Here is a 51,094-nt window from a genome sequence, read left to right as displayed (position 1 = left end):
ACCAGTTCGGCGCCCGCGCCCGCCGAACTCACGTACGAACCCGCCGCGGGCGCGCAGGACGTCGCGCCGGGTCAGCCCATCAAGGTCAGCGTCGCCGACGGCACCCTCGACCAGGTCGTCCTGACCAATCCCGAGGGCAAGCAGGTCGCGGGTCAGCCGTCCGAGGACAAGAAGAGCTGGTCCACCACCGAACAGCTCGGCTACGGCAAGGCGTACACGTGGTCCGGCAAGGCCACCGGCACCGACGGCAAGCCCGTCGAGATCGGCGGAGCGTTCACCACGGTCAAGCCGCGCAAGCAGGTGGGCGCGAACATCAACGTCTTCGACGGCCAGACCTACGGCGTCGCCATGCCGATCACGCTGACGTTCCCGAGCAAGGTCACCGACAAGGCCTCGGTCGAGAAGGCGCTCTCGGTCGAGACCACGCCGAAGACCGAGGGGTCCTGGGCGTGGGTCCACGACGACACCTCGGTGCACTGGCGGCCGAAGGCCTACTGGCAGCCCGGCACCACGGTGAAGTTCAATGCCAAGATCTACGGCGTCAAAATCGGCGAAGGCGTGTACGGCAAGGAAGACCGCTCGGCGAGCTTCACGATCGGCCGCTCGCAGATCGTCAAGGGCAACACCCAGACCCACCGGCTCGTGGTGATCCGTGACGGCCAGCAGATCGCGGACTACGCGGCCAGCTACGGCCTCGACGCCGACCCGGGCCGCGTCACGCCGAGCGGCACGCACGTGGTGATGTCCAAGCACGACACGTACTCGATGACCAACGAGCGCTACAACTACGAGAACATCGTCGTGCCGTCCGCGGTGCGCTTTTCGACCAACGGCGAATTCATCCACGGCTACGCGCCGTCGATCTGGGCGCAGGGCAAGAAGAACATCTCGCACGGCTGCGTGAACCTGGCGCCGGCGAACGCCAAGGCGTACATGGACGGCGCGCTGGTCGGGGACCCCGTCGAGATCGAGGGCAGCACGGTGAAGATCAACCGGGCGCGCGACTACAGCGACTGGACCTACGACTGGGCCGAATGGTCCAAGCTGTCCGCTCTCGCGAGCTGAAGTACTTCCTTGGAACCGGGCGGCCGGAGACCTCCACGGTCTCCGGCCGTTCGTGTTGGTTGCCGTGCGCTGACTGGAAACTTCCGAAAACTCGATGCAACCGGTGCGGAGGCGGGACGCATGTCTAACGACGTGAGGCGCCGCGGCCAATGAGCGGCGCCCGGATCGAGGAGACTCTCTTGCGTACTCGTATCGCTCTTTCCCTCGGCGCGCTGCTGCTGGCGGGCGGCGCCGCCTTCGCGACCACGTCGCTCGCGTCGGCCGATCAGAGCGCCCCGTCGCCGACGGCCACCCAGGCGCCCCAGCCGACCAACGCGCCCACCGCGGCACCGGGCGAGCCGACCCGGGCCACCACCGCCCCGGCGCGTCCGGAGGCGGCCCCGCCGAAGACCAGCGCCGCCGTCGTGAAGCCGGGCGAGCACCGCGTGCCCAAGGCCGTTCCCGCCGGGCCGACCGGCGACCTGAACCTCCCCGCCGTCACCGAAGGAGCCGGTAACTAGGTGTCGCCGAGCCGCTCGTCGAAGACCGGGACGGGCTCGCCGTGGGACGGCGAGTTCGCCCGGTACTTCGACGAGCGCGCGCACAGCCTGCGTGCCACGGCGTACCTCCTGTGCGGGGACTGGCACCAGGCCGAGGACATCACCCAGGCCGCGCTGCTGAAGCTGTACCTGGCTTGGCCGAGGCTCTCCCGGCACGACGCGCTCGACGGCTACGCGCGCAAGATCGTGCTGCGGACGTTCCTCTCCGAGCATCGGCGGGTCTGGCGCAAACGAGAGAAGCTCACCGGCGACCTCCCCGACGTCGCGGGCGAGGCGGGCGGCACGGAGCAGGAGCTGCTGGTCAGGCATGCCCTGTCCGGCATCGCCCCGAAGCAGCGGGCCGTACTCGTACTGCGGTATTTCGAAGATCTCAGCGTCGAAGAGACGGCCGCGACGCTGGGCTGCAGCACCGGGAACGTGAAGAGTCAGAGCGCGCGGGGTCTGGCGACCCTGCGCAAGCGGCTCGGGCCGCATTTCAGTGAACTGGCCTTGAGCGGAGCGCACGACGATGGGAGGTGAGGAGATGGACGAGGACATCAAGGGCGTGCTTACGCACGGGGCGAGCGGTCCCCCGCTGGGTATCCGGGCGGCGGACATCATCGAGAAGGGTGGCCGGATCCGGCGACGACGCAAACGGCTGGCCGTGGCGGGCAGTTCGCTGGCGACGGTCGCGGTGATCGTGTTCGGCGCGATCGCCGTCGGTGGCCGCGGCGGTGAGGGGTCCGCGCCGGTCCAGCCCGCGGGCCCCGGCCTGTCGACCATCGCCCCGGCGCCCGTCTCACCGGCGCCTTCCGAAGCGACTCCTCGGCCGGCGGTCACTCCCGGGGAGCCGTCGTCCGCTCCGGTGACGCCCCCGAAGCAGGATCAGACGCGCACGACCCCCAAGTCCTCGCAGCCCGGTCGCACGACGACGGCCGTCCCTCCTCGTGGGCCGACACCGACGAAGGAACCGAGCGAGCCACCGACCGCGGTCACGACCCGCTGATCTCCTGCCCGGAACGTCCGATTTCCGAGTTGTGACCCAAAGTAATCGGAAATTCTCCGACCCCGGCTTCACCTGGTGGTTCATCACCGTTTCGGGGGAACGACCCTCGCACGACCGATCCAAAGCGCTGAATCAGCACGTTTGAACACCTACGGTCGAGGGAACAAACCCTCGACGATGGGTAAGTAAACGGGTGGGTCGGGAGGTCAAACCCATGGCCGAAGAGGCGCTGAGCGCGTCACATCAGGAAAAAGGGGAACCGGCGGAGGCCCCACCTGAACAGATCAGAAAGGCCGTCGCCGGAGCGGCGATGGGTAACTGCATCGAGTGGTACGACTTCGGTGTATTCGGCTTCATGCCCGCCATCCTGGGGCAAGTCTTCTTCAATGCTTCGAGCACTTCCGAAGGCGCGCTGGCGACCTTCGCGGTCCTCGCGATCACCTTCGTCGTGCGACCGTTCGGCAGCTTCGTGTTCGGTCCGCTGGGGGACAAGATCGGGCGCCAGAAGGTCCTCGCGCTGACGATCATCCTGATGTCCGGGTCGACGTTCATCATCGGCCTGTTGCCGTCCTACGCGACGATCGGCCCGGCCGCGGCGGTCCTGCTGATCCTGTTGCGCACCATCCAAGGCTTCTCGGCGGGCGGTGAGTACGGTGGCGCGGCGACGTTCATCGCGGAGTACGCGCCCGCCCGGCGCCGGGGTTTCTGGGGCAGCTGGCTCGAGTTCGGCACGCTCGTCGGCTTCGCGATGGGCGCCGGGTTCGTCACGATCTTCACCGTCGTCCTCGGCGACGAAGCCATGCGCGAATGGGGCTGGCGCCTGCCGTTCCTGATCGCCGGCCCGCTCGGCATCGTCGGTCTCTACCTGCGGAACAAGCTGGAGGACACCCCGCTGTTCCAGGAGATCGAGAAGAAGAACCAGGTCGAGAAGTCGCCGCTGAGGGCGCTGCTCAAGAAGCACTGGACGTCGATCCTGCACCTGATCGGCATCGTGGTGATGCTGAACGTCGCCGACTACATCGTGATCACGTATCTGGAGACCTACCTCAAGGACGTGGTCGGGTTCAGCGGGCACACGCCGTTGCTGATCATCCTGGCGACCATCGGGTTGATGCTGATCCTGATCGTGCCGGTCGGCATGTTGTCCGACCGCATCGGGCGAAAACCCATCCTGATCACGTGTTGCGCGAGCTTCCTGGTGTTGCCGATCCCGGCGTTCTCCTTGATGGGCGCGGCCGCGGACGACCAGAACGCCTGGCAGCTCATGCTCGGCCTGGTGATGATCGCGGTGCCGCTGGTGCTGATCCTCGCCGTGCTCGCGGCGACGCTGCCGGCGATGTTCCCGACGCAGGAGCGCTACAGCGGTTTCTCCATCGGCTACAGCGTTTCCACCGCGGCGTTCGGTGGCACGGCGTCGTACATCATCGGCAGCCTGGTGACCAATACGGGCGACAACCTGTGGCCGGCGTACTACTTGATGGGCGCGGCGGCGATCGCGGCCATCCCGATCCTGCTGCTGCCGGAAACCGCAGGGGTCTCGCTGCGCGGCATCGTGAACTCGCGGATCGCGCGGCGCCGGAAGCCGGAAACGGTCACTCCCGGCGATCCCTCCCAGCTACCCGCGAGTTAACGTCTGTCCATGAGCCGTATCTCGCAGCCGTGGCCGCCGGTCGAAGTCGAACCGGCGACCGTCCACCCGGAAGCCCCGAAGCAGGGCAGCCACCTCGGCATTCACTACGGTGAATGCTTCGGGTGCGGCGACGAGATCGAGGCCGGGCTCCACCTGCATTCGACGGTGGGCGAAGGGACGACGGTGTACTCGAAGTTCACCGTCACCTCCGCCCACCAGGGTGCGCCCGGCCTCGCCCATGGCGGCCTGCTGGCCTGCGCCTTCGACGAGGCGCTCGGCGCGACCGTCGGCAACCTGCTGCGCCGCCCCGCCGTCACCGGGAAACTGGAGACGGACTTCCTCCGTCCGGTCCCGGTCGGTTCGACCCTGTACATCGCCACGAAACTGGACGGCGTCGCCGGCCGGAAGATCTACGTCAGCGCCGACGGACGGCTCGACGCCGAAGACGGCCCTGTCGCGGTGCGCGCGCGGGCGTTGTTCGTCCGGGTCGAGTTCGAGCACTTCAGCACCCACGGGGATCCCGAGGCGCTGCAAAAGCTCGCCGCCGCGCACGAGAAGGCCCAGCGCGCCCGCGAGTGGGACATCAACCCGTGATATCTGTCGAGCGCTGACGAAAACTCGCTGCAGGGGCGTCGTGTCGTATCCACCTCAAGTTGTGGATGAAGGCGCCCCTCCATCGAGTTTTCGTGGCCTTCGGCCAAAAGAGCGCGCTCGACGGTGAAGTCTCCGTCGGGCGCGGGGCGCGCCCTTTGGGAGACCGTTCGGTTGCGAGCCTTGGGTTGCGAAGGTTCGGTTGTGAGCCTTGGTTGCGTTTCGTCTGCGTGCTAGGTGAGGGTGCGGGGGCGGATGGCGTTGGCCTTGTCGACGAGTTCGACACGCTGGTCGACCGTTCCGGCCAGCCGCGCCAACGTCCGGTAGCAACGCTCGAGCCCGAACCGCAGGTCTCGTTCGTCCAGCGCGCAGCCCAGCACCTTCGCGCCCGGCGTCGGCTGGTTCTGCGAGTTGAGCCAGCCGTGCGCCGCTTCGAGGACCTCCGCCGACAAACGCGTGCGGCGTTCGGCGTCGAGCTGCAAACGCTCCAGTCGCGTCGAGGCGTCGACGAGATCCCGCTCGGACACCATCACCGGGTCCTTGCCGCCGCCGTTGATCCTGGTCTTGATCTTGATCGCGGCCACCTGCGCGGCGACGTAGTGCGACGAGGACGCGGGGACGGCCTCGAGCACCTCGATCGCGCTGGCCCTGGCGCCCTGCGCGAGGTACACGCGAGCGAGCCCGAAGGCGGCGCTGACGTACGACCGGTCCGTTCGCCACACCAGCTCGTAGTAGCGCGCGGCGCCGAAGTAGTCACCGACCCCTTCCGCGCTGACGGCCAAGGCCAGCTTCGGCGCGATCTCGCCCGGAAGGTCGTCGTACACCGCTTCGAACGCGACGTGCGCGACGCGGGACCGTCCGCCGGCGAGCTCGATCAGGCCGCGGTACCAGTCGATCCGCCAGTCGTGCGGGAAACCCGCCTTGATCGCGAGGTACTGCGCGGCCTGCAACTGCCGCTGCGCCTCGACCAGCTCACCGAGCTCGATGCGGGCCCGGACGATGCGCAACCGGACCTCGATCGACTCACGCGGTGCCCCGGCCAGCGATTCGATCGCGCCCTTGGGATCGAGGGCGACGGTCGACGCGAGCACGCCCGCCGCCGGGTCGTCCGTGTCGACCTGCGGGATCGGCAGACCCGAGACCACCTCGCCCGGATCCGGCAGCGGCACGCTCCCGCCGTGCTCCGGAACGACCATGTCGACGCCGAACGTGCGGGTCTCCGGGCCGAATACGGTCGAAGCACCGGGGCGCGGTTTCCCCGTGCCCAGCGCCATGATCTCGCGGAGCACACCGGTCAGCTGGTCGGCCATCTCCTCGGCCGCGATGAACCGGCGGTCCGGGTCGGAATGCGTGGCGCGCTTCAGGAAGCGGTAGTACGAACCGAAGAGCGCGAACAACGGGACGACGTCCGGACCGGGCAAGGTCGTCTTGTACTTGCTGGTGTAGCCCGAGAATTCGAAGCTGAGGACGGCGAGCGTGCGGCCGACCGTGTACAGGTCCGATGCCACCGAAGCGCCATGGGTCGCCAGTTCGGGCGCGCTGTAGCCGGTGGTGAAGAACAGCGGGCTCTCGTAGTCGTCGACGCGGCGGACCGCGCCGAGGTCGATCAGCTTGAGCTGCTCGTGCGTCTGGATGACGTTGTCGGGCTTGAGGTCGCAGTACAGGAGGTTCTGGCTGTGCAGGTAGCCCATGGCGGGCAGGATCTCCAGCCCGTAGGCGATCACCTGGCCGATCGGCAACGGCTCCGGGCGCTTCGTCTCGCGGTGGTGCGCGAGCGCGAGCTGCCTCAGCGACTGGCCGCCGACGTACTCCATGACGATGTAACCGACCGAGTTGCCGGTGTCGCCGTCCGGATGCTGCACGAAGTTGTGGATCTTGACGATGTTGGGGTGCTCGACCTCGGCGAGGAACCGCTGCTCGTTCGCGGCGGCCGCCATCGCGGTGGCGTCACCGGTGTCGATGAGGCCCTTGAGCACCACCCAGCGGTCGCTGACGTTGTGGTCCTGCGCGAGGTAGATCCAGCCGAGCCCGCCGTACGCGAGCGCGCCGAGCACCTCGTACTGGCCGCCGACGATCTCGTTCGGCCGCAGCTTCGGGACGAAGGAGAACGGATTGCCGCACTTCTCGCAGTTGCCCTCTGGTGAACCGGGTTCACCGTCCTTGCCGCGGCCGACCTTGGCACTGCAGTTGCCGCAGAAGCGTTTCTCCTCCGACACCATCGGGTTCTCGAGGACCGCGGACGCCGGGTCGCGATACGGCACCTGCGGGACGTCGACGAGCCCGGCGCCGAGACGGCCGCGACGCGAGGTGCGGGACGACGTCCGGCGCGCGGTGCCGGGGAACGAACCCGTGCCCGTTCCCGTGCCGGTTCCGGTGCCCCGGCTGCCCGATCCGGTGCCGGTGCCGGTTCCCCTGCTTTCGCTGGACCGTTCGGGGAGGACGCTTTCCGTACCCGGGTCCGGCAGCGGTCCCGGACCGTTGTCGACGCGCGGCGTCGGCGGCATGATGCTCTGCGTCTCCGGCGTCGGCGAGGAGAGCACGCTGGTCGGCTGCGGCGCGTCGGCGGGCGCCTGCCACGCCGGGCGGACGACCTGGGTCTGCGGGCTCACCGGGGCCATGTCACCCGGCGGACGCGTCGGATCCTCGGCGCCGGGGATCGGCCGCTGCTGGCCGCGCGGCGGGGTCTGCGGACGCTGGACCGGCGCGTGATAGATCGTGCGCTCGGCGTCCTTCTCCGGCTCGGGCTGCTGCTTCGGCCGCGGAGGCTCGTTGAGATCGAGCCTGCCGGAAATGGACGGTTCGGGCGTTTCCCAGCGGACCGGCGCCGGCGGCGTCCAGGAGGCGGACTCCGCCTCACGATCCGGCGTGGCGTCGTCCGGCGCTGCGTGCCGAGGACGGCGCGGCTCTTCCGACACTGGTACCTCCCGAAATCCCCGCGACAGCGTCGTCTCTGATCCTAGACGTGAGCAGGCAGGTCGTGCCCGCGCCGGGTCGAACCCGCTACGGTGCGAGAGAGAACCGATTCAGCAGGTGATGAGGGGGAGGGACCGGTGCCTGCGTCATTTTCGATGTCGATGGCCCAGCTCGACGTCGTACTCGAAGAACTCGGGCTCGGCAGATTCGTGCTGCCCTACGAAATCCCGACCGTCGGAACCACCATCACGGAACGCGAGCGGCACTGCGAAGAAATCTGGGCCGAGCTGGCCGATCGAGGCTTCGCCCGCGACCGCGCACTGCTACGCGACTACGAACAGACGCTCCGGCTCTGGGCCACCGCGGATTTCGTCGTCACCATGGAGGCACACGAAGTCGAGCAGGACGCCGAATACCTCTACCGGGGCGCTTGGAACAGCAGTCTCGGCGTCGTGAGCCAGCAACGCGGATTCGACATCCTCTTCGAGCCGGTCTACCCCGAACAGGTCGTCGCGACCCTGCTCGGTTATCTGCCGTCACTCCAGCCGCTCCCCGGACGGGTGACGACGTCCAGCACTCTCCCGCCGTCCAAACGACCGGACGACCCGTTCGACGAGGACCCGGACAACCTCCGCCTCGGCGCCGCCGGCCGCTTCTTCGAACACCCGCTCGCGCGACTGGGCACGATCAGCCTCACCCTGCGCGACGACCGGGGCAAACCGCAGCAGAAGAGCGTCCAGTGGTTCGACAGCGTCCAGGGCCGCTTCATGCTCACCACCGACCGCTTCCCCGACGGCGAAGTCCGCCGCACGTTCACCCCGACGAGCGGCTCTCACCTGGCACGATGGGTCCACGACCTGGTCGAAGCCGCCCGCGTCGGCAGCGCGTGATCCTCGCCGGAAGGGCCGACACGATCACGAAGTCACGGCTCACGAGTTTCGTCGCGTTGCCGATCGCACTGACCCTCGTACTTTCAGGCTGTTCCTCAGAGAGACCCGGCAACGCCACACCGGTTCCTTCGCAGGGGGAACCCACGTCTGCTTCGCCGACTCCCACGGACGTATTCGAAGGGCTGAAGGCCTGCGACTTCTTGGAGCCAACGACCACTCCGAAGGGTTTCGACACACCGGTTGTGGAGACCTACGAAAAGTGACAACGGCTGCGCCTCACAGAAGCATGGGTTCGGCTCCGTGAGCATCTATCTTGTCCCGGAGGCAGGCATCGACCAGCTGTCACCGGGGCAGGGGAGCAAGATTCCCACGAGGGTCGGCAGCCGAGAAGCGGTCGAAATTCCCGGCGATGCGGGGAAGCAAGCGTGCACCGTGGCGATCGCCGTGACAAAGGGATCCCGGATGACGGCCTCGACCTCCCTGAACAAGGGAACCAACGAGGAAGCCTGCGCACTCTCAAGGGAAATCGCAACAGCCGCCGAGCCGGAACTACCTCGAGGGAACTGACTCCCGAGGAGGGACGACTCGACATCTTCAACAGCCGTGTCCAGGTCACAGCGAAGGAAACGAGCATCACAAGTCTGTCTGACGACGCGTTGCCACCTGGCACGATGGATCCACGACCGCCTCGACACTCGTGATTCCGCTGATATCGTGATCTGGCGAGCGCAACGAGTAACCAGGACTGGTGCAGGGGAGAGACCATGACTGACGGAGCGGGCGGACCGCCGGGCAACTTCTCGGACATCCTGGGCGACTTCTCGGCGCAGGCCGACGCGATGGTGACGGCGGCGAAGGAAGGGCGCTTCAAGGTCAGCGAAGAGGCCGGGGAGGCGTTGAAGACCGCCATCGACGACTACCTCGACGACTGGACTTTCAACCAACCGGAATTTCAGCGGCTCGCCGAAAAACCGAAGTTGGGGAACAGCCCCTACGCACAGCAAGTCGGCGACCATGCCGTCCTCGTCGCAGACGGCGACGAGCTGTCCGCCAAGACACAGCTGGACGCCTTGCGCGACGTTCTGAACCGTGCCAAACAAGCCATCGAGACCGCGAAGAAGAAATACCGCGAGCAAGACACGGTGGGCGCCGACCAGTTCAAGCAACTTCACGAGGACTGACGAGACATTTGATGGTCATCAAGAAACGTTTCATCGCCTTGGCTGCGACGCTGATTCTCGCGACAGTCGGTTGTTCACCGGAGCGCTCGGGTGTGGCGACACCGGCGCCGAGTCCGTCCACGAATCCGAGCTCGTCACCCTCCGGTTCCACCTCAGGGAACGTTTTCGGTGACCTCAAAGCCTGCGACCTCTTGGAACCGACGACCACCGCAAAGGGCTTTGACCCTCCGACAGTCGAGCAAGCCGAGAGTGACAACGGCTGCGCGACGCGCAAGAGGCGTTACGGATCGGCACGGCTCTATCTCGTAGCGGAGGCGGGAATCGAACAGCTGTCCGCTGGCCAAGGGACCAAGAACCCGACGAAGATCGGTGGCCGAGATGCCGTCGAAATCCCAGGTGACGCTGGCACTCAGTCCTGCACTGTGGCGATCGCGGTTACCCAAGGCTCCCGCCTGACGGCTTCTACCGGCCTGAACGAGGGTACGAACGAAGAAGCCTGCGCGCTCTCGCGGGAGATCGCAGAAGCCGCTGAACCGAAACTGCCTAGAGGCAACTGACTACGGAACGAGAGAGACCATGGTCAACGTCGGGCAAGACGACTTCGACAGCAAGTTCTCGGCAATGGGTAGCCCCGGCCGGACGTACGAGGCCAAGCGTTATTCGGACGCCTACAACGAGGTCAATGCCGGTCCCGGTGGCAACTCCCTCACTGCGAGACTGACTGCCGAACAGCAAGCGGGCCAGTACTCCGCAGAGCAAGCCGCATCGCTGACTCAGGGGCAACAGTTCCGTACCGGCCTCTCGCCGTCAGAACAGCGTTACGAAGCCATCCCACATGGCAACCTCAAACAGATGGTGACGGAAAATCTCGAAGCCGACGACATCGACCGGAAGGGGCAGCTCTGGAACAACCAGGGCAACTCCCTGAACACCTTCAGCAACGCCGTCCGTGACGCGATCGGCAAAGAGGGCGAGCACTGGCAGGGGGACGGTGCCAAGTCGGTCACCGACTTCTTCACCAACGTCAGCAAGTGGGCCGACACCGCGGGTGACGGCGCGTATCTCGCGTCCAACCGGTTCTCCCAGTCTGCGGCCGCGGCCACCACCGCGAAGAACTCCATGCCCGAAGAGGTCCCTTTCGACCGCAACACCGAGTACAAGAACGCCCTCGGCCAGCTCGCGTCGGGGAATTACGCGGGTGCGGTGGACACGGTCGGCAACATCTCGGCCAAGCAGGAGCAGTCGTTCCAGGCGCATCAGCAGGCCGCGCAGGTAATGCACACCTACGACCAGTCGCTCTTCGACGTCAATTCCAAGCAGCCCACGTTCGCTCCGCCGCCGGAGATGGGTGATTCGACGGCTGCGTCCGGGTTTTCCGGGGGTACCGAGGCCAAGGGCTTCAGTGGTGGGCCGGGGCCCAACAGTGGTCCTGGGCCTGGGACGCCGGGGCCGGGTGGTGGGCCGAGCGGGCCGACGCCGGGGCCGGGGATCACCACGGGCGGCGGGCACACCGGGGTGTCCGGGCCGAATCAGCCGTTCGGTGGGTCGCAGGGGTCGCTCCGGCCGGGGCCGACGCCGGGGCTGGCCGCGATGAACGGGCCTGGCCCCACCGGTCTCGGGCGGCTGGGCAGCGAGCAGTATCGCGGGAAGCCCGGCCGGACGCCGAGTGGGCCCGGTGGCAGTGCGGCGAACCGATTGACCAGTGGCGGGTTCGGGCGCAACGGCGGGTCGGGCAATGTCGCCGAGCGGCTCGCGGGCGGCAAGGTTTCCGCCGGTGACGCCGAAAAGCTCGCGGGCAAGGGCGGCGGGTCCGGGGCGGGCAAGCTGCCGGAGGAGCGCGTCACGCGCGGAGGTGCGGCCGCCGCGGGTAAGAGCGGCGGGCCGGGCGCCATGGGCGCGGGCGCTCCCGGTGGCAAGGGGCAGAAGGAAGAGGACAAGGAAAAGAAGGCCCCGAACTACCTGCAGGAGGAAGACGCCGACGTCTTGTTCGGCGGTTACGAAGGCGAGATGAAGCCGGTGCCGCCGGTGATCGGCGACAAGTCCCCGTAAGAAGAAGCGGGCCGTTCGGGAGCGGATCCCGAACGGCCCGTTCTCACTTGTACACCGCCGAAGGCGGCGTCCCGCCTTCGAGTTTGTTCCCGATCCATTTCGCGTAGATCGACTGCCACGCGCCACCGCGCACGTTCTCCAGCACGGCGTTCACGTACCGCACCATGTCCTCGTTCTCCTTCGGGACACCGATGCCGTAGTTCTCCTCGGTGAACCGGTCCCCCACGATCTTCAGCGTCGGGTCCTGCGCGAGCATCCCGGCGAGGATGACGTCGTCCGTGGACACGGCCTCGACCTGCTTCTGCTGCAGCATCACCAGGCAGTCGGACCAGTTGTCCACCGAGACCGGCACCGGCTTCGAGGGATCCGACGCGATCTTCGTCAGCGAGGTCGACGTCTTGGTCGCGCACACCCGCCGTCCGCCGAGGTCCGAAAGCTGGGTGACCTTCGACCCGGATTCGACCAGGATCCGTTGCCCCGCCTGGTAATACGCGGTCGAGAAGTTGACCCTCTTCAGCCGGCTGCAGGTGATGCTGTAGGTCCGCACCACGATGTCGACCTGCTTCTTCTCGAGCACTTCTTCGCGCAGTTTCGACGGGATCGCCCGGAACTGCACGCGGCCTTCCGCGCTGCCGAAGATGGCCTTCGCGATCTCGTTGACCATGTCGATGTCGAAGCCTTCGAGCTGGCCCGACGTCGGATTTCGGAAACCGAACAGGAACGTCGTCTGGTCGACGCCCGCGACGAGTTTGCCGTTCTCCTTGATCTTCGCCATCGTCGAGCCGCTGGTGATCGACGTGCCGTTGGTCGGCCGCAGGCTGGCCAACGGGTTGCAGCTCGTGTCGGTCGTCCCGCCACCGCCGGCGTTGTCGGCGCCGCCGACGTTCGCGGGCAACGGCGGCGCGACGTCGCCGACGGGCGCCGGGTCGACCGGTGCCCCCGCGCTGCCGCAAGCCGTCGCCAGCACGAGGACCGCGCCGAGCACGGCCCCTCGCAGACCGTTCCGTATCACCGGTACTCCCTCAGCCGTTCACGGATTCCCAACGCGGACCCCGCCGCCGCGAGCAACGCCAGCACCGCGATCCCCGGCGGGAGCAGGGTCAGCGCGCGTTCGGCGCCGCGGGTGTCGTCGAGGAATTCCTGTCGTCCCACGTTGATCGCGGCCACCAGGTTCTCGTCGAGCCGCAGGAACGCCCCGGCCGCGCCGTCCTTCTTGTCGTCGCGGGTGGCCGTGCCGACGGCGTCCTGGTAAAAGCCGTCGTCGTCCTGGCGCCGCACCTCGGCATGCGCCTTGAACCACGCCGACGCCGCTTGGATCGCCGCGTCGACCTTCTCCGCGGCCGCGCCGCCCGCCGCGAGACCGCGTGCCTCGCCCAGCAGACCGCCTTGCCCGTCGGTGCCGCCGAGTTGCGCGGCGAGGTCACCGAAGTCCTTTTCGTACGCCGCGCCGTCGCCGCGGGCGACGAGGGTCAGCGTTTCGTCGGCTCGCGCCTGCAGCGCCGCGATGCGGGCACGGACGAGGACGTCCACCTGGTGCGAGCCGTCTTCCTCGCCGCTGCCGACGAGGCTGCTCTGCACGATCAGCGCCACCGCGCCCCACAGCAGGGCGACGACCACCGACGCCGTCGCGACGACGAGGCCGACGTTCAGCAGCCGGTTGGTCTTCCGCGTCAGATGCACTTGCGTGACGATCAGCGCGGCGAGCAGTGCGAGCACCAAAGCCGTTGCCAGCCAACGGAATCCGGTCGCGTCGTCTTGTTCGGCGGCGAGCCGGTCGGTGTCGATGCGGTACAGATCCTGTGCGGCGGGAAGGATTTTCGCCCGCATCAGCTCGGATGCCTCCCGCAGATACGAGGCACCGACGGGATAACCCTGCCGGTTGTAGACACGCGCGGTCTCGATCAGTCCTGTGTAGACGGGGATCTCGCGGCCGAGGATGTTGATCTGCTCGGCCGCTTCGTCGACGCCCGAGGAGTCCGATGCCGCCTTCGCCAGCGCCGCCCCGGCTTCCGCGATGTCGCGTTCGTACCGCTGGCGCATCGGGAGCGGCTCGGTGCCGATCGAGAGGAACGAACTGGCCGCGGTCGCGTCGGCGTCCGAAAGCGCGCGGTAGACCTGCTGCGCGGCGGCGGCCAGCGGTTCGCGGTGGTCGATCAGGCCGTTGATCGTGTCCTTCTTGTCCTGCGCGGCCAGCGTGCCGAACAGTCCCGCGACCAGCGACAGCAGCACGAGACCGATCGCGATCACCGACAGCCTGCCCGGCGTGGTCGCCGCGGACCGGATGATCGCGCGGATCCCGTTCCCCGGCAGTTCGAGCAGCCCGGCGATCCCGCTGCGGCCCTCCGGCGCAGGGGGCGGCGCGGGGCTCCCCGGCGGCCCCGGCCGGGTCACAGTGCTCGTCATCGCCGATCCTCCCCATTGGTTCTACCCGCAAAGAAGGTATCCGAGTCGGGATCAGCGCAGCCAGTGACACCGGCGTGTGTCATCTGCACGTGATCTCAGAGGCCCTTTTCCAGTCCGTAGCGCACGGCCTGCGCACGATTGCGCACACCGATCTTGGCGAACGCGTGGTTGATGTGGCTTTTCACGGTGGCCTCGCCGATGTACAGCTGGGTGGCGATTTCCGGATTGGACAACCCGCGCGCGATGAGGCCGAGCACTTCGGCTTCGCGGGCGGTGAGCCCGTCCGGGAGGTCGACCTTGGCGCGCGTGACCGTTCTGGCTTCGAGCGCGGCGACGAGTCTGTCGGAGACTTCGGCGGCGAAGATCGCCTGTCCGTTGGCGGCGGAGCGGATGGCCGCTCCGATCTCGGCGCGTCCGGCGTCCTTGGTCAGGTAGCCGCGGGCTCCGGCGCGCAACGCGTCCGCGATCGAGGCGTCGTCCGCGTACGTCGTGAGGACGACGACAGCGACGTCCGGGTGATCGCGTTTGAGCAGCCTGGTGGCGGCCACCCCATCCAGGACGGGCATGCGCAGGTCCATCAGCACGACGTCGGCCGCGGTGTGGCCGAGCAGGTCGAGCGCTTGCCTTCCGTCACCTGCCGAGCCTGCGACTTCGACCCCGTCGATCAGCCCGAGCAGGGCGACGAGCCCTTCGCGCATGACCTGCTGGTCATCGACCACGACCACTCGGATCACGCCCGCACCACCGCCTCCACCGTCCAGCGCCCGTCGGCAGGGCCCGCGGTCAGCGTGCCACCGGCGAGCGCGAGCCGCTCCCTCATCCCGGTGAGACCGAATCCGCCGGCGTCCGCCGATCGGCTGGTTTCGCCGAGTTCGTTCCACACCCGCAAGCGGACCTCCGCCGGAGTGAAGCGCAGCCGGAGCGACACCGGCTGCCCGGCGGCGTGCTTGGCCGCGTTGGTCAACGCTTCCCGCGCGACGCCCACCAACGAGACCACCTCGGCGGACGGCAGTGGGCGTTGCTCCCCCTCGACCTCGAACGACACGCCGTCGTGGTGTGCGTCCGCCAGCCGCCGCAAGGCTTCGGCCAGCGACGGGATGTCGCTGCGCAAGGCGGCGACCGCGTCCCGCGCCTCGGCGAGCCCGTCCGCGGCCAGCCGCCGCGACAACCGGACCCTGCCGAGCGCACCGTCCACATCGGACTTCTCGGCCAGCAGTGCCTCGGCGACCTCCAGGTGGATTCCCAGCGCTCCCAGCGAATGCGCGAGGACGTCGTGGATCTCCCTGGCGATCCGCGTGCGCTCGTCGAGCGCGGCCGCCCGCGCGTGTTCGGTCTGCGCCAGCTTGGTCTGCTCCAGCAGCGCGGCCGCCTGCGCCGCCTGCACCTCGTACTGCCGCCGGTTCAACCCCAGCAGCATCAGCACGAGCAGCACGCCGACGTTGCCCAGCACCAGCGGCCCGGACGCGCCCGCGACCAGGCCGGTGACCGCCGCGAGGCCCGCGTCGAGCCCCACCACCCCCATGATGGCGGCCACCGACGGCTCGGTCAGGGTGGCGAACCGGCTGACCGTGACCACCGCCAGCACGATGGCGGAGGAGTCCTCCGCCCAGCCGAGCGCGATCGACGGCGCGACGCTCGCCACCGCGAGCAGGACGGTCGCCACCCGGGGGAACCGCGGGGAGGCCACGACGAAACCCAGCCAGCAGGCCCCGCAAACGCCGTAAGCCGTCCAGATCCACGCGCTGGACTCGCTCGCGGTCAGCAGCACCACCACGACCGCGGCCGTGCCGAGTAGCTGGACGACCAGCCAGCTGGGCGCGATCGTGTCCGGCAGCAGCGGCCGCTCCCGCTTCCCCATCTCCCCCCTCAGTGCTCGCCCAGCCGCGTGATCATCTCGACCAGGATCAGCCGGTAGGCCAGGAAGCCCAGCAGGACGACGACCCCCGCGACGACCAGCGCCAACAGACCTTTCGCGTTCATCTTTCCCATGACACGGACGTTAGGCACGCCGAGGGGTGGACCGGGACCATCGCCGGGTTGAACCTGGGGTGGAGGTTCAGGCGCGGACGGCGGGCGCGACGGAATACGGGAGGACGTCGCCGTCGGCGGGCCGTTCGACGAGCACCTCGACCTCGTCCGCGAAACGGTACGGCCTCCCCAGGAGGATCCCGCCGAAGTGCCGCCGCATCCGGGACATCTCGGCGCGGACGGTGACGGTGCGGCCCGCGTCGCCGAACAGGTCGTTCGACAGTTCCGACGCCGACCTCCCCTCGCGATGACGCGCGAGGAGGTACAGCATCTCCGCGTGCCGTGGGCTCAGCCGATGCGACCACGTGCCGGCCTCGCCCGAGACGCGCAGCGTGCTCTCGCGCGCCGACCTCAGATCGAGCACGACCCGCGTCGGTGGCACGTCCTCCTCCTCGGTGAGCCGGACGAGCCATCCCCCCGGCAGCGGCTCCAGCAGGCAGTTCCCGTAGGTGGGCAGCCAGGTCCGGCCCGCGGTCGCGTCGTTCGGCAACGCGATCCGGCCGACCGGGACGAGGCCCGCCGAAGCCGCGATCCAGCCGTGCGGGTCGGCGATCACCGCCCGGCCCTTCACCTTGGTGAGCAGGGGTGACGCCAGCCCGCGCAGCCGTTCGAGCTCCGAGAGATGGGTGGTGCGCAGCTGCGCTTCGGCGAGCTTCGCGACGGTGTCGACCAGTGCGAGGGTGGTCGGATGCACGGTGGAGGCCGGGCCGGAGAGGTCGACGACGCCGAGCAGCCTGCCGTCCCTCGGATCGTGCAGCGGCGCGGCGGCACAGGTCCAGTCGTGCTGGCTACGGACGTAGTGCTCGGCCGAGTAGACCTGCACCGGATGCCGAACTACCAGCGCGGTTCCCATGGCGTTGGTACCGACGGCGTTCTCACGCCAGTCGACGCCGTCGACGAGGCCGAGCCCGTCGGCACGACGGCGGACCGCGGTGCTGCCGTCACGCCACAGGACGCGGCCGTCCGCGTCGACGACGACCATGATGTGCGCGGCCTGTTCGGCGAGGCTGATCAGGCCGCCACGCAGGGCGGGCAGGACGGCGGCGAGACCGCTCTCGCGACGGCGCGCTTCCAGCTGTTCCAGGTCGAGCGCGGGAACCGGCGCGCCGCGGTCCGGGTCCAGGCCGAGCCGGCGCATCCGCTGCCAGGACGCGCCGATGACCGCACGCGGATGGCTCGGGAGCGCGCGACCGGAGAGGGCGGCCTCGTGCACTTCGGCGAGGGCGCGCGCGTGACGGCGCGGATCCGCGCCGACCGGCAAAGCCGCCTCCAGCCGCACCTGGCCCACTCCTTTGGTCGGTTTCGACCAGTGTGCCCGGCGGCCCCGGCGTGCGGAAGGCTTCTGTGATCTGGGCGGGCTTACCCGCTGAAGGGCGCGTCCACCAGGTGGGTCGCGGGAAAGGACCCGGTCGGCTTGCGGCCGAGGAGCAGGCCGGTCCTGGTGGCCTCGGCCATCACGGCGCGGACGTCGACGCACCACGGGCCGTCGGGCTTCAGCTCGACGAAAGCGCTCTCTCCCGGCTTCAGGACGAAATGCGGTTGCCCGTCGAGCGCGATGGAGCCACCGCCGGCGGCGAGGTCGACGCGGACCCCGGCGTACAGCACGCTCCAGCCCCGTACGCCCACCGCGCGGACCTCGCCGGGCGCGATCGGCGCCTGCACGACGTACGGCGTCTCGTCGACCGGCCCGAGCGAGACCGCGACACCGTCCACAGTGGACTTGGGACTGGGGCAGAGCCGTCCGGGGATACTCGACAACCCGACCCCGTCCGGGACGGCGAACGTGCAGTACAGCTCGGTCAGCGACGCGGGATCCCAGCGGCTTTCCGAGCACACGCTGACGTCGGTCAGCGCGATCTCGCGGCGTGCCTTCGTCACCACCTCGAGCACGGTCGCGCGGTTCGTGACCAGGTCCGCGTCCACCTGATGGGTGGCCAGCAGCCCGGCGGCGAGCCCGGCGACGGTGGACTCGTCGGTGCTCCCGGCGGGCAGCATGAGCAGCGGGACGTCGCCGCAGGCGGCCGCGGCGGCCCGCATCATGCTGTCGTTGCCAAGGCAGATGACCACGCTCGCACCCGCGTCCACCATCCGGCGGACGGTGCCGATGATCTTCCCCGCCTCGGTCCACACCATCACGCGGCCGACCCCGGCCACTCTCAGTGCCGAACGCAGGCTCTGGATATCACGCTCCGAAGCGGGGTTCGCCACGATCCCCGCAACCGCTTCGCCCACATGTCCTCCGCTGCCGCGCCAAGTCCCTACAAGGAAACGACGTCGAGGCCGTGAAAGAAAGAGTTGCACGAGGTTGCATCACAAAGCCACCTCCGCGGAGGAAGGCGACCAGCAGCGCGAGTTCGAGGATCAGCAGGACGCGTTCGGCCACTCCGGTCACCGCACGGGCGTCGACCAGGAACGTCGCCACGAAGACCATCAGGGCGGCCAACGTGGCGTAGGACAGCCGCCGGGCCGCGCCGAGGACCAGCCCTGCCAGCGGCAACGCGGCGAAAGCGGCGAGCGCGACATACCGGTGGATCGCGCCGTGCCAGGTCAGCGGCTGGTCCATCGGTTCCTGCGGGAACACCGCGAGCACGCACAGCCCGACGCCGAACAAGGCGACGAGCCTGGCCGCCCACACCGCCCCGGACAGCCGGACGCCGCCCGCGACGGTCAGCGCGCCGAAGCCGGTGGCCAGCATGGCGACCCCGACGAGCCGCGCGCCCTGTCCGACGTGGACGTACTCGCTGAAGGTGGTGGCGAGAGGATCGACCGCGCCGGCGTTGACGATCTCCACGTAGACCGCGATGACCAGGCCCGCGGCCAGCCACGCGAACGCGGACAGCCGGATCAGCCCTCTGATGTCGTTCATGACCCGAGCCTGACCGCGCGCCACCGTCCGGCACATCCCGCCCGGGCGAGCAGTCCGCGTCACCCCGCAGGGGCCTACCGGTGTCCCCCACGAGGGGATGTGCCCGGTCCGCGGCGTCGTTAGCGTTCGAGCCATGGACACGTACGGCGGCTCCCTGGGCTGGGCGCTCCTCACCGGACGCGACGCCGATCTGGAACCACCGTCGGCCTGGTGGCGCGTCCCGGTCTGGATCAAGGCCGTCCTCGCCGGATCCGCGCTCGCGGTGCTGATGGGCCTGACCTACGGCACTTGGGCGCGTTACCTCGGGGGCGGCAGTGTGCCGCTGATCTTCTTCCTGCTGATCCTGCAGATCGTGCCGCCGTTGCTGGTCGTCAAACTCCCGCTGACCGCCGTCCGGGTGGCGGCGGCGGGAATGGTCAGCGCGATCATCGCGGTCCTCTTCCCCGCCGACTACGCGCTGTTCGGCCGGACGGCGTCGGACTGGCCGTTGCAGATCCACGTCCTGCCGTATCTCCCGGTGCTCGCGCTGACGCTCGCCCGCACGAAACCCGGGCAGGGCAGGGGGATCTCGATCATCGCCGTGACGCTGGCCGTCGGGGTCGGCATCGCCCAGCTACCGCGGACGGGCACGAAGACCCTGGTGTGGTCGTTGATCGTGGTGACCGCGACCATCGTGGCCGGATACGGGATGCAGCAACGCCGCCGGGCCCTGGAGCAGGCCGACGCGGCCGAGCGCACGACGGTCGAGGAGCGGGCGAAACGGGCCACGTTGCAGGAACGCGCGTTGATCGCCAGGGAACTGCACGACATCATCGGCCATCACCTTTCGCTGATCGCGCTGCGGACCGACAGCGCGCGCTACCGCGTCCCGGACGTGTCCGAGGCCGCGGAGGAGGAGTTCCGCGCCATCGGGGTCGCGGCCAGGGAAGCGCTCGACGAGGCCCGGCGGCTGGTCGGCGTGCTGCGTGACACGGAGGCCGAACCGGAGCACGAACCGCAGCCGGGGCTCGCGGAGGTGCCGTCGCTGATCGACGGCTGCCGGGCGTCCGGGATCGAGATCCGCGCGGAGATCTCCGCCCGCGACGACGTTCCCGCCCTGGTCGAGCTGGCCGCGTACCGGATCCTGCAGGAGGCGCTGAGCAACGCGGCCCGGCACAGCCCGGGGGCGAAAGTGGACGTCGAGCTGCGGCGAGAACCCGACGGGCTCAAGATCCTCGTCGAAAACGGGCCGCCTGCACGGCCTGCTGGGCCTGCCTTGAACGACGGCACCGGCCTCGCCGGGATCGCCGAACGCGTTACCCTGATCGGCGGTTCCCACGAGGCCGGGCCGCGGGCCGACGGCGGTTTCCGCGTGGCCGTCAAGCTGGATCTCCCGGGGGTGGGCGAAGCGTGACGACCGTTTTCATCGTCGACGACCAGGCATTGGTGCGGGAGAGCTTCGCCGGCCTGCTGAACGCGCAACCGGGCCTGGACGTGGTGGGCCAAGCAGGCGACGGGATCGCGGCACTCGCGGGCCTTTCCGCCTTGGCCACGCCACCGGACGTCGTCCTGATGGACATCCGGATGCCGGTGATGGACGGTCTCGAAGCGACCAGGCGGCTGCTCGAAGGTGACGGCGAGAAGCCGAAGGTGCTCGTCCTGACGACTTTCCACCTGGACGAGTACGTCTACGAGGCGCTGCGAGCGGGCGCGAGCGGGTTCCTGTTGAAGGACGCGCCGTCGGCTGAGCTGATCAACGCCATCGAAGTGGTCGCCGCCGGTGACGCGCTGCTCTCCCCCGCCGTCACGAAGCGGCTCATCGCGAACTTCGTGGCGAGCGCGCCGGTTCCGCGGCCGTCGCCGGCGAGGTTCGACGTGCTCACCGAACGCGAGCGGGAAGTGCTGCGGTTGATCGCGAAAGGACGGTCCAATCCGGAGATCGCCGCGGATCTGGTGCTCTCGGCGCAGACCATCAAGACGTATGTGGGCCGGATACTCGCGAAGCTCGGGTTACGGGACCGGGCGCAGGCGATCGTGCTCGCCTACGAGGCGGGACTCGTCTCCCCCACCTGAGAGTCGCCTTACCAGGAAAGCGTGGACGATGGGTGCCCGCCGGTCGTGAGTGGCGATCCGGGTTCTGGCGAGCCTCCTCCTAGGTACCCACTGCGTGACCTGTGGCGCTTCGTGCGTGATGCCTGGTTTTGAAGTACGTGTCGCTGTAGCGCCGAGGCTCAAGATGGCGTTCCTGCCCGCCCGCGGCAGCAGGTCTGCCTCACGCAGGACTGAGCTCAGCCCGACATGTCGTGAAGGGCCCCTTTGAGACCTTCACCGTCTCAAAGGGGCCCTTCACGACATCCCCACGAACCGGCGACCACTCACGTGAACGCCCGACTGGAGTCCTTCACGTACTTGGGCAAGGTGCGAAGGTCGAGTTTCCTCGGCTGAGCCGAGGGAAGGGGTCCTTCACGGACCGGGGCCTGCCATCAACCGCAGCCTGAACCCACGTAGGTACCTGAGACTCCCTTGGTTCCAACCCGAATCGCCACTCACGACCGGGCCACCCCGGAAAAGCAGCAGGGCCGCCTCCCCGAGGGAAGACGGCCCTGCTTGGAAAACCTGGATCAGATCACGGTGACCGAGGTGGCCTGCGGACCCTTCGCGCCCTGCCCGATCTCGAACTCCACGCGGGCGTTCTCCTCGAGGGTACGGAAGCCGTTGCCCTTGATCTCGCTGTAGTGCACGAAGACGTCGCCGCCGCCGTTGTCGGGAGTGATGAAGCCGAACCCCTTCTCGGAGTTGAACCACTTCACAGTGCCCTGAGTCATAAAATCTCCATATGCAACACAAACAAACAGGAAGCCACGTCGGCAGCCCGGGTCATGACCAGACGGTTTGCTTCCCCGGAAACACGAGGAGACACTACGCCCGCTGAGTTCTGCGAGCGTGAACCAACACGAACACAAAAAACGAGACCTGAATCAGTAAAGCACACCCTATGCAGGCGGACAAGGCTCATCACCTGGGTGTGCCGGGCCGCACTGTGGCCTCGGACAACTGTGTTCTTCAGGCAACTCGGCCCTAGGACGACACTACCCTCGCGGCCCCGCTCCTCACCGCCCGGCCCTCGCGGCTATTCGCCACTCGCCGCGCGCAGCGGTGCCTCCGCGCCGAACGGTGAACGGCGCAACGCCTCCCGGTTCGTGGCCACGACAGCGATGTCGTGGGTCTCCGCGTCCGCGCTGAACTGCACCGGCACCACGCCGGAAACGGACTTGTCCTGTGGCTTCGTCTCGTCAGCCATGTTTTCTCCCAGTGTCAACACAACGCTCGTAGTACGACGTTAAGTACTGCGTGCCAACAACCCCACCGGTGATCGCTACGGTCCATATCGGACTCTCGGTGTTGCGGCGATTGTGCCACGGCCGACCGACAAAATCCGGTCTCCGCGACCGAAAGTCGGCCGAGTCGTCACCGCTTTCCCACCTTTTGGAGCAGGTGAAGGCTGTCCGACAAGGGATTCTGTGTATCCCCTGAGAAAGTACCGCCCGGCCGCTACTGGCCGCCCTGCTGTGGCCTCGCGGCGCCCAGCAGGCTCGTCAACCGGATGTCCGGGGCCACCACGTCCGGATCCGTCCTGATGTCGATGACGCACGGCCGTTGCCGGACCAGCGCGCTCGCGATGATCGGCTCCAGTTCCTCTGGGTCGTCCACGGTGTATCCGGCGGCGCCGAGGCCTCGCGCCCAGGACGCGAAGTCGGTGACGGGGACGGTGACCCCGGTGAGCCGTCCGTGTTTGCGCGCCTGATGCACCGCGAGCGGGCCGTGCAGTCCGTTCTGGAACACCAGGACGGTCACCGGCACCCGGTAGCGAACGGCGGTCTCGATCTCCTGCCCGGTCATCAACGCGCCGCCGTCGCCGACCATCGCGATCACCGTCCGGCGCGGCTCGGCGAGTTTCGCCGCGACCGCCGCGGGAACGGCGTAGCCCATGGCCGCGTTGCTCGGCCCGAGCTGGCTGCGCGGGGCGGTGAAACACCAGTATCGGTGCATGAACTGGGCGAAGTTGCCCGCGTCGCTGGTCACGATCGCGTCTTCGGGCGCGAGTTTGCGCACCGCGCGGATGACGTCGGCGGGATGGATGCGGGTGGCACCGCTGGTGTCGGGCGGGGTCATGAAGGTGTGCACGGCGGCGTTCGCGGCCGACGCGCGCCGCTGCCGTGGCGAGGCGACGTTGCGCAGTTCGCGCAGGAACGGCTCGACCTCGGAGTCGACGCGGAAGGTCAGTCCGCCGCGGCGGGCGGGCTCGATCCCGGTGCCGACCAGCACCAACGTCTGCGACGGCGTCGGATAGCGGAAGGACTGCGTGGTGACCTCGTCGAGCTGTGTGCCCAGCGCGAGCACGAGGTCGGCGCGCTCCAGCGCGTCGAGCTGCCGTGCGGGGATGCCGATGCCGAGGTGGCCCGCGTAGCGCGCGTGGTTCTCGGGAAAGGCGTCCTGACGGCGGAACGCGTTGTACACCGGGAGCGCGAGTTCGTCGGCGACGGCGATCAGCTCGTCGCGTGCCGCACGGGCCCGGCCGCCGACGATCACCACCGGGTAGCGGGCCTCGTCGACCAGCTGCGCGACCGCCTCCGCGGTCCGGCCGAGGGCGCCGGTGGCGGGCGGGCGCACGGAGGCGACCGGTTTGGCCGAATCGAACGGGACACCCCAGAAGTCGGCGGGGACGGCGACGATGGTGGGCCCCGGCCGCCCTTCGCGACAGCGGTTCAGCGCCTCGACCAGCAGGCCGGGCACCTCGGCCGGGGATTCCGCGCGGCCGGTCCACTTGGCGAGGGGTTCGAGCATGTCGGTCAGGTCGGCGGTGGGCAGCTCGCTCGTCGGCCCGGGTTCCGACGGCGGGTTCTCCAGGAGGACGACCATCGGGCTCTCGTCCTGGTACGCCGTGGACACGCCGATCGCGAGGTTCGCCGCGCTCGGGCCGCGGCCGGCGAGCAGCACCGCCGGGTGCTCGGTGAGCTTGCCTTCGGCCTCGGCCATGAACGCCGCGCCGGAGTCGTGCCTCGCCGAAACGAAGGTGATCGACCGCTCGCGTTGCAGCGCGTCGAGCAGATCCAGGAAGGACTCACCCACCACCGCGTACACGCGATGGATCTGCGCCTCGGTCAGGATCCTCACGGCCGTCTGGGCGACGGACGCTCCCGGTTGGTATCTAATGAGAAGAGCTTAGGCGGGCGGTGATCGGTGCCGTCAAGCGATCTTCCGATTCCGGCGACCCCGGAGCGGTGGAATGTCCGAAATTCGGAACGTGTTCGAGCAAGGGAGCACGAAAACGTGACCTCAGCCACCGCCGGACGTGAAACTGTTTTCACTTACGGTGCACCGGCCTTGAAATACGGCGCCGGGTCGAGCGATGAGATCGGCTACGACCTCACCCAGTACGGCGCCCGGCGGGTGCTCGTCCTGACCGACGCGGGCGTCGCCGCGACGGGCTGGCCACAACGGATCGCCGAAGGCATCGAGAGCTATGGCATCGAAGCGGTCGTCTTCGACGGCGTGCACGTCGAGCCGACCGACGTCAGCATGCGCAAGGCCGTCGACTTCGCCCGCGGACAGGGCGAGTGGGACGCCTTCGTCGCCGTCGGCGGCGGTTCGGCCATCGACACCGCGAAGGCGGTGAACCTGTTGACCAGCAACGACGGCGACCTGATGGACTACGTCAACGCCCCGGTCGGCGGCGGCCGCGCGCCCGCTTCGCCGCTGAAACCGCTGGTCGCGGTGCCGACCACCACCGGGACCGGCTCGGAGAGCACCACCGTCTGCGTACTGGACGTGTTGTCACTGCGGGTGAAGAGCGGCATCAGCCATCTCCGGATGCGGCCGAGCCTCGCCGTGGTCGACCCGCGGCTGACGGTCTCGCAGCCGCCCGAGGTCACCGCCGCGAGCGGGATGGACATCCTCTGCCACGCCGCGGAAAGTTACACGGCCAAGCCGTACACCGAGTTCGACCGGAAGCGCCCGGAGGACCGGGTTCCTTACTGTGGCTCGAATCCGCTGGCCGACATGTTCGCCGAGCAGTCGCTGCGGCTGCTGTCGTGGGCACTGCCCGCGGCCGTGCGGGACGGCTCCGACATGAAGGCACGCGAAGCGATGGCGCTCGCGGCGACGTTCGCCGGCCTCGGCTTCGGCAACGCCGGGGTGCACATCCCGCACGCCAACGCGTATCCGATCGCCGGGCAGGTCCGCGAGTTCCATCCGTCCGGGTATCCGGGTGACGAAGCGATGGTGCCGCACGGGATGGCCGTCTCGCTGACGGCGCCGGCGGCGTTCCGGTTCACCTTCGACGCCGCCCCGGACCGGCACCTGCGGGTGGCGCGGCTGCTCGCGCCGGACTACGAATGGCCGGGCGATCTGGCCGACCACCTGCCCGCGGTGCTGCGGCAGATCATGCGGGAGATCGGGATCCCCAACGGGATCGGCGCCGTCGGCTACACCGAGTCCGATGTGGACTCGCTGGTTTCCGGCACGGTGAAACAACAACGCCTGCTGGCGACGGCGCCGCGTGAGGCGTCCGAAGCGGATCTCGCCGTCATCCTGCGTGAGTCGGTGACGCTGTGGTGAACGACGAGTACCCGCACTGGCAGACGGTTCCGCTGCGGTGGAAGGACAACGACGTCTACGGGCACGTCAACAACGTCGTCCACTATTCGGTGATGGACACCGTGATCAATACCTGGCTGATCGAACGCGGCGGTCTCGACATCGACACCGGCGGGGTCATCGGGTTGTGCGTGGAATCGCAGTGCAAGTACCACGCTTCGGTGTCGTTCCCCGGAGAGCTCGAAGTCGGCCTGCGGGTCGGGCATCTCGGCCGATCCAGTGTCCGCTACGAGGTCGGGATGTACTCGAAGGAGACAATGATCGCGGAGGGGCACTTCGTGCACGTCTTCGTCGATCGCGAGTCCCGGCGCCCGGTGCCCGTCGAAGGTCTACTCAGGAGCGCGCTGGAAGAACTGGGCACTGGGCTGGGGTAGCCGCGGCGCCCACGCGTGCATGAGCTGGGCGTAGCGCGTGGACCGGTCCATGAGTTCGAGATGGGTGCCCAGCGCGGTTTCCTTCCCGTCCATCACCAGGACCCGGTCCGCGCGCAACGCCGACGACAGCCGGTGCGCGATCACCACCAGCACCCCGCCCCGCTCGGCGAACGCCCGCTCCGCGCGGGCTTCGGCGGGCGGGTCGAGGTGCGAGGTCGCCTCGTCGAGGACGACGACGCCCGCGTCGCTCGCGTACACCCGCGCGAGCGCGATCAGCTGCGCCTCCCCGGCGGACAGCATTCCGTGCCCGATCTCGCCGTCGAGTCCGCCCAGCCGCGTCACCAGCGGTTCCGCACCGACGGCGGCCACCGCCGCGGCCAGTTCGCCGTCCGTCGCGGTCTGCGCGAACAGGCCGACGTTGTCCCGCACGGTCCCGGCGAAGACGTAGGCCTCCTGCGGGATCAACGCGACCATCCGGTGCCGCAGCGCCGCCGGGATCTCCCGGACCGGCGCCCCGCCGAGCAGCACGCGGCCCGCCTGCGGTTCGAGCATCCCGGTCAGGAGCCCGGCCAAGGTCGACTTGCCGATCCCGCTCGGCCCCACCACCGCGAGCCGCTCGCCGGGCCGCAGGTGCAGGTCGAGGCCGCGCACCACAGGTTGCGCCGCCGCTCCCCAGCTGAAGGTCAGGTCGCGCACGTAGATCGCGGTCCCGTCGGGTTCGGCCGTGCCGTCGGGTTCCGGTTCGGCCTGCGCGGTCTCCGCCAGCCGCCGCAACGCGACGATCAGCCGAAGCACCACGGTGCTCGCGGTCGCGGCCAGCCCGCGCAGCGCCGGCTGCATCGTCGTCGCCAGGTAGACGAGCGCGCCGAGCGCGGCACCGGCGGTGAGCGTGCCGTCCTTGACCATGCCCGGCGCCACCAGCAACGCCAGGAGCAGCGGCACGAAACCGCCGGTCGCGATCACCACCGTCCTGGCCGCTCCGGACCGCGCCACCCGCACGGCGGCAGCGGCCTGCGTGTCGACGGCGTCGTAGAGTTCGAGCGCTGCCAGGGGTTCCGCGCCGCACGCGACGACGTCGCGCATACCGGACAGCGACGCGCCCGCGACCTCGGCGGTCCGCTCGTCGGCCAGCGCGAGCGCACGCTGACGGCGGGCCAGTGACGGGAGCAGGCAGGCGAACACTCCGACCGCGACCACCACCGGGATCGAGACGATCAACGCGAGCGAACCGGCGACGGTGAACAGCCCCGCCAGCGCCGCCACCGTCGTCACGATCATCCCGCGTGCCTGCACCAGTAGCCCTGCCGTGGCGTCGCGGACCACTTCGACGTGCTGGGTGATGCGGGCGACACCGCTGGCGTCCGGCTGGTTCCGCGGTGGCGAGGGGTCGTGCAGGACCCCGCGGACGACAGCGGTCACCAGCGCGTCGCGCAACGGCTCGACGACCTTGCCGAGCTGATGCCACACCAGCCGTGAACCCAGCGCGCCGATCACGGCGACCAGCCCGAAGACCGCGAGCCAACGCAGTCCGGTGCCCGGCCGATCCGCGGCAAACCCCTCGTCAACCGCGAGTTCGACCAGGCGACCGGACAAGAACGCGGGCGCGCTTTCCAGTACGGAGCACGCCAGCAGGACCAAGCCGCCCTTCCACTGCCCGGCCAGCGCCGAGCGGTAGAGCCCCAAGACGCTCATTGCGCAGCCTCGGTGAAAACAGCTTGATAGGCCGGATTCCGCCACAGCTCGTCATGCGTGCCGACCGCGCGGACCCGGCCGTCTTCCAGCCACACCACCGCGTCCGCCCGCGACGCGGTGGCCGCGCGATGAGTCACCACCACCCGGGTCCTGCCGGGCAGGGTGCGTTCGATCGCTCCTTCCACGGCGGCTTCGGTGACCGTGTCGAGGCTGGCCGTGGCGTCGTCGAGGATGAGCACCTTCGGCGCGTGCGCGATCGCGCGCGCCAGCCCGATCCGCTGTGCCTCCCCGCCGGAAAGCGGGGTCTTCGAAAGCGGCGTCCGGTATCCGTCCGGCAGCCGGACGATCAGGTCGTCGACCTGGGCGGACCGGCAGGCGGCGCGCACGGCGGCCCCCCCCGCCCACGAGCCGTAGCCGACGGCGTCGCCGATGGTCGCGCCGAGCAGTGCCGGCCGTTCGAAGGCGAACCCGACGACCGCGCGGAGTTCGTGCGGCCGCAGCCGTTCCAGGGGACGGCCGTCGAGCGTCGCCGTCCCCTCGTCCGGGGCCAGCAGTCCGCCGAGGACGTTGACCAGCACGGACTTCCCCGAACCGGACCGGCCGACGACCGCGGTGAACCGGCCACCCGCTACGACCAGGTCGACGTCCCGCAACGCCCCTTCGACCGTGACACCGCGCAGTTCGAGCGTGCCCTGCCCGACGACGACACCGAGGTCACCCGGTTCGGGGACCGGCGAATCGAGCACCTCGTTGATCCGCCGCGCACACGAACGCGCGCGGGAAAGTGTGGTGAGCAAAGGAATCTGGGTGATCAGGCCCATGCCGAGCGCGACGTAGCCGAGCGCCGCGAGGACCTGTCCGACGGACAGTCTGCCTTCCATCACGCCGAAACCGGCGGCGGCGAGCACCGCGAGTTCCGCCGCGGGCAGCAGCAGACCGGAACGCCACACCATCTTGGCCTGGGTACGCCACATCCCGCGGCCGGCGAGGCTCAGTTTCGGCAGCGGCCGCAGCACCCGTTCGGCCTCACGGTCGGCGGTGCCCGACGCGGCGATCGTGCGGAGCCCGGCGACCGCGTCGACCATTCTCGCCGCCAGCTCGCCGGAAACCTCTTGATAGGTGAGGACATCGTCGGCGGTGTTCCTCAGATGGGTGCGCGCGAGCATCAGGCCGAACGGGATGCTGCCGAGGAAGACGAGCGCGAGCCGCCAGTCCATCAGCGCGAGCAGGACGACGGCCCCGCCGGAGATCAGGGTGGTCGATCCGAGCTGGACGACGACCGAGGCGATCATTCCCGCGCCGGTGCAGTCACCGGTGAGCCTGCTGATCGCGTCGCCGTCGGCGAAGGTCGATCTGGTGCCGAGCGCGAGGTGGCCGTCGGTGAGCTTGCGGCGCAGCCAGGCCGTCGCGGACGAGGTCATCCGCGCGGTGAGGATCCCGCCGATCAGGCCGACGGCGATCTCGGTGACACCGAGGACGATGAGCCAGGAGACTTCGGGCAGGCTGGGGCGGCCCGCCACGACGGCGTCGACCGCCGCCGCCAGCGCGCCGGGCAGGAGCAGTCCCGCCGCCGTCCCGGCGAGCGCGCTGAGGATCAGCGCGATCAGGCGGGGGCGATCGAGCAGGGTCACGGTGACCAGCAGGCGATCGGCTGAACCCGCCATCCCACTCCTTACAACGTGATCCCAACGAGACGAACCAGACGGCAAAATGAAGGCGCGGGAGCGGCGCACTTGGCCTGTGCCGCTCCCGCGCCCTCAGTGCTCAGCCGTGACTCAGTGGCAGGTCAGCAGGCTGATCGTGCTGTTGGCGCAGGAGGCCAGCAGGCTGAGGTTGCTCGCGCCGCCGTGGCTGCCACCGCCGCCGCCTTCGAGGACCTCGGGGGTTTCCAGAGCCTGCAGGTCGAGAACCAGTTCCATGGTGTTCCCTTTCACTAGTTATCTCTTGGTCCGCCGTCCTCACTGGACAGCAGTTCGGGAGGACAGGAAGGGCAGCGCGGCCTTCCCGTCCAGGGTGGCGGCGAGGGCGAGCAGAACGCCCGCGCCACCGGTGACGACGTCCATCGACAGCCGCAGCAGCTGGTTGCCGGGGAACGCCAGGCCGCCCTTGTACGGCACCGCGTACCAGGCCAGCCGGGAAAGATGCAGGTCGATGGCGTCGCGGACGCGCCGGTCCGGTTCGGCGCCCATGGCCAGCGCGGTCATCAGCCCGCCCCGTCCGAACAGCAGACCGGGGTGGATGACGAACTCGCCGCGGCACGCTTCACGCAGGCCGGGAAGGCTCTTCAACGCCTCCGCGCCGGGACGGTGCTTCGCGAGTTCCTCGGCGACCATGAGGATCCCGGCGCTGCCGACACCCGCGTAGGGCAGCGTCCGGGTCTCGCCGTCGCGGACCTGCAGCGAGCCGTCGTCGGACTCGGCGCACTCCTCGATGTCCCGCTCCAGCGCCTGGTCGGCGAAGGACAGCCAGCCCTGTTCGCGAGTGCGCTCGAACAGCCGGATGAACAGCAGCGCCGGACCGGACCAGCCGTTGAGCAGCCCGGCCCTGGCGAAGCCGCCCGGCGGGTCGGCGGTTTCGAGTGCTTCGGCGAGCCGGACGGCGGTGGCGAGTGCCTGCCTGCCGAACTCGTTGTCCTTGCGGGCCACCGCGAAGTGCAGCTGGGTGAGCCCGATCCCGCACAGGCCGCCTTCCAGGCCGTGGTCGGTGGTCTGCTCGACCAGCGTCGCCGACGCCGACAGCAGTTTGGTGGCCTCGTCCCGGTATCCGAGCTCGTCGAGGACGTAAGCGATGCCGTAGGAGCCGTCGTAGAACCCCGGGCGTCCCGGCGGTTCGCGGCGGATCGAGTCCAGCAGCCAGCGTTCGTGCTCCAGGTGGCGCTCGCCGCCGACCGTTTTCAGGGCGTGGAGGACGCCGGCCGCGCCGTAGCCGAAGCACGCTCCGCCGACGCGGAACTGTTCGATGTCGCCGGGGAAGAGCCGGTCGGTGCGTTCGGGGGTCGCGCTGGCGAGGATCGCCTCGATGATCTGCTTGCGGACCAGTGCCCAGTCCGGCTTGTCCTGGTCGAGCTCGGTCGCGCTCGAGGGCGAAGGGCCGTTCCGGGGCGCGAGTTCGGCGACGATCGAGTCGGCGTAGCCCTCCGGGACGTCGAAGCGCTGCTGAACGAAGTCCGCGAGCCCGCGCAGCTTCGCCGGGGCGAGTTCGAGGAGCGTCGTGAGCGGCAAGAAGATCCACAGCTTCAGGACGGCGAGCGCGTACTCGTCGACCTCGAACCCGTTCCGGTCCCGCGGGGCGCGGAAACCGGGGGCACCGAGGGCGGGCCGCGTGCCGGCTTCGACGTCGGACGCCATCTCGAAGTCGATCAGCGAGACGGAGTCGTCCTTCCCATCCTCGCCGTCGCCGCCGTCGACCAGGATGTTCTGGGAGTGCAGGTCGCCGAAGACGATGCCTCGGCCGTGCACCTCGCCGACCATCGCCTCCACCCGCCGGACCAGCGCCAACGCGCGTTCGGTGTACGCGGCGATGTCGGCCTCGGTGGTGTCGCGCCGGGTGAGCGGGTAGTTGCGGGCGAGCCAGTTGCCGAGCGAGACGCCCGGCATGTACTCCATCGCCAGGAAGTGGTGCTCCCAGACGGTGAAGCGGTCGAAGGCGGTGGGGATGCCGTCGATGCCCTTCAGCCGGTCCAGCACCTCGTGCTCGCGGCGGAGGCGTTCGACGGCGTCGACCTCGTCGCGGTCCAGGCCGGCGAACGGCCTGGCCTCCTTGAGGACCACCCGCTCGTCGTCGGCCTTCCGGTCGGCGAGGTACACGCCGCCGCCGTTGGAGAAGTGCAGCGAGCTTTTCACCTGATAGGGGAATCGATCCGCGCCGCCACCCTTGCGAGCTGCGAGATGAGGGGCGAGGAACTCCGGAATCGTCACCCAGTCGGGTACGGAGAAGGTCGGTTCGCGCTTATCCGGCACCAGCGTGCCGTCCGGTTTACGGACCGCGAGGACCCGCTTGCCGTCGAGTTCGACCCATTGCTCGGCGAATCCGCCGTAGCGGACGTAGAGCGGCCCGGCACCATACCGGAGATCACTGAGAATGTACGCCCCGGGTTCCCCGTCGAGCTTCGCGGACAACTCGACGAGAACGCGCTCGAGCTCGTTGTTGTCAGCTGGATAAAGAGTGAGCAACTTTCCGCTTCCGTCACGCGGAGCGTATTTCGAATTCCTTGCCAGCAGGGTGCCCCGCGAACGCAGATGCTTGTAGGCCACCTCGTGCTCGACACAATGCTCGTGCACCTTCACGAGCACGCGCTCGGCGTTGCCCAAACCTGCGGATACGTGGATTTTCCAGCCCTGCAAAGGAAGGTTTCGAGCATCAGGGTGCAGCAGCCGCCATACTCCGCGCACTCCGGTGCGCCAACCCGACTCGGGAGCGGGCAACAGGGAGGCGAAATCGTCGGCGGCGTCCCCGTTTTCCCGCTGCTCATCGAAGAACAGAGGATCGGCGAAGCAATACGCTTCGTACCGGACGTCCATCGAGCGCCCCCTCCTTGGCACCAATCGGATGGGCCATGTGCACCATCGCGATGGAGAATATTCCACCCGCCGGATAGCGAACGGCCAATCCGCCATACCGGGGGTTCGGATGGGCTGTTCAGGGTCGTGAATTCGAAGCCTACCGAATGGTAGGGGTACCCAGCGTGAGATCAACTCGAATTTCAACCACCCGGTCGGTGTGTAACAGGAACGGACCGACGTCGTAATCCCTGGTCGAAGCGGCGAAAACAATAACCGCCGCCGAATTGGCCGACCGCCAACCGAACGCGCTTCGTGATCTATTCACCCGAGGTCTGGACCACTGTCGCGCCCCGTGGCGCCCGCCACGCGGGCCACCGGTCGCCCGACGGCGGAGATCAGCCCGGAGGTACGTTGTCGCCGGTGGAGCAGTCAAGGAGGCGGACGTGATCACAGGCTTCGCGGTGACCGTCGCGATCTGCGCGACGCTGGTCGCGATATGGAGTTTCGTGCAGTCCGCACGCAAGAAGCTGCCGGACAACGCACTGCTCGGCGGCCTCGCCGTGGTCGAGCTCCTCCTGGTGGCGCAGCTCGTGATCGGCGTCGTACAGCTGATCGGCGGCGGCCGCCCCGGCAGCATGGCCACCTACCTCGCGTATCTGATCGGCTGCCTGGTCGTGCTCCCGCTCGGGACCTTCTGGGCGCTGGCCGAGCGCACCCGGTCGAGCACCGCGATCCTCGGCATCACCTGCCTCGCCATCCCGGTGATGGTGCTCCGGCTGCACGAGGTCTGGGCGGGCGCCAGTGCCTGAAGAAACCGAGGAGAAGACTGTGGACACCGCGGCGGCCAAGGCCTCCGGCCCTGGACGGATCCTGGTCGCCGTGTACGCGATCTTCGCGCTGGCGGCGACCTCACGTGCCGCCGTGCAGATCAGCACCAAATTCCACGAGGCCCCGCTGGCCTACACGCTCTCCGCGTTCGCGGCCGTCGTCTACCTCCTGGCCACCGTGGCATTGGCCCGCCGCGGCGCGGGATGGTGGCGGATCGCGCTGGTCGCCTGCGGCGTCGAACTGCTCGGCGTGCTGACCGTCGGCACGTTCAGCCTCTTCGACCGCGAGGCCTTCCCGCACGCCACCGTGTGGTCGGTGTACGGACAGGGTTACCTCTTCATCCCGCTGGTGCTGCCGGTGATCGGGCTCTTCTGGCTGCGGCGGACGAAGCCCTGACGGGTCTGGGGCTCCTGAGCAGCGCCCCGACACCGAACTCGCGTGATCGAACACGTATCTCGCGTGATTGGACGCCGAACACGAGAGTTACGGCTCCAATCACGCGAGTTGCGCCTCTGATCACGCGAGTCGCGACTTAGCCCTCGAACCCTCACTTGTCGAAACAGCCCTTTTCGTTGAGCGGGCCGAAGGTGGGCAGGACGAGCCCGCACAGGTAGCCGTCGATCCAGCGCCCGTTGCCCGCGACGTTGGTCAGCACCCGGATCGCCGGCGCGAACGCCGCGATCCCCTTGGCCAGCGAATCCTGGTTGCGCTGCAGCATCGACGTCAGCCGGTCGAGTTGTTCGAGCACCGGGCCGAGTTGTCCGTCGTTGTCGGCGATGATGCCGTCGAGCGCGGTCGCGAGCCGTTTCGAGCCGTCGAGCAGGTCCTTGATCGCCTGCTGCCGGGTGGAGATCGCGCGTAGCAGCGCGTTGCCGTCCTGGACGAGCCGCTGGACCTCGGCGTCGCGGTCGACGAGGGTCTGCGAGACCTGCCGCGTGTTCGCGACCAGCGTCCGGAGTTGCCGGTCGCGGGAGGCGATGGTGCCGGAGAGCTTCGAGATCCCGTCGAGCGCGGCGCGGACGTCGGACGGCGTATCGGCGAAGGTCGCCGAAATCGTGTCGAAGCTTTTCGCGAGCTGATCGACGTCGATCGCGTCGACGGTTTTCGACAGATCCCGAAATGCTTCAAGGACGTCGTACGGCGCGGTGGTCCGCCGCAGCGGGATCGGGTCGCCCGGATCGAGGACCGCTTCGCCGCGCGGATCGAGCGCCAAATACTTCTGCCCCAGGACGTTCTTGATCTGAATGGACGCGCTCGTCGCGTCGCCGACCCAGGCGTCCTTCACCCGGAAGGAGATGAGCACGCGATCGCCTTCGAGGTCGATCTCGGACACCTTGCCGACCTTCACGCCGGCGATCCGGACGTCGTTGTCCACGCGCAGCCCGCCCCCGTCGGAGAATTCGGCGGAATAGGTGACGCCGCCACCGATCACCGGCAGGGCGTCGGCGTTCAGCGCCGCCGCCATCCCGAGGGCCATCGTGGCGAGACCGGCGATCGCCGTCTTGACCGGATCCATCGCGCCGAAGGACCTCATCGCCTCACCTCGCAGGTCACGAGCGGCAAAGCTTAGGGGTCACTCCTGCCCGTCGCCAGGCGAAACGTTGCACCGATCGGGTGGCAACGTCTGTCCATTGTGGACCCTGCTAAGTGTCGAGCCTGACTTCGTAATGAAGCGTCTTGTACTTCTTCAGCCGGTGCGCGAGCGGGACGAGGAAGCCGTGCAGGAGCCGGTGCTTCCTGGCCAGGAGATCGGCCGCGTGCCTGGCCTCGGTACCGTCGAGCAGGCGAACCCGCCCGTGCACGGCCTCCCCTGTCGGGGTGCCGCGGAACGTCGAAGGGGCGATCTCGATCCGCGGATCGTTCCGCAGTCGCTTGGCCTTCCACGCCGCGTCATATGTTCGGATGTACGCGTGATCCCCTTCGACGGCGATGTTGACCGGCGTCCCGATGGGCGTCCCGTCCCGTTTGAAGGTCTTCAGCAGGATTGTCTTCTGGTCGGTGAACCTGGTGAGCTGCGTCGTCATACCCCTGGGACGGAGCCGCCGCACGAAACGTGACGGCTAACGCCAGAGCTCGTTCGCCGTCCCGCGCGCGACATGTTCCTCGTAGATCTCGACCTTTCGGCTGATCAGTTCCAGGCAGTCGGCCAGCTCGGCGATCCGGTCGCGGACGGTGTTCTGATGGTCCCGGAGCAGCTCCAGCCGCTTTTCCTCGTTTCCCGGCCCCTGCCGGACGAGTTCGGCGAAGGCGCGAATGGTGGCGAGCGGCATTCCGGACGCCCGGAATTTCGTGCAGTTCAGCAGCCATTCGACGTCGTGTTCGGTGTACACGCGGCGGCCGTTCGCATCCCGTTTCACCGGCGCCGCGAGCAGTCCTTCCTTCTCGTAGAAGCGAAGCGCGTGCACGCTGAGGCCCGTCCGGTCGGTGACCTTGCCGATCGCGAGTTCCGTCACCTCGCCGACGATAGCGCTTGTCCTAGAGCGCCCTCTAGCTCCTAGCGTCCGCCCCATGAGCACCTCACAGCACAAGATCGGGTCCGGCTTCGGCGCGCGCAGCACCGCCGGGGAAGTACTGAGCGGGATCGACCTTTCGGGCAAGGTCGCCGTCGTCACCGGCGGATATTCGGGGCTGGGGCTGGAAACCACGCGTGCCTTGGCGAACGCGGGCGCGCACGTGGTCGTCCCCGCCCGTCGTCCGGCCGACGCCGAGGCCGCGCTCGCCGGGATCCCCGGCACCGAGGTCGGCGAGCTCGACCTCGCCGACCTGACCAGCGTCGAGGCCTTCGCCCGCGGGTTCCTCGGCACCCGGCGCCCGATCGATCTGCTGATCGCGAACGCCGGGATCATGGCCGCGCCGGAACGGCGGGTCGGCTCCGGCTGGGAGTCGCATTTCGCGATCTGCCACCTTGGTCATCACGCCCTGGTGAACCGGCTTTGGCCCGCGCTGAAGGCGGCGGACGGCGCGCGCGTCGTCACGGTGTCCTCCGCCGGTCACCATTCCTCGCCGATGCGCTGGGACGACGTCCAGTTCGAGCGCGGCTACGACCGGTGGCTCGCCTACGGCCAGGCCAAGACGGCGAACGTGCTGTTCGCGGTGCGGCTGGACACGCTCGGCGCCGAATACGGGATCCGCGCGTTCAGCCTGCATCCGGGTGCCATCCTCACTCCCTTGCAACGGCATCTGCGACAGGAGGAGATGGTCGAGCGCGGCTGGATCGACGAGCACGGCGACCTTGCCGACCCGAGCTTCAAGTCGCCGGAGCAGGGCGCGGCCACGCAGGTCTGGGCGGCGACGTCACCGCTGCTCGACGGGATGGGCGGGCTCTACTGCGAGGACTGCGACGTCGCCGAAGTCGCCGCCGAAGAGGGCGAGTTGGTAGGCGTGCGCCCGTATGCGATCGATGCCGGTGAGGCCGCGCGGCTCTGGGAGCTCTCCGAAAACCACACGGCCTAGTTCCAGAACTTGATCTCGGGGTTGCCCGCCACCGGCCCGTCGAGCAGCGGCTGATGCCCGCCGCGCAAGTTCTTGTCGAAGAACGCGGAGACGTACGCCCTGGTCAGCTCCATGCCGCGCTCGCCACCGAGCAGACCGGGCTGGCTGAGGCCGAGCTGCTCACCGAGCACGCCGACGTCGGTGAAGGACGCGTGCCCCGCCGCCGCGACGCTGATCCAGCGCTTCCAACCGGTGAGGTTCGGCCAGCTGCCCGCCCACGTCGTGTCCGGACCGGCCGGGGTGTACTCGCTCTCGCGGCCGAGCAGCAGGAACGGCCGGTCGATCCCGGACGCGGGGATCGGCGACCACAGCCTGCCGTCCAGGTCGGCGCCCGCACGGATCCGCCGGTCGTCGACCATCGCGGTCGGCGTGCTGTACCCGCCGATGGAATGCCCCGCCATGCCGATGCGGGTCCGGTCGATCAGCCGCGACCAGGGTGACGAAGGCCTGGTCAGCGTGTCGAGGACGAACGAGACGTCCGCGGAACGGATCGGCGGCAGCAGTTTCGAGTCCGAGCCGCACGCCGCGCATTCGGTGACGTGGCCGTCCGGGAAAGCGGTGCCGTGGGACTCGTGGTTGTGACCGATCAGCGCGACGACGAACCCCTTGCTCGCCAGCTCTTCCGCGAGCCCGGTGAGCGTCGTGCGCGGTTTGCCGAATCCCGGCGACAGGACGACGAGCGCGCGCTTTCCCGGCCGGGCCGGGGCGTCGACCCTGGCACTGGTCCGGATCCCGGAGACCAGGCCGGGGTCGATGTCGGGCAGACCCGATTCGGTCAGGAACGCCTTGGCCTCGGCGAAGGTGAGGTACGGCCGCTTCGGGCCGATCGGCAGCAGCGCCGGATAGAACATCGACACCATCAGCTCGCGCGGCCCGGACGGCACCCACGGATCCTTGCGCGAAGTGTCGACGAGGTGCAGGTCGGTGGAACCGAGGGGATGCGAGCCGGTCGGCGGTGGCAACGTCAGTCGCGGGGCCGCCGCGGCCGGACTCGCCATGGCCGCCATGCCGGCGAGGGCGAGCAGTGCGACGAGAAGCCTTCTCATGAGGGTTCCGTTTCTGTCGAGGATCTTCCTTCATCCATCCTGGAGCCCGCCGACGTATTCTCGCGTCTGTCGTAAGGTGTATCCCGGGGTCTGCCGTAAGAGGGATCCGCGCCGCCCGATACGGGATTACGCTCGACTGGTGCCGGCCTTCCTCAGGAATCACCCGAGAGCCGTCGACCGCGGCCTGACCCTCCTCATCGGACTGTCCACTGTGGTCACAGCCGATGACCCGGAGGGCTTCGAGTGGTGGGTTGCCTCCTTGGTGGCCTTGGCTTCTTTGCTCGTCCGGCACCGGAATCCCACAATCACCTTCGCGGCCGGGGGCACGGTCTCGCTGCTGCATCTGGCGATGGGCAACGATCTCAAACCCGTCGACGTCGTGGCGCTGATCGGCCTCTTCTCCGTCGCGGCCTGGGGATCGCGCCGGCGTTCGCTGGGGCTGCTGGCGGCCGGACTGTTCGTCGCTGGAGCGTGGTCTTTCTATGCTGCCGAAGCGAACACGCGGACACCGGTCCCGACGCCGCCGCGGATCATCATCATCGATCCGCTGGCGCCGGTCGCCACCGATGCCGACGACGACCAAGTGCAGGATTGGGGCGGTTTTCCGGCTATCGGCCTGTCGCTCGGAGTGGCGTGGCTGGCCGGGCTGAACACGCGGCAGCGCCGGATCCGGCTGTCGGTGCTGGAACAGCGGGCCGCCGATCTCGAACGCGAGCGCGACACCCAGGCCGCGCTGGCCGTGGCCGCCGAACGCGGCCGGATCAGCCGCGAACTGCACGACGTCGTCGCGCACGCGCTTTCCGTGGTGGTCCTGCAGGCGCAGGGCGCCCAGGCGGAACTGGACCGGCGGCCCGAGCGATCGCGGGAGGCGCTGGACGCCATCGTCGACACCGGGCGGACCGCGTTGAGCGAGATCCGGCGGCTGCTCGGCGCGCTCGGCCAGGACGAGCCGGACTGGGAACCCCGGCCCGGTGCGGAACGCCTGCCGCGGCTGGCCGCCGACATCCGGTCCGCGGGCACGCCGGTCGGGTTCCGCGTCGAAGGGGAACCCCGGCCACTTTCGTCCACAGTGGACCTGGCGGTCTACCGGATCGTGCAGGAGTCGCTGACGAACGTGCTGAAACACGCCGGTCCGGACGCGGCGGTGACTATCGTGATGCGGTACGAGCCCGGGACACTGGAGATCGAGGTGACCGACGACGGCGTCGCGGCGGAAGCGCCGTCCGGCACCGGGCACGGCCTCGAAGGGATGCGGGAGCGAGTGAACGTACTGGGCGGCACCTTCGAAGCGGGACCACGGCCTGGCCGCGGCTTCGCCGTCCGCGCGTCCCTGCCGTCATGACGATCCGGGTGGTCATCGCCGACGACCAGGCGCTCGTGCGCACCGGCCTGCGGATGATCCTGGACAACGCGGACGACATCGACGTCGTCGGCGAGGCGGGTGACGGCGCGGAGGCCGTCGCGCTGGTGGCTGAGCTCGATCCCGACGTCGTGCTCATGGACATCCGGATGCCCGAAATGGACGGCGTCGAGGCCACCGCCGCGATCGCCGCGGCCTATCGCACCCGTGTACTGGTGCTGACCACCTTCGACCTGGACGAATACGTCTACGCCGCGCTCCAGGCGGGCGCGAGCGGCTTCCTGCTCAAGGACTCGCTGGCACCGGATCTGCTCGCCGGCGTCCGCGTGGTCGCCGACGGCGAGGCCACCCTCGCGCCCACCGTCACCCGGCGGCTGCTCGACCGCGTCGTCACCGGCCTGCCCACGTCGCCACCGGACGACAGGCTCGCGCTGCTCACCGGACGCGAACACGAGGTGCTCCAGCAGCTGGCGCGCGGCCTGTCCAACGCCGAGATCGCCGGATTGCTGTACCTCTCGCCGGGGACGGTGAAGACGCACGTCGGCCGGATCCTCACGAAACTCGGCCTCCGCGACCGCGTCCAGGCCGTCGTCTTCGCCTACGAGTCCGGGATGATCAGCCGCTGACCGCGGCGGGCGTGCGCCAGTGCTTGCCGCGACGGGGCCGCCGGTGCTGGCCGCGCCTGCCGAGTTCACTCAGGTCGTCCGAAGGGCGGGCGGCGAACTCCTCGGCGGTGATGCCCATCCGCACGAGGTACTTGATCTCGCCGCGCACCACCTCGGTGTCGCGCAGCCTGCCTTCCTCGCGGAAGCCGAGCCCGCCGTGCAGCGAAAGCGACGCGAGATTGCCGCCGTACACGGTGACCTCGCATTTGCGGAAACCGCGCCGGCCGAACATATGCGCCAAAAGGACGGTGATGGCGTCCGTGGCGTAGCCGCAGCGCTGGTGACGAGGGGCGATCCCGATGCCGTAGCCGAACCGGCCGGTCACCGGGTCGGCGCCGATGGTGCAGACCGACCCGACCAGCATCCGGCCGCGCACCGTCTCGATCCCGAAGTGGATGTCGTCGCCCGAGGATCCCGAACGGTGTGAGGCCCAGTGCCGGTGTCCGCCGCCGACCAGCGGCGTCGCCTCACGGGCCATGTCACGGTCGAACCCCATCAGGACCCGGCGGTCGCGGAGACCGACCTCGCGCAACCGCACCTTCCGCCCGACCTGCTCGGGCTCCAGGGCGGTGCGGCTCACCGCGTCCGGCCGCACGACTGCTCACGAACGATCACAAGCATGCTTGGACGATATCGGTACCCGAAACGCCCGAAGGCCCCCACCCGGTACGGATGGGGGCCTTCGGTGTGAAGAAAGTCAGATGGCGACGACGCGCTGGGCCTGCGGGCCCTTCTGACCTTGGCCGATCTCGAACTCGACGCGCTGCCCTTCGTCCAGGGACTTGAAACCGCTGCCCTGGATCTCCGAGTAGTGCACGAAAACGTCCGGTCCGCCGTCGTCCTGAGCGATGAAGCCGAAGCCCTTTTCGCCGTTGAACCACTTAACGCTGCCCTGAGCCATACTTTTCTACCTGCTCTTCATAGCGAGTCTGAGCCCATTCGATGCCCCGATCTCGCCGTCTATTGTCGCAGGTCTTGCCGCGATGCACACGTCGCCGTCCCAAATTAATACAGATCGCCTGGTCAACGGCACCCTCGGCGGGTCGCCGGGCGGGTCGGATCGCCGATTTTCGACGTCTTCGGGCTTGACCGTGACCCTGCGTCAGGGGCGGAGCCGCGCTCGGAGGGTTCCGGTCGGACGACGGCGAAAGGTCGCGCGGTTCGCCCGCGGGGAGTAGCGAGTGATATCCGACACATCCCACCACCGGCTCCGCTTCGACCGGCCGGGCCAGGGTGCCCCCAATGTGGCATTGGGGACACCGAGCGTCCCCAATGCCACATTGGGGGCACCAGTCGAGCCGTAACGGGGCGGCAGGCGACGGCGAACTCGCCCACCGTGCCCGGTCGCGTCAGTGCCCTTCGGGTTCGGAGCCGATCCGGTAGGGCACGGGCTTGCCGTCCGCGTCCCGCACCGGAACCGGATTGCCGTCGGCGTCCACGATCTTGCCGTCGACGATCCGGTCGCCGTCCTTGAGCCGCGAGAAGGCCTTGAGATCGGAGTAGTCGATCACCCTGGTCGCCGTCGCGAACACCGACGGGTCGCTGCCCTTGCCCGGCTTCAGGTGATTGAACAGCAGGTTCAGCACGACGGCCATGAGCGCGGCGGAGCTGATCCCCGAGTGGAAGATGGTGCCGACCCACGCCGGGAAGTGGTGGTAGAACTCCGGCGCCGCGATCGGGACCATGCCCAGCCCGACCGAAGCCGCGACGATCACCAGGTTCATGTTCCCGTTGTAGTCCACTTTGGACAGTGTCCTGATCCCGGACGCCGCGACCGTGCCGAACAGCACGAGGCCCGCCCCGCCCAGCACCGGGTACGGGATCGCGGCGACCACCCTGCCGAGTACCGGGAGCATGCCGAGGACCAGCAGGATCACGCCGCCCGCGGTCACCACGAACCGGCTCCTGACGCCGGTGATCGCGACGAGACCGACGTTCTGGGCGAACGCGCTCTGCATGAACCCGTTGAAGACCGGCGCGATCGCCGAGGACGCCATGTCGGCGCGCAGCCCGTCGCCGATCCGGCGTTTGCCGACCCGCGTGCCGACGATCTCCCCCACCGCGAGCATGTCGGCCGTGGTCTCGGTGAGGGTCACGAGCACGACGATGAACATCGACACGATCGCGGCGACGTCGAAGGTCGGCGCGCCGAAACCGAACGGGGCCGGCACCGCGAAGATCGGGCCGTCCCAGACCCGGGAGAAGTCGGCCTTGCCCAGTACGGCGGCCAGCACGGTGCCCACCACGATCGACAGGAGGATCGAGAGCCGGGAGATGGCCGGGACGGCGACCTTGCTGAGCAGCAGCACGATCGCCAGCGTCATCGCGGCCAGCCCGATGTTGGAGACCGAGCCGAACTCCGGCGACTTGGTGTTGTTGCCCATCGCCCACTGGGCCGCGACCGGCATCAGGCTGAGCCCGATCACGGTGATCACCGTCCCGGTGACGACCGGCGGGAAGTACTTCACCAGCCGGGAGAACACCGGCGTGATGAGCAGGCCGAGCAGCGCGGACGCGATCACGGAGCCGAACACAGCGGGCAGCCCGCCGTCGGCCACGATCGCGGTCATCGTCGCCACGCCCGCGAAGGAGGTGCCCTGGACCAGCGGCAGCCGGGAGCCGAAGAAGGGGACGCCGAACGACTGCAGGATCGTCGCCAAGCCGCCGATGAACAGGCACGACGCGACGAGCAGCCCGATCTCGGCCGTCGAAACGCCCGCGGCGCCGCCGATGATCAGGGGCGGCGCGATGATCCCGCCGTACATCGTCAGGACGTGCTGGATGCCGTAAGTGAAACTCTTGCCGATCCCGAGCCGTTCGTCCTCGGGCCTGCCGCCTGCCGCCGGTTCGGCCTGCGTCCTCTTCACCATGGATCCGCCTCTCCGTCGAAGCGAGCGATGCGGGAAATTTCAATCTGCGGAGGTTAACTTCCACATCGCAGAACTTGCAAGACCCTGCCCATAGGGGTCGTCCTCCCGGCGGGCGGACAAAGATCCTTTCCGCACGGGGGCACCGGACCGCGGCGGTGGTAGAAATCAGCTGCCCAGTCGGCGAGGGTCCCGAGGCAGAAAGACGGCACACATGGCGAATCCGCTGGTCGCTGAACGTCAGGACTCCACCAAGGGCCACTCCGGTGTCCCGCTGCTGGAATCGGCGATCGACCTTAAAGAGGGCATCGAGAAGGGCGACTGGGCCGCGGTCGCGATGGGTGCCGTCGGGACGGCTCTCGACGCGCTGTCGATGGCCATGGATCCGTTCGGCTCGATCCTCGCCGCGGGCGTCGGCTGGCTGCTGGAACACGTCGGCCCGCTCTCCGACGCGCTCGACGCCCTGACCGGCGACGCGGATCAGATCAAGGCGCAGGCCGAAACCTGGTCCAACATCGCCAAGGAACTCGGCGCCATCGGCACGGATCTGTCCGATCTGGTCAAGGCCGACTTGCAGACGTGGGCGGGCGATGCCGCCGACCGTTACCGCGAACGATCCCAGGACACGGTCACCGTGCTCACCGCCGCGCAGAAGGGCTGCGAAGGCGCCTCGAGCGGAGTCAAGACCGCGGGCGAGGTCGTCGCCGCTGTCCGCACGCTCGTCCGCGACATCATCGCCGAACTCGTCGGCCACCTCATCAGCTGGGCGCTGCAGGTGCTGTTCACCCTCGGCATCGGCCTGACGTGGGTGGTGCCGCAGGTCGTGACCGCGGTCGCCAAGACGGCCTCGAAGATCGCCGATCTCACCACCAAACTCGTCAAGGCGCTCAAGGGCCTGATGCCGCTGCTCAAGAAGGCCGACACGCTCTTCGACGACGCCGCCAAGGCCCTGCGCAAGCTCCAAGGCGGCAAGGTGGACGCCCCGCCGCCGCCCAAGACCAAGGGTGGGAACGATCGCGGGATCGATCCCAAGAAGGACAAGGACGACGAGAGCACCACCAGCTCCAGCGCCGACGGCGGTGGCGGCCGCGACAAGGGCGGCGACAGCAACACCAACGACAAGGGCAACAACACCAAGAACGACAACGACCAGACGAACACCAGCGGCACCGGCAACGGCGGCACCCGCGACCGGGGCGGCAACAACGACTCCACGAAGAAGGACGGCAACGGCGACCGGTCGACGTCGTCGGATTCCAAGAACTACTGCGGTGACCCCGTCGACGTCGCGACCGGTGAGGTCGTCATGACCCAGGTCGACGTAACGCTGCCCGGCGACGCGGCGGATCTGGAGCTTTCCCGCACGCATCTGTCGTCCTACGGCGCCGGCCGATGGTTCGGTCCATCTTGGACGTCCACAATGGACCAGCGGTTGGTCTTCGCGGGCGACCGGATCCGGTTCTACGCCGAAGACGGGATGGTGCTGGATTACCCCATCCCTGCCCACGAACCCGTTTTGCCGCGGCAAGGTCCGCGCCACCGGCTGCGCCGCGCTCCGGACGGCTACCGGCTGTCGATCGGCGATCGCGAGCTGCTCTTCGCCGGCGACCGCGGCGTCCTGCCGCTCAGGGCCATCGAACAGAACGGAAGCCGCACCGAGTTCGGCTACGCGGCCGACAGCACGCCCGCGAGCATCCGCCGTGACGACGGCGTCGAACTCGCGATCGGCACCGCGAACGGGCGGATCGTCGCGCTCGGGGCTCCGGGGCAGCCGCCGTTGGTGAGTTTCTCGTACAACCGGCTCGGCCAGCTGAGCACGGTCACCGACTACGCCGGTCGCCCCATGGCACTCGACTACGACTTCGGCCACCGCCTCGTCGGCTGGCGTGACCGCACGGGCACCTGGTACCGGTACGTCTACGACGACGCCGGCCGCTGCGTCCGCGCCGTGGGCGCGAACGGCTACTACAACGCGACGTTCGTCTACGAGCCCGGCACGACCCGGCACACCGACGCGCTCGGCCACACGTGGACGTATCGCCTCAATGACGCCAAGCAGCTGATCGAACGGGTCGACCCGCTGGGCAACTCCCGGCGCTACAGCTGGAACCGGCGCGACGAGCTTCTGTCCCAAGTGGACGAACTCGGCCGCGAGACCGGCTACGAGTACGGCGACGACGGCGAACTGGTGGCCGTCCACCGCCCCGCGGGCTCCACCGTGCGGCTGACACCCGCCGCCGGCGGCGAGGTCCGGCTGTCCGCGGGCGATGTCCAGCGGGTGGTCCCCGAATTCGATCCGGCCACGACCCTGGCGGGCACCGGCTTGCCGGTGCACATCCCGGACGCGCCGAATCCGCTCGACGACGAACCCGTGACGGACCGCCCCGGCGACCGCGACCTGTTCGGCCGCCCACGTCTCACGTACACGGCTTCCGGCGGCGAAGCGAGGCTCGGCTGGACGGCCGACGGCCGCCGTGCCTGGCGGCTCGGCCCGCACGGCGGTCGCGAGACGTGGGTGCACGACGCGGAAGGTCACGTCGTCGAGCACCGTGACGCGACGGGTGCCGCGCGGCGCCGCAAGTACGGCCCGTTCGGTCTCGTCATGGAGGAGACCGACGCCGCGGGGGCGCGCACGCTGTACACCTACGACGGCGAGCTGCGGCTCACCTCGGTGACCAACCCGAACGGCCTCGTCTGGCGGTACGTCCGCGACGCCGCCGGCAGGCTCGTCGAGGAGGTCGACTACGACGGCCGCCGAATCGGCTACGCCTACGACGCGGCGGGCCGGCTGCTCCGCATGACCAACGGCACGGGTGACGCGACCGAGTACGACTACGACCTTCAGGGCAACATCGTCGCCCGGCGTACCCCGGACGACGTCACGTCGTACGAATACGACGCGCTCGGCAGGATGACCGTCGCAGAGAACGCCGAGTCGCGGGTCGAACTCGTCCACGACGGCGATCAGGTGGTCACCGACACGATCAACGGGCTCGGCGTGTGCCTGCGCCACGACGGCGAAACGCTCGTCCGCCGCACATCGTCCGGTGTGGACAGTGAGTGGCGCTTCACCGAAGCGGGACTGCCGAGTTCCCTGCGGATCGCCGGTCACGAGGTCGGCTTCGCCTACGACGCCGCCGGACGGGAGATCACGCGCAGCGTCGACGGCGCCGTGGTGCTCCGGCGGCGATTCGACGCGGAAGACCGGCTCGCCGAAGAGGACATCGCGGGTGTCGGGCGGCGTGTCTACCGCTACCGCCCGGACGGCAGGCTCGCCGCCGTCGACGACGCGATCCGGCCATGGCAGCTCTCCTTCGACCCCACGGGCCGGGTCAGCGAGGCACGCGGGCCCGCCGGAGTCGAACGGTTCACCCACGACGCGGCGGGCAACCTCGCCGTCGACGAGACCCACTACAGCGATGACGAGCGGGGCAGGGTCACCGCCGATCGGTCGTGCGCCTACGAATGGGACCACCTCGATCGGCTGCGTTCCGCGCGCACACCCGACGGCGCGCTCTGGACCTACCACTACGACCCGCTCGGGCGGCGGTTCGCCAAACGCCGCTGGCTGCTGGGGCCGGAAGGGGAAGCCGAGCTCACCTTCGACGTCCGGTTCCTGTGGAGCGGGATGAACGTCGTCGAGCGGATGGATTACGACCCCGCCGACGAGTCCTATCGGCTCTTCACCTGGGAGCGCTACGACGACGACCGTCCCGTCGTCCAGATCGAGCGCACCGGCGCCCTCGAAGACGCCGTGTTCCGTGCCGTGATCACGTCACCGGCCGGAACGCCGACCGAGTTGCTCGACGAGCACGGCGCGCTGGTCTGGCAGGACCGCAGCAGTTTCTGGGGCGTGCCGTTGCCCGACGCGGACACCGCGGCGATGCCGCTGGCGTTCCCCGGCCAGCACCGCGACGAGGAAACCGGGCTGCACTACAACGTTTTCCGGTACTACGACCCGCGAACCTCGCGATACCTCAGCCAGGATCCGCTCGGGCTCGCCGCCGCGGCCAACCCTGTCGGCTATGTCGAGCAGCCGCTGCTCATCGGCGACCCGCTCGGCCTGGCCGGTTCCTGCGGCAAGACCGGGCCGGGCAGTCAGCAGCGGCCCCAGCCGGCAGGCCCCAGTGCGCAGCCGCCGCCGCTGCGAAGGAGCCCGAGGAAACCTCCCATCAACGTCGACAAGATGTCGAAGGAGGAATTCGACAAGTTCAAGCCGAAACTCGACGAGATCTTGAAGGCGGACAAGCACTTCTTCTGGTCCGGCGGCACCAAGAAACGCAAACGCGGCGAAGATGACGAGTACCTCGGCTCCGTCGAGGAGAAGGCCACCAAGATCGCGAAGCAGAACGGTGGCAACACGCTCGAAGGGACCCTCAAGGACAACAACGTCAAGATGCCCGGGTGGATCAACGATCCCAACGACCCGCGGAAGCCGCTCGTCCAGGAGAAATGGGACTACGTCTCCGAAACCTTCGCCAAGAACTCCAACAAGGACACGCACGTGGTCTTCCCCTACTGGCCGGGCAAGGGACACGACGTCTACCCGCATCGCCGCGAGGACAACGTGTTCGACGTGACCGAGTACCCGAGGCTCGAGAAGATGGGGATCGACGACATCACCAAGCACAACGCGGAAACCGGGCACACCCGCCCGTACCGGCACACCAAGTGAGTCACCTGACGTTGCTCCCGCGAACCCACTTTGGTATACCAAAGGGACCGCGTCGAGAAGGGTGTTCACCGTGTTGATCCGTGACGTCCGCCCGTGGGGTGGACAGCACAGCGACGTCGAAGTGGCCGATGGCCGGATCACCGCGGTACGGCCGCACGATCCGGCCGCCACGACGGCACCCGACACGGTCGACGGGCGCGGGCGGCTGCTGTTCCCGTCGTTCAGCGACGTGCACGTCCACCTGGACTCGACCCGGATCGGCCTGCCGTTCCGGCCGCATACGGGTGCGCCGGGCGTCTGGGCGATGATGCTGAACGACCGCGAGAACTGGCGCGACGCCGAGGTCCCGCTGCCCGAACGCGTCGCCGGGACGCTGGAGCGGATGATCGCCAACGGCACCACCCGCGTGCGCACGTACGCGCAGGTGGACGTCGACTGCCGGCTCGAGAAGCTCGACGCCGTACTCGCCGCGAAGGAGCGCTTCGCCAAGCACGCGGACGTCGAGATCATGGCGTTCCCGCAGGCCGGGATCCTGCGCGAACCCGGCACCGTGGACGTGCTGGAGGCCTCGCTGCGGTCGGGCGCCACGGTCGTCGGCGGGATCGACCCGTGCTCACTGGACAAGGACCCCAAGGGACATCTCGACGTCGTGTTCGGCCTCGCCGAGAAGTACGGCGTCGAGGTGGACATCCACCTGCACGAACCGGGTCACCTCGGCGTCTTCTCGACCGACCTGGTGATCGAACGGGTCCGCGCGCTGGACATGCGCGGCAAGGTGACGATGTCGCACGCGTACGAACTGGGTTCGATCTCGGAGTCGGTGAGCCGCCGCCTGATCGACACCTTCGCGGAGCTGGACATCGCGATGGCCACCGTCGCGCCGTCCGTCGACGGCCAGCTGTCCCTCGCGGACCTCACGACCGCGGGTGTGCGCGTCGGCCTCGGCGAGGACGGCCAGCGGGACTACTGGAGCCCGTACGGCAACTGCGACCTGCTCGACCGCACCTGGCAACTGGCCTTCACGAACGGCTTCCGCCGCGACGACCTGATCGAGCTGGCGCTGGCCGTCGCCACGATGGGCGGCGCGTCGATCATGAGCCACGACGTCCCGCGGCTCGCGGGTATCGCCGACCGGCCCGGGGTGGCCGCCGGCGACCGCGCCGACCTGGTGCTGGTGGACGGCGAGACCCCGACGAGCGCGGTGATGGACCGCGGCAAGGACCGCACGGTCCTGCACGACGGCGTCGTCGTGGCGGACGGGCTTTCGGTACTCGGCTGAGGGGTCCCGTTGATCCCGAAGGGCCGACGAAGGAAAGGAGGGCGCGGCGGTGCCGGTGATCCGCCGCGGCCCGATGTCGAATCCCGGATGAGCAGTTCGTGGAGTAAGTGAGCGGCCGCCACGAGGGCGCCGCCACGACCACAGGGGATGAGAATGTCGCACCCGGAACCCGTCGCCCGCCGCATGTACGACCTGGTCGAGCCCATCGGCCTGGTGCCCTATTTCGCCGACGAGTCGGACGAGGCCCTGATGGCGCTGGGCCTGCGCAATCAGTGGGACGCCTACTTCGCCGGGCGGGCCGCGCCGTTCGGCCGGTCGGTTCCGGCCGAGGTGATCCACGCGATCTTCTACAACTTCGCGCCCGGCGAGGTGGCACGCCACCTCCCGAAGGTCTGGGAGCTGACCACACCGGAGGCGGCGCTGGCCGCCCGCGAGCGGGGATGTGTCGCCGGAATCCGGCGGATCCTCGGCGACCTCGCCGACGACCCCCGTGTCACGCGCGCCGGCGACCTCCTGATGAAAGCGGCGACCAGCGCACCGATCGAGGGACGCGCCCTCTACGCCGCTGTCCGCACGCTCCCGGTCCCGCGCGAGCCGGTGGCCAGGCTGTGGCACGCGGCCACCCTGCTGCGCGAGCACCGCGGCGACGGCCACACCGTCGCTTTGGTGACCGAGGGCATCGGCGGGACCGAGGCCCACGTGCTGCACGCCCTGTCCATCGACATGCCCGCGAAGGAGTTCGGCCGGGTCGGCCCCCTCCCCGCCGCGCAGCTCACCGCGGTCGTCGACGGTATGCGCGACCGCGGCCTGGTCGGAACCGACGGCTGGCTCACCGCCGACGGCCTGGCCACGAAGGAACGAGTCGAAGCGCTGACCGACAAGCTCGCGGAAGCGCCGTACAACGCCTTGAGCCCCGGCGAACTCGACCGTATGGTCACCGACCTCGAATCGGTCTCAGCGGTTCTCCGTGCGGCCTTCCCGTGGTAGCCGCCCGACGCGATAGCGCAGGTGGGTAGCGGTCCCGGCGATGGGTTCGCCCTGCGGGACCAGCTCGCCAAGGTGCCCGGCGAACACGGCGGTCCCCTGCCCCAGCACCACTGGGGAGAGGTGGAGGTAGACCTCGTCGAGCAGGCCCGAGGCGAGCAGCTGCCCGGCGACGTCGGCGCCCAGCACGAGTACGTCCTTGTCCCCCGCGGCTTCCTTGGCACGGCGGACCGCGGCCTCCAGCCCGTCGAAGGCGAACGTGCCGCCGTTGTCGCCGGGCAGGTCTTCCCTGGTCCGGTGGGTGACCACGAAGCTCGGGACGCCGGGCCACGGCGTTCCGCCCCACGGCCGCAGACCGAGGTCGAAGGTGTGTCTTCCGATGACGGTCGCACCGACCATCGCGTTCACTTCGTCGCGAACGCGGGCGTCGGGCCCTGCACCGGCCATCCATTCGTGCAGTCGTTCGCCGCCGTCACCCATGGGCTCGTCGGCCCGCACGTTCGGTCCGGCGGTGAATCCGTCCAGCGACATCGACACGTCCAGCACCACCTTGCTCATCGCAAGGCCTCCTTCGCTCCTGGGGCGCCGCTGTCCGGCGCTTCAGGAGGGGGTCGGAGCCGTGCCGTCCGTCTCGACATCCACGCTCGAACGCCCTCGTCCTGTCCGGACAAGGGCGTTCTCGGCGGGGTTTCAGTCCTCGGCGCGGAGTTCGGCGTTCACGCGCTGGGCTTCGTGGAGCTGATCCTCAAGGGTGACGATGCGGCAGGCGGCATCGACGGCGGTGCCCTGATCGACCAGTTCCCGCACTCGCGCGGCCAGGCGAAGCTGATACCGGGAGTAACGGCGATGGCCGCCGGCGGAACGCTGCGGGATGATCAGGCCGGCCTCGTCGAGACTGCGAAGGAAGCCTTGAGTGGCGCCGAGCATGTCGGCGGCACGGCCCATCGTGTAGGCGGGGTAGTGCTCGTCGTCGAACCTGTCGGCCCCGCTGGGCGTGGCCGGTCCTTCTTGGTCAGGGATCATTCCACCTCCACATCACAAAGGACCCCGGGTGCCAAAACGGCACCCGGGGTCCTCAGGGTTGGTTTCACCATTGTCCACCGGCGCGACCGCCGGCTTCCTGCACCCGCGTCCGGTGAACGACCGGATTGCGCGGGGATCGCTGATTCGTGACCGCGAACCACCTCCGTACTCGATGGAACTACGGCACCCGCGCGGCGCTACCTTGCCGCTGCGGGCGATCCAATGATGTCGCCGTTCCCTTCTTTCCTGTGTTTTCACCTTGCTGGGTACTGCTACTTCACCTGCCGCGAGCGACACCGCCGGAACCCTTTCACTGATCGGTCCCAGCACGCTGACGCCGCTGGTCACTGCCCGGAGCCCTGTTCCCTGATCGGCCCCGGCCACCTGACCGGTCCTGCAACTGCACTGCTTATCTACTGACTTACTTATCTACTGACCTACTGCAACTACCTGTTCTTCACGGGCGCGACCGCTCCGCCCGCGTCCTGCACTTTCCTTGCAGGGCCGGCACTACCTGGTCGAACCTTCTTC

The 51,094-nt window shown here is 68.9% G+C and carries 48 protein-coding genes; 23 read left to right on the top strand and 25 right to left on the bottom strand.

The features are described from left to right. From DL991_RS28330 to DL991_RS28305, 6 genes are all read left to right on the top strand, one after another. The coding region (locus DL991_RS28330; RefSeq protein ID WP_125787395.1) for an Ig-like domain-containing protein at positions 1-1,065 on the top strand (1,065 nt) is incomplete at its 5' end. A 149-nt stretch (positions 1,066-1,214) separates the two neighbouring features. Next, entirely contained in the window at positions 1,215-1,565 is a 351-nt protein-coding gene (locus DL991_RS28325) for a hypothetical protein (protein ID WP_125787394.1), read from the top strand. Next, positions 1,566-2,123, top strand: a complete 558-nt coding sequence (locus DL991_RS28320; RefSeq protein ID WP_125787393.1) for a SigE family RNA polymerase sigma factor — start codon at positions 1,566-1,568, stop codon at positions 2,121-2,123. Between the two features lie 4 nt (positions 2,124-2,127). Then, positions 2,128-2,589, top strand: a complete 462-nt coding sequence (locus DL991_RS28315; protein WP_233599041.1) for a hypothetical protein — start codon at positions 2,128-2,130, stop codon at positions 2,587-2,589. A 214-nt stretch (positions 2,590-2,803) separates the two neighbouring features. Next, positions 2,804-4,219 (top strand): MFS transporter, encoded by a 1,416-nt coding sequence (locus DL991_RS28310; protein WP_125787391.1) that lies wholly within the window; start codon positions 2,804-2,806, stop codon positions 4,217-4,219. A 9-nt stretch (positions 4,220-4,228) separates the two neighbouring features. Further along, positions 4,229-4,813, top strand: a complete 585-nt coding sequence (locus DL991_RS28305; RefSeq protein WP_125787390.1) for a PaaI family thioesterase — start codon at positions 4,229-4,231, stop codon at positions 4,811-4,813. Between the two features lie 230 nt (positions 4,814-5,043). Here the strand turns inward: DL991_RS28305 and DL991_RS28300 are convergent, their stop codons facing one another. After that, positions 5,044-7,725, bottom strand: coding sequence for a tetratricopeptide repeat protein (locus DL991_RS28300; RefSeq protein ID WP_125787389.1), 2,682 nt, complete (start codon positions 7,723-7,725; stop codon positions 5,044-5,046). A 135-nt stretch (positions 7,726-7,860) separates the two neighbouring features. On the opposite strand from DL991_RS28300, the gene DL991_RS28295 reads away from it, so the two are divergent. From DL991_RS28295 to DL991_RS28275, 5 genes are all read left to right on the top strand, one after another. Then, positions 7,861-8,613: an ESX secretion-associated protein EspG gene (locus DL991_RS28295; protein WP_233599040.1), complete on the top strand. Its 753-nt coding sequence runs from the start codon at positions 7,861-7,863 to the stop codon at positions 8,611-8,613. Between the two features lie 300 nt (positions 8,614-8,913). Further along, positions 8,914-9,180 (top strand): hypothetical protein, encoded by a 267-nt coding sequence (locus tag DL991_RS28290; protein ID WP_158634467.1) that lies wholly within the window; start codon positions 8,914-8,916, stop codon positions 9,178-9,180. Positions 9,181-9,377: 197 nt separating this feature from the next. Next, positions 9,378-9,794: a hypothetical protein gene (locus DL991_RS28285; RefSeq protein WP_125787387.1), complete on the top strand. Its 417-nt coding sequence runs from the start codon at positions 9,378-9,380 to the stop codon at positions 9,792-9,794. Positions 9,795-9,805: 11 nt separating this feature from the next. After that, complete coding sequence (locus tag DL991_RS28280; protein WP_125787386.1) at positions 9,806-10,351, top strand: DUF3558 family protein; 546 nt, start codon at positions 9,806-9,808, stop codon at positions 10,349-10,351. A 295-nt stretch (positions 10,352-10,646) separates the two neighbouring features. Then, positions 10,647-11,843, top strand: a complete 1,197-nt coding sequence (locus DL991_RS28275) for a hypothetical protein (protein ID WP_233599039.1) — start codon at positions 10,647-10,649, stop codon at positions 11,841-11,843. Between the two features lie 43 nt (positions 11,844-11,886). Here DL991_RS28275 and DL991_RS28270 read toward each other — a convergent pair whose 3' ends face one another. From DL991_RS28270 to DL991_RS28240, 8 genes are all read right to left on the bottom strand, one after another. Beyond that, positions 11,887-12,852, bottom strand: a complete 966-nt coding sequence (locus tag DL991_RS28270) for a glutamate ABC transporter substrate-binding protein (protein WP_125787405.1) — start codon at positions 12,850-12,852, stop codon at positions 11,887-11,889. Continuing rightward, positions 12,852-14,246, bottom strand: a complete 1,395-nt coding sequence (locus DL991_RS42710; RefSeq protein WP_158634466.1) for a hypothetical protein — start codon at positions 14,244-14,246, stop codon at positions 12,852-12,854. The genes DL991_RS28270 and DL991_RS42710 overlap by 1 nt, the downstream gene beginning before the upstream one ends. 95 nt (positions 14,247-14,341) lie before the next feature. Next, on the bottom strand, positions 14,342-14,980 hold the full coding sequence (locus tag DL991_RS28260; protein WP_125787384.1) for a response regulator transcription factor: 639 nt from the start codon (positions 14,978-14,980) through the stop codon (positions 14,342-14,344). After that, positions 14,977-16,104 (bottom strand): sensor histidine kinase, encoded by a 1,128-nt coding sequence (locus DL991_RS28255; protein ID WP_125787383.1) that lies wholly within the window; start codon positions 16,102-16,104, stop codon positions 14,977-14,979. The genes DL991_RS28260 and DL991_RS28255 overlap by 4 nt, the downstream gene beginning before the upstream one ends. A gap of 8 nt (positions 16,105-16,112) precedes the next feature. Continuing rightward, positions 16,113-16,235 (bottom strand): hypothetical protein, encoded by a 123-nt coding sequence (locus DL991_RS43810; RefSeq protein ID WP_255431313.1) that lies wholly within the window; start codon positions 16,233-16,235, stop codon positions 16,113-16,115. Between the two features lie 67 nt (positions 16,236-16,302). Beyond that, the gene (locus tag DL991_RS28250; protein WP_125787382.1) at positions 16,303-17,562 is read right to left on the bottom strand and encodes a GAF domain-containing protein; all 1,260 of its coding nucleotides are present in this window, start codon (positions 17,560-17,562) and stop codon (positions 16,303-16,305) included. Between the two features lie 71 nt (positions 17,563-17,633). Further along, a complete protein-coding gene (locus tag DL991_RS28245) occupies positions 17,634-18,506 on the bottom strand; it encodes an NAD(+)/NADH kinase (RefSeq protein WP_125787381.1) in 873 nt (290 codons plus the stop codon). After that, positions 18,457-19,140 (bottom strand): DUF998 domain-containing protein, encoded by a 684-nt coding sequence (locus DL991_RS28240; RefSeq protein ID WP_158632590.1) that lies wholly within the window; start codon positions 19,138-19,140, stop codon positions 18,457-18,459. Before DL991_RS28240 ends, DL991_RS28245 begins: the two co-directional genes overlap by 50 nt. Positions 19,141-19,273: 133 nt before the next feature. On the opposite strand from DL991_RS28240, the gene DL991_RS28235 reads away from it, so the two are divergent. Then, complete coding sequence (locus DL991_RS28235) at positions 19,274-20,533, top strand: sensor histidine kinase (protein ID WP_158634465.1); 1,260 nt, start codon at positions 19,274-19,276, stop codon at positions 20,531-20,533. Next, positions 20,530-21,192, top strand: a complete 663-nt coding sequence (locus DL991_RS28230; protein WP_125787378.1) for a response regulator transcription factor — start codon at positions 20,530-20,532, stop codon at positions 21,190-21,192. The genes DL991_RS28235 and DL991_RS28230 overlap by 4 nt, the downstream gene beginning before the upstream one ends. A 548-nt stretch (positions 21,193-21,740) precedes the next feature. Here the strand turns inward: DL991_RS28230 and DL991_RS28225 are convergent. The 3 genes from DL991_RS28225 to DL991_RS28220 all read right to left on the bottom strand — a co-directional run bounded on the left by DL991_RS28225 (position 21,741) and on the right by DL991_RS28220 (position 24,333). Then, complete coding sequence (locus DL991_RS28225) at positions 21,741-21,944, bottom strand: cold-shock protein (protein ID WP_005163378.1); 204 nt, start codon at positions 21,942-21,944, stop codon at positions 21,741-21,743. Positions 21,945-22,249: 305 nt separating this feature from the next. Further along, entirely contained in the window at positions 22,250-22,420 is a 171-nt protein-coding gene (locus DL991_RS43035) for a hypothetical protein (RefSeq protein WP_199746230.1), read from the bottom strand. A gap of 251 nt (positions 22,421-22,671) precedes the next feature. Beyond that, positions 22,672-24,333: a thiamine pyrophosphate-binding protein gene (locus DL991_RS28220; RefSeq protein WP_255433372.1), complete on the bottom strand. Its 1,662-nt coding sequence runs from the start codon at positions 24,331-24,333 to the stop codon at positions 22,672-22,674. A 171-nt stretch (positions 24,334-24,504) separates the two neighbouring features. Between DL991_RS28220 and DL991_RS28215 the strand changes: the two genes are divergently transcribed. Then, complete coding sequence (locus DL991_RS28215) at positions 24,505-25,737, top strand: hydroxyacid-oxoacid transhydrogenase (RefSeq protein WP_125787376.1); 1,233 nt, start codon at positions 24,505-24,507, stop codon at positions 25,735-25,737. After that, entirely contained in the window at positions 25,731-26,150 is a 420-nt protein-coding gene (locus tag DL991_RS28210; protein ID WP_199746228.1) for a thioesterase family protein, read from the top strand. The genes DL991_RS28215 and DL991_RS28210 overlap by 7 nt, the downstream gene beginning before the upstream one ends. Here the strand turns inward: DL991_RS28210 and DL991_RS28205 are convergent. The 4 genes from DL991_RS28205 to lanKC all read right to left on the bottom strand — a co-directional run bounded on the left by DL991_RS28205 (position 26,106) and on the right by lanKC (position 32,362). Continuing rightward, positions 26,106-27,842 carry an ABC transporter ATP-binding protein gene (locus DL991_RS28205; RefSeq protein ID WP_125787375.1) on the bottom strand — a complete coding sequence of 579 codons (1,737 nt, stop codon included), beginning with the start codon at positions 27,840-27,842 and terminating at the stop codon, positions 26,106-26,108. The genes DL991_RS28210 and DL991_RS28205 overlap by 45 nt on opposite strands. Then, positions 27,839-29,506 (bottom strand): ABC transporter ATP-binding protein, encoded by a 1,668-nt coding sequence (locus DL991_RS28200; RefSeq protein ID WP_125787374.1) that lies wholly within the window; start codon positions 29,504-29,506, stop codon positions 27,839-27,841. The genes DL991_RS28205 and DL991_RS28200 overlap by 4 nt, the downstream gene beginning before the upstream one ends. 111 nt (positions 29,507-29,617) lie before the next feature. Continuing rightward, positions 29,618-29,761: a SapB/AmfS family lanthipeptide gene (locus DL991_RS28195; protein WP_125787373.1), complete on the bottom strand. Its 144-nt coding sequence runs from the start codon at positions 29,759-29,761 to the stop codon at positions 29,618-29,620. A gap of 39 nt (positions 29,762-29,800) precedes the next feature. Beyond that, positions 29,801-32,362, bottom strand: a complete 2,562-nt coding sequence (gene lanKC, locus DL991_RS28190) for a class III lanthionine synthetase LanKC (protein ID WP_125787372.1) — start codon at positions 32,360-32,362, stop codon at positions 29,801-29,803. Positions 32,363-32,787: 425 nt separating this feature from the next. On the opposite strand from lanKC, the gene DL991_RS28185 reads away from it, so the two are divergent. Both DL991_RS28185 and DL991_RS28180 read left to right on the top strand, forming a co-directional pair. Next, a complete protein-coding gene (locus tag DL991_RS28185) occupies positions 32,788-33,153 on the top strand; it encodes a hypothetical protein (protein WP_125787371.1) in 366 nt (121 codons plus the stop codon). Next, positions 33,146-33,568 carry a hypothetical protein gene (locus DL991_RS28180; RefSeq protein WP_199754102.1) on the top strand — a complete coding sequence of 141 codons (423 nt, stop codon included), beginning with the start codon at positions 33,146-33,148 and terminating at the stop codon, positions 33,566-33,568. The genes DL991_RS28185 and DL991_RS28180 overlap by 8 nt, the downstream gene beginning before the upstream one ends. A 151-nt stretch (positions 33,569-33,719) precedes the next feature. On the opposite strand, the gene DL991_RS28175 is transcribed toward DL991_RS28180, so the two are convergent. From DL991_RS28175 to DL991_RS28165, 3 genes are all read right to left on the bottom strand, one after another. Further along, positions 33,720-34,706, bottom strand: coding sequence for an MCE family protein (locus tag DL991_RS28175; protein WP_125787370.1), 987 nt, complete (start codon positions 34,704-34,706; stop codon positions 33,720-33,722). A gap of 109 nt (positions 34,707-34,815) precedes the next feature. Next, complete coding sequence (locus DL991_RS28170) at positions 34,816-35,196, bottom strand: PPOX class F420-dependent oxidoreductase (RefSeq protein ID WP_125787369.1); 381 nt, start codon at positions 35,194-35,196, stop codon at positions 34,816-34,818. A gap of 36 nt (positions 35,197-35,232) precedes the next feature. Continuing rightward, positions 35,233-35,625 carry a MerR family transcriptional regulator gene (locus DL991_RS28165; RefSeq protein ID WP_125787368.1) on the bottom strand — a complete coding sequence of 131 codons (393 nt, stop codon included), beginning with the start codon at positions 35,623-35,625 and terminating at the stop codon, positions 35,233-35,235. A 55-nt stretch (positions 35,626-35,680) separates the two neighbouring features. Here DL991_RS28165 and DL991_RS28160 point away from each other — a divergent pair, with 55 nt between their 5' ends. Beyond that, entirely contained in the window at positions 35,681-36,625 is a 945-nt protein-coding gene (locus DL991_RS28160) for an SDR family NAD(P)-dependent oxidoreductase (protein WP_125787367.1), read from the top strand. Here DL991_RS28160 and DL991_RS28155 read toward each other — a convergent pair. Beyond that, complete coding sequence (locus tag DL991_RS28155) at positions 36,622-37,710, bottom strand: alpha/beta hydrolase (protein WP_125787366.1); 1,089 nt, start codon at positions 37,708-37,710, stop codon at positions 36,622-36,624. The genes DL991_RS28160 and DL991_RS28155 overlap by 4 nt on opposite strands. A gap of 139 nt (positions 37,711-37,849) precedes the next feature. Here DL991_RS28155 and DL991_RS28150 point away from each other — a divergent pair, with 139 nt between their 5' ends. Both DL991_RS28150 and DL991_RS28145 read left to right on the top strand, forming a co-directional pair. Continuing rightward, positions 37,850-39,052 carry a sensor histidine kinase gene (locus DL991_RS28150; RefSeq protein ID WP_125787365.1) on the top strand — a complete coding sequence of 401 codons (1,203 nt, stop codon included), beginning with the start codon at positions 37,850-37,852 and terminating at the stop codon, positions 39,050-39,052. Beyond that, on the top strand, positions 39,049-39,696 hold the full coding sequence (locus DL991_RS28145) for a response regulator transcription factor (RefSeq protein ID WP_125787364.1): 648 nt from the start codon (positions 39,049-39,051) through the stop codon (positions 39,694-39,696). The genes DL991_RS28150 and DL991_RS28145 overlap by 4 nt, the downstream gene beginning before the upstream one ends. On the opposite strand, the gene DL991_RS28140 is transcribed toward DL991_RS28145, so the two are convergent. The 3 genes from DL991_RS28140 to DL991_RS28130 form a co-directional block, all read right to left on the bottom strand. Next, a complete protein-coding gene (locus DL991_RS28140; RefSeq protein ID WP_125787363.1) occupies positions 39,686-40,330 on the bottom strand; it encodes a GNAT family N-acetyltransferase in 645 nt (214 codons plus the stop codon). The two genes, DL991_RS28145 and DL991_RS28140, sit on opposite strands and share 11 nt — an antisense overlap. Positions 40,331-40,432: 102 nt before the next feature. Next, positions 40,433-40,636 carry a cold-shock protein gene (locus DL991_RS28135; RefSeq protein WP_005149851.1) on the bottom strand — a complete coding sequence of 68 codons (204 nt, stop codon included), beginning with the start codon at positions 40,634-40,636 and terminating at the stop codon, positions 40,433-40,435. Positions 40,637-41,084: 448 nt separating this feature from the next. Continuing rightward, positions 41,085-42,605: a nucleobase:cation symporter-2 family protein gene (locus DL991_RS28130; protein ID WP_125787362.1), complete on the bottom strand. Its 1,521-nt coding sequence runs from the start codon at positions 42,603-42,605 to the stop codon at positions 41,085-41,087. Positions 42,606-42,816: 211 nt separating this feature from the next. Here DL991_RS28130 and DL991_RS28125 point away from each other — a divergent pair, with 211 nt between their 5' ends. The 3 genes from DL991_RS28125 to DL991_RS28115 all read left to right on the top strand — a co-directional run bounded on the left by DL991_RS28125 (position 42,817) and on the right by DL991_RS28115 (position 49,543). After that, positions 42,817-47,277 (top strand): DUF6531 domain-containing protein, encoded by a 4,461-nt coding sequence (locus DL991_RS28125; protein ID WP_125787361.1) that lies wholly within the window; start codon positions 42,817-42,819, stop codon positions 47,275-47,277. Positions 47,278-47,347: 70 nt separating this feature from the next. Then, positions 47,348-48,556, top strand: coding sequence for an amidohydrolase family protein (locus tag DL991_RS28120; protein ID WP_125787360.1), 1,209 nt, complete (start codon positions 47,348-47,350; stop codon positions 48,554-48,556). A gap of 153 nt (positions 48,557-48,709) precedes the next feature. After that, positions 48,710-49,543 (top strand): MarR family transcriptional regulator, encoded by an 834-nt coding sequence (locus DL991_RS28115; protein WP_233599038.1) that lies wholly within the window; start codon positions 48,710-48,712, stop codon positions 49,541-49,543. Here DL991_RS28115 and DL991_RS28110 read toward each other — a convergent pair. Continuing rightward, positions 49,511-50,098, bottom strand: coding sequence for a dihydrofolate reductase family protein (locus DL991_RS28110; protein ID WP_125787358.1), 588 nt, complete (start codon positions 50,096-50,098; stop codon positions 49,511-49,513). The genes DL991_RS28115 and DL991_RS28110 overlap by 33 nt on opposite strands. A gap of 132 nt (positions 50,099-50,230) precedes the next feature. Further along, positions 50,231-50,563, bottom strand: a complete 333-nt coding sequence (locus DL991_RS28105; RefSeq protein WP_125787357.1) for a MerR family transcriptional regulator — start codon at positions 50,561-50,563, stop codon at positions 50,231-50,233. Between the last annotated feature and the right edge of the window lie 531 nt (positions 50,564-51,094).

The organism is Amycolatopsis sp. WAC 01375 (assembly GCF_003947325.1).
In the GTDB taxonomy this organism is placed as follows: domain Bacteria; phylum Actinomycetota; class Actinomycetes; order Mycobacteriales; family Pseudonocardiaceae; genus Amycolatopsis.
This window is presented reverse-complemented; position numbering and strand designations above follow the sequence as displayed.

Excerpts from the sequence above, each read along its gene's own strand:
- DL991_RS28325 (WP_125787394.1), top strand. The coding sequence starts at position 1,215 with ATGAGCGGCGCCCGGATCGAGGAGACTCTCTTGCGTACTCGTATCGCT.
- DL991_RS28315 (WP_233599041.1), top strand. The coding sequence starts at position 2,128 with ATGGACGAGGACATCAAGGGCGTGCTTACGCACGGGGCGAGCGGTCCC.
- DL991_RS28310 (WP_125787391.1), top strand. The coding sequence starts at position 2,804 with ATGGCCGAAGAGGCGCTGAGCGCGTCACATCAGGAAAAAGGGGAACCG.
- DL991_RS28305 (WP_125787390.1), top strand. The coding sequence starts at position 4,229 with ATGAGCCGTATCTCGCAGCCGTGGCCGCCGGTCGAAGTCGAACCGGCG.
- DL991_RS28285 (WP_125787387.1), top strand. The coding sequence starts at position 9,378 with ATGACTGACGGAGCGGGCGGACCGCCGGGCAACTTCTCGGACATCCTG.
- DL991_RS28280 (WP_125787386.1), top strand. The coding sequence starts at position 9,806 with ATGGTCATCAAGAAACGTTTCATCGCCTTGGCTGCGACGCTGATTCTC.
- DL991_RS28275 (WP_233599039.1), top strand. The coding sequence starts at position 10,647 with ATGGTGACGGAAAATCTCGAAGCCGACGACATCGACCGGAAGGGGCAG.
- DL991_RS42710 (WP_158634466.1), bottom strand. The coding sequence starts at position 14,246 with ATGACGAGCACTGTGACCCGGCCGGGGCCGCCGGGGAGCCCCGCGCCG.
- DL991_RS28255 (WP_125787383.1), bottom strand. The coding sequence starts at position 16,104 with ATGGGGAAGCGGGAGCGGCCGCTGCTGCCGGACACGATCGCGCCCAGC.
- DL991_RS43810 (WP_255431313.1), bottom strand. The coding sequence starts at position 16,235 with ATGGGAAAGATGAACGCGAAAGGTCTGTTGGCGCTGGTCGTCGCGGGG.
- DL991_RS28240 (WP_158632590.1), bottom strand. The coding sequence starts at position 19,140 with ATGAACGACATCAGAGGGCTGATCCGGCTGTCCGCGTTCGCGTGGCTG.
- DL991_RS28235 (WP_158634465.1), top strand. The coding sequence starts at position 19,274 with ATGGACACGTACGGCGGCTCCCTGGGCTGGGCGCTCCTCACCGGACGC.
- DL991_RS28225 (WP_005163378.1), bottom strand. The coding sequence starts at position 21,944 with ATGACTCAGGGCACTGTGAAGTGGTTCAACTCCGAGAAGGGGTTCGGC.
- DL991_RS43035 (WP_199746230.1), bottom strand. The coding sequence starts at position 22,420 with ATGGCTGACGAGACGAAGCCACAGGACAAGTCCGTTTCCGGCGTGGTG.
- DL991_RS28205 (WP_125787375.1), bottom strand. The coding sequence starts at position 27,842 with ATGAGCGTCTTGGGGCTCTACCGCTCGGCGCTGGCCGGGCAGTGGAAG.
- DL991_RS28200 (WP_125787374.1), bottom strand. The coding sequence starts at position 29,506 with ATGGCGGGTTCAGCCGATCGCCTGCTGGTCACCGTGACCCTGCTCGAT.
- DL991_RS28195 (WP_125787373.1), bottom strand. The coding sequence starts at position 29,761 with ATGGAACTGGTTCTCGACCTGCAGGCTCTGGAAACCCCCGAGGTCCTC.
- lanKC (WP_125787372.1), bottom strand. The coding sequence starts at position 32,362 with ATGGACGTCCGGTACGAAGCGTATTGCTTCGCCGATCCTCTGTTCTTC.
- DL991_RS28175 (WP_125787370.1), bottom strand. The coding sequence starts at position 34,706 with ATGAGGTCCTTCGGCGCGATGGATCCGGTCAAGACGGCGATCGCCGGT.
- DL991_RS28170 (WP_125787369.1), bottom strand. The coding sequence starts at position 35,196 with ATGACGACGCAGCTCACCAGGTTCACCGACCAGAAGACAATCCTGCTG.
- DL991_RS28160 (WP_125787367.1), top strand. The coding sequence starts at position 35,681 with ATGAGCACCTCACAGCACAAGATCGGGTCCGGCTTCGGCGCGCGCAGC.
- DL991_RS28155 (WP_125787366.1), bottom strand. The coding sequence starts at position 37,710 with ATGAGAAGGCTTCTCGTCGCACTGCTCGCCCTCGCCGGCATGGCGGCC.
- DL991_RS28145 (WP_125787364.1), top strand. The coding sequence starts at position 39,049 with ATGACGATCCGGGTGGTCATCGCCGACGACCAGGCGCTCGTGCGCACC.
- DL991_RS28135 (WP_005149851.1), bottom strand. The coding sequence starts at position 40,636 with ATGGCTCAGGGCAGCGTTAAGTGGTTCAACGGCGAAAAGGGCTTCGGC.
- DL991_RS28130 (WP_125787362.1), bottom strand. The coding sequence starts at position 42,605 with ATGGTGAAGAGGACGCAGGCCGAACCGGCGGCAGGCGGCAGGCCCGAG.
- DL991_RS28125 (WP_125787361.1), top strand. The coding sequence starts at position 42,817 with ATGGCGAATCCGCTGGTCGCTGAACGTCAGGACTCCACCAAGGGCCAC.
- DL991_RS28115 (WP_233599038.1), top strand. The coding sequence starts at position 48,710 with ATGTCGCACCCGGAACCCGTCGCCCGCCGCATGTACGACCTGGTCGAG.
- DL991_RS28110 (WP_125787358.1), bottom strand. The coding sequence starts at position 50,098 with ATGAGCAAGGTGGTGCTGGACGTGTCGATGTCGCTGGACGGATTCACC.
- DL991_RS28105 (WP_125787357.1), bottom strand. The coding sequence starts at position 50,563 with ATGATCCCTGACCAAGAAGGACCGGCCACGCCCAGCGGGGCCGACAGG.